The following is a 56372-nucleotide window of genomic DNA, read 5'->3' on the forward strand; positions in this document are numbered from 1 at the left end:
GGCATTGATGCATGAAATCCTGAGTGGATGCTGGTTCGGCTTCACATCATGCTAATGGCAATCTATTAAGCAGGTTAGTCGCCACCTGGCGGGCTTGCGCAGTAATTTTCTGGATAAACTTGGAGGTTTACATGGCTGTCGCTGCCAACAAACGTTCGGTAATGACGCTGTTTTCTGGTCCGACTGACATTTTTAGCCATCAGGTTCGTATTGTCCTGGCGGAAAAGGGTGTCAGCGTAGAGATCGAGCAGGTAGAAATGGATAGCCTGCCCCAGGATCTGATTGACCTCAACCCGTATCGCACCGTGCCCACTCTGGTGGATCGCGAGCTGACGCTGTACGAATCCCGCATCATCATGGAATACCTTGATGAGCGTTTCCCACACCCGCCGCTGATGCCGGTTTACCCGGTCGCCCGTGGTGAAAGCCGTCTGATGATGCACCGTGTGGAGCAGGACTGGTACAGCCTGATGCGTAAGGTTGAAAACGGCACCGCGCAGGAAGCGGAAGCGGCGCGTAAGCAGCTGCGCGAAGAGCTGCTGGCGATCGCACCACTGTTTGCCCGCACGCCGTTCTTTATGAGCGAAGAGTTCAGCCTGGTGGACTGCTACCTGGCGCCGCTGCTGTGGCGTCTGCCGCAGATGGGCATTGAGCTGATTGGTGCGGGTTCCAAAGAGCTGAAAGGCTATATGACACGTGTCTTTGAGCGTGATTCCTTCCTGGCTTCCCTGACGGAAGCGGAACGTGAAATGCGCCTGCAAACGCGGGGCTGATTACGATGGAAATGTCGCAACTTACCGCTCGTCGCCCCTATCTGCTTCGGGCGTTCTATGACTGGCTGCTGGATAACCAGCTCACCCCGCATCTGGTAGTTGATATCAATCTGCCAGGCGTGATGGTGCCACTGGAATATGCCCGTGACGGTCAGATTGTACTGAACATTGCGCCGCGTGCCGTGGGCAACCTGGAGCTGGGCAATGATGAGGTCACTTTCAACGCCCGTTTTGGTGGCGTACCTCGTCAGGTAACGGTTCCGCTGGCGGCAGTAATGGCGATTTACGCACGTGAAAACGGCGCAGGCACGATGTTTGAGCCTGAGCCAGTCTATGAAGAGGCCGGGGAGTATAACCCGGACGCTGAGCAGAACGGCACGCCGGAAACGGTTATGTCCGTGATTGATGGCGACCGCCCGGATGACAGCGTGCAGAACGATGAAGATAATCCGGACGACGAACCGCCTCCGCGCGGCGGCCGGCCGGCATTACGCGTCGTGAAATAAAAAACGGGCCTTTCGGCCCGTTTTTTTTGTCTCTGACTGGCTGACCTGCTCTTACCGTCAGCCAGCGCGAGATTAATAAACGTCGCGCAGATAGCGCTTCTCTTTCTTCAGCTGGTCAACATAGTCAGCCGCCCGCTCAGCGGACATGCCGCCAAACTGCATAATCACCTGATAGAGTGCTTTATCCACATCTTTTGCCATGCGTGAAGCGTCGCCGCAAACGTAGAAGTAGCCACCCTGTTCAAGCCAGGCAAACAGCGCTGCACCCTTTTCCATCATGCGGTTCTGCACGTAGATTTTGCTGGACTGATCGCGGGAAAAGGCGAGATCCAGATGGGTCAACAGGCCGCTCTCCTGCCAGGCCAGCAGCTCATCCTGATAGATAAAGTCATGCTCCTGATGCTGGTCGCCAAAGAACAGCCAGTTTTTACCGGTGGCTCCAACGGTCTGGCGCTCCTGCAGGAAGGCGCGGAAGGGGGCGATCCCGGTGCCGGGGCCCACCATGATCAGCGGCGCTTCGCCGTTGGCTGGCACACGGAAGGCTTTATTTGGCGAAATAAAGATAGCAGGCTTTTCACCCCGTCCCACGCGCTCGGCCAGGTAGGAAGAGCAGACGCCGCTGCGCGCGCGACCCGTGCTCTGATAACGCAGCGTAGCGATAGTCAGATGCACCTGATTTGGATGCGCTTTCGAACTGGAGGAGATGGAGTAAGCACGGTGCTGCAGCGGACGCAGCAGGGCTACGAACTCAGGAATGCTCAGCGAACGCGTCAGCTCAAGCTGCAGCAGATCCAGCGTGTCTTTGCCCCACAGCCAGACGCCCAGCGCTTCTTTATCATCATGCTGCAGAACGTGCCGCAGTTCCTGATTGGTGGTGTTCTGACCCACCCACTCAATCAGCTTGCGGGAAGGCTCAGAAATCTCGAACTGATAGGTCAGCAGGTCGCCCAGACTTCTGTCGAAACCGGAAACCGGCGTCTCATAGTCTGAGTTCAGCTGCGTCAGCAGTAAGGAGACCAGCGACGGATCGTTGACCGGGATCACCCCCAGCGCATCGCCCGCTTCATACTTCAGGCCACTGTCCGTTAAATCGAATTCAAAGTGGCGAATATCTTTGCCGGAGTTAGCTCCCGACAGGCGCTTGTTGGTAATCAGCGCGGCGGCATAAGGATTCTGCTTGTTGCTGCCAGGGATAACCGGCGCTTCCGGTAAGTTTTCCAGCGCCGTGCCGCTGCTGCCCGCACTGGCGGCAAACTGCGGCATTGAGGTGGCGATCCACTGATTGGATGGCTCTTCATAATCGATATCGCAGTCAATACGATCGCTGACGCGTTTTGCGCCCAGCTGCTCCAGCCGCATGTCGATGAATTTGCCTGCCTGGCAGAAGCCATCATAGCCGGTATCACCAATGGCCAGCACGGCGAAGTGCATCTGCTCCAGACGAGGCGCGGTGCTGGCAGAAATGGCCTGCCAGAAGAGCTGCGCATTGTCAGGCATTTCGCCTTCACCATAGGTGGAGGTGATAATCAGCACGTGACGCATGGTAGCAAAGACTTCAATATCCACTTCACCCAGGCCCTGCACCACAGGCACCAGGCCCTGCGCGCGGGCAGCTTTGGCGGCACTCTGCGCTAAGGCTTCTGCATTCCCGGTCTGAGAGCCAAACAGAATATGCAGCTGAGTCGTGGCCGCCGCGGTGGTTCCGGCAACCTGTTTATTGTCTTCCAGCACCAGCAGGCGCGAGTGCAGCCCGGCGAGAAACCCCGCCAGCCAGTATTTCTGGTCGCCATTAAAAGGCGCATCTTCAGGAATGTAAGGAATTTTCATCGGTTTTCTGTACTCAATCCCGTTTCGTCATATTCAGTCAAAGTGGGTAAACCGTCAGGATAATTTCCCGACGGCAGCAGCGATCTCTGGCAGAGCAGCCCGCGCAAACAGCTCTTCAAAATCAGGCAGCCCGCCCAGCACTTCTCTGTTCCGCGCATCCTGATAGATGATCCAGCCGTAGGTGGCCAGGCTGTCCATTGAACGAATGTTTCGCTGCGTCAGGGCCGCTTTGTAGTCGGCCATGCGCTTCGCTGCTATCAGGCAGGCCAGCTCATCATCACTGTAATTTTCAATCGCCGAGCGTGCATGACGCTGCAGTTTAGCGATCAGCGAGAAGTCCTCTGTCATCAACAGATTACGAACCGCTTTCTCTACCGCAGCATCCTCTACCGGCGTGCCTTTCGGCAGGCGAGAGAGCGCCAGTTGCTGAGCGAAGCTGAGAACGGTGTAGTTGTTGAGCAACACAAACATCTCTTGCGTGTCCGTTGCGCCATAAGCGGGGACCGCACCGTTAGCGATAGATTTTTTCAAGCGCCACGCCGTCTTGAACTTTGTCACCTGATGGCCTGCCAGTGCAGTGGAAAGCTCTTCCAGCAGATCCTTGCGGCTCTTCGCTTTCAGAATTTCCGTGCTCTCCTGATAGAGCAGCAGCGAACGCGGCATCACGTAGACAAAGTGGTGGCACTCGGTTTCCCAGTGCTCAAGCAGCCAGGCCGCACGAGGTGACTGGGTCGCTTCCAGATGCCAGTTCAGCATCGCCAGCACCGCCTCTTTGTGCACGCGCGCCATTTCGTTGTCGTCAGCAATGGAGCCAAACAGCACCGAATCTCCGGCGGCCGAAGCGGCCAGTGTGCCGTACGGGTCGTACTGGTATGCGAAACCGCCGCTCATGCCGTTGCCGAAGCCGGTACCGTATGTGCCCAGGTTAAGGATGGCGCCGTTGGTCATATATTCACAGCAGAAATCGCCTACGCCTTCCACAACCGCGGTGGCGCCGGAGTTACGCACCGCAAAGCGGTCACCCGCCTGGCCCTGCACAAACAGACGGCCACCGGTGGCGCCAAACAGGGCGAAGTTACCAATCAGCACGTTGCCTTCAGCATCCTGAGAGCCGCCGCCGGGTGAGGTCACCACAATTTCGCCACCACACTGTCCTTTGCCTACGCCGTCGTTGCAGGTACCGGTGTGCTTCATCTGCATACCGTCGTTGCAGAAGACGCCGTAGGACTGACCTGCGGATCCTGAGGTAGTAATGTTCACCGTGGCAGGCGCAAGGTAGTGACGCCCGCGATCGTCCAGCAGCGCAGCCGGGATGTTCGCCAGCTGTTCTTTTTTCAATTCATGGTTCAGCAGACGTTCGATATCAATCGCCAACTGACCGCCCACGCTCTTGTTGCGGTTGTTCAGAACAATATTGTTGCCGAACTGAATAGCTGTTTTACCCTGATCGACCAGCTCCAGTTTCAACTGCTCTAACCAGCGACTATCCAGTTCAAAATCTTTTTCCAGATATACCGGATGGGCGATTTTCAGCTCAGGCACCACGGTCAGCATGGCGCGGAAATCGAGCTTACCGACTTCCAGCGGGTGATCCATCAGGTGCAGCAAATCGGAGCGACCGCGCGCTTCACGCAGCGAGCGTAAGCCCAGGCGTGCCAGGATCTCACGCACGTCGTGCGCCACGTTGATAAAGTACTGCGCCAGCTGACGCGGATCGCCATCAAAGGCTTCGGCGTTGGTGGTCAGGCCGGCCGGGCACTTCACGTTACAGTTTTTCGCCATCACGCACTTCAGCATCATCAGCGCAGTGGTGCCGAATTCGAAGCTGTCTCCGCCCAGCAGGGCTGATTTCACCACGTCGCTGCCGGTTTGCTGAGCGCCTGAGCAGCGCAGCAGCACTTTTTCACGCAGCCCATTCGCACAGAGCGCCTGATGAACTTCCGCGATACCAATCTCGGCAACGCGGCCAGTGTATTTCAGGCTGGTGACGGAAGCCGCACCGGTGCCGCCGGTATTGCCTGCAACGTTAATTACATCGGCGCCCGCTTTCGCTACGCCAACGGCGATGGTGCCTATTCCTTCAGAAGAGACCAGCTTCACGATAACGCGCACGCGGGCCGCTTTACAGTCGTGGATCAGCTGAGCCAAATCCTCGATGGAATAGGTGTCATGGTGCGGAGGCGGGGAGACCAGCTCCACGCCAGGCGTACCGCCACGAGCCGCGGCGATTTCAACCGTGACTTTCGCGGAAGGGAGCTGGCCGCCTTCACCCGGTTTCGCGCCCTGACCAATTTTAATCTCCAGCTCTTCCAGCATCGGGTCGGCCAGATAAGCGGCCCAGACGCCGAAACGACCGGAGGCGAGCTGTTTGATACGGGACGCACGAATGGTGCCGTGGCGCGAGTAGTGCTCGCCGCCTTCGCCACAGTTGCTCATGCCGCCAACCATATTTGTTCCGTGCGCTACCGCTTCGTGAGCCGGTGCAACCAGTGCGCCGTGGCTCATCGCGCCAGAGGCAAAGGTACGGGTGATCTCGCTGGCTGGCTGGATCTCATTCAGCGGCAGAGAGGGGGCGGAGGTAAAGATGCGTGACAGATATTCCGCCGCTTTACCTGTTGCGGCCAGGTGCAGTGCGCCGGTGACGATTTCACTGTCGCCGATTTCGTCGGTGAAACGGGTTTTCAGCGCGCTGAAGAGTGCCGCCAGACGCTCTTTTTCCGGCTTCAGGCCAACGATGGTGTCGGTCAGACGCAGGGTAAAGTAGCCTTCACGACCTTCCATCGCTTCACACACCAGTCCACGGGTAGCAAACCCATTGTTGGTAAGCGAATAGCGGCCCAGCTTACGGGCGAATTCTGCCTGGCTGTCCACATGGGTCAGATCGGCAGGAAACGCCAGGATATCGCGCAGCGCCGCCGGGCGACGTTTACGCTCCTGATTCATCAGGCTGGAGAATTCACGGTAGTCCGGCGTAATGGTAAAGTTATCAATCACGTCGTTCGGGATGCGCTCAAAGCTGCTGTCCGCAAAGGAGTCAGGCTTGATGTTAAATGCATTATCCAGCTTGGCCAGCGTCAGCAGACGGATAAACTGATCTTCATCGCGTGGCTTGTCAGCAAAGCGGACAGGCTGCTCTGTCATGTCGATAAAGGTTCGTACGGCAATGGTGCCGTAAGAGTGGCCCGCACCTTCTGCGCGCTCTTTAAACAGGCCCAGTAACGGCACTTCAGCTTCACCCTGGATCTTCAGCGAGCTCTGATGCCAGTCCACGGCCATCTGCGCGATAGTGGCAAAGCCTGCGCCGCCTACCGGCGTTTTGATATTCGGGAAATATTTCTTCAACACGCGATCTTCAGTATTCAGGAAGTTCGGCTCGAAGAATTCGCCACAGCTGTAGCTTTCTACGGTACACAGGCCCACTTTGCCCATGGTTTTCATCAGCGCTTTTTCCGCAGCTTTGGCATAGCGTTTAAAGGCTTTATTGCCTTCCTCACCCTCACCAAATTTCTCTTCGGCCCGCATCTGCACGCCCAGCGGATAGATTGCCGACGCACCAAAGCCCAGCGCTGCTGCAATGTGGTGTGAGGAGATGCTCTGGCCGCTTTCGACAACCAGAGAGACATCGAGGCGTAACCCTTCCTGCACCAGGCGCTGGTTGATAGCAGAGACCACCAGCAGCATAGGAATAGCGGCGCGGGTAGAGGAGATATGGCGGTCAGTCAGGACGGCGATACCGCCCTGCTCACGGGCAAAGTCCACCACCTGCTGCGCAAGATCGTCAATCGCTTTTTCCAGCGCATTCGCATTGTCGAGGCGGTTTTGCGGTTCGGTTCCTGTCACCGGTGTATAGAGCATGTCAAAGCGAGCATAAGGCGCCACGCTCTGTTCACGCAGCTGCAGCATATCCAGGTGAGTCAGGATTGGCGTAGGCACAATGATCTGACGGCCTTTGCTTCTGCCCAAATGCGGTTTAGCGCCCAGCGCGACCCGCAGCGTCATGCCGTCAACTTCACGGATAGAGTCTAAGGGTGGGTTCGTTACCTGAGCAAAGCGCTGAGAGAAGTAGTGCGCCATGCCGCCTTCATGATCGGACAAACCGTTGATGGCGTTGCCATAACCCATTGCCGAAATTTTCTCAGCGCCTGTATTCAGCATCGGGTCCATCATGAACTTGAAGCTTTCCTGGTTATAGTAGTACGCCACGAAACGCTGATACGTTTTCAGATCGCCGCTGTAGCGCAGCGGGGATCCCTGCTGCTCTGCCGGGATCACCGGAAGATCCTGCAGCGTCACGCGAGACTGCGCCAGCAGCGCCGGGTAATCTTTCTCTGTCGCCAGCTTTTCCAGCGCTTCGAGCGTGGTGTAGCTGCGTTTTTCGCTGTGATCGTAATAGAGCATGCCGCCCGCTTCGATACGGCCACGGCGCAACACGCTTTCCGGTGGGAAGGCGATCTGGCCCGCTTCTGACATGGCGCCAATATACTCAGCGGTCTCTACGGAGCGCAGAGGACGCAGGCCCAGTCGGTCCAGACGCGCGCCAATGATTTCACCATTGCCGAAGATCAGCGCAGCAGGGCCATCATTCTTCTCTTCATATAAAGAGAAGTACTCCAGCATGGCGCGGACTTCGGTGGACAAAGAGGGATCGTTTTCCCACGCTGGCGGCATCATGGAGACAACGGCGTTAATCAGATCGAGATTGTCCTCCATCAGGCGGCTGTGGATGCTCTGATCCAGACGTGAGCTGTCGGACTGCCCTTTAGGGCGCACGATATTTTTACCGCGCGCCAGCGCCAGCGCAGATTCTGCAATGCGGTTTTTACGATCGGTATTCAGTTCACCGTTATGCGCCATCAGCCGGAACGGCTGGGCCATAGTGGTGTGCGGATCGGTATTGGTAGAGAAACGGGTATGGAAGAACAGCCCGCGCACCTGATGATCCGCATCGGTCAGATCTTTGAAGTAAGGGATCACTTCATTGGAGTTCAGGCGAGCTTTCAGAACCTGCGTGCGCGAAGAGAGCGAAAGGGGGTAGAGGCCGCCAAACTGGCTTTCGGTAAAAGCACGTGCTTCAATATCCAGCAGGGCGCGGTAGATGCGTTTTTCGAAGTCGTTTTGATTTTGCACATCCTGCGGGGCAGCAAACACCCATTGCACGATCGGCAGCTGGAACGGGAGGGCGGCAGGGCGTAGCACGCTGCCATCCAGCGGCAGATCGCGTTTCAGCAACAGCGCTAAACCGTAAGCGGCTAAGGTCTCTTCCACCAGACGCTCGGCGTTGGCGCGCAGCTCAACATCTTTAGGCACAAAGAAGTTGCCCACGCCAAAACGTCCTGACTCCAGCGGCTGGCCAGTAATTTTACGGAAGAAGTGCAAAGAGAGGTCCACGTTGACGCCAGCGCCATCACCCACGCCTTCCGCCGACATACCCCCGCGATGAGGTACCGTACACAGGGCACTATGTGCCATCTGAAGTATCTCATGAGTCTGCTCGCCGTCCTTACGCGTGATAAAACCTACGCCACAGCTGTCGCTGCCTTTGGTCGGGTCGTACAAGCCATAGGGAAAAGGTTTTGTGTTGGACATCGGGGGCCTCCTCAACTTCTTTTTGACATTACCTATAGAGTTTCAATCACAGTAAGCTTCTGGTGGTGTGCCAGGCTCTGTATCATTTTCCTGACCGCTAAACGCGGACGCCGTTACCCCGAGCACTCCTCCAGACTTTTTATTCTGTCCTTGAAGGGGAGCTGCTCTTACATTTCCGGGTCTCTTGATATGGAGATAACTTGCATCACGAGGGAGTCTTCTTGCTGCATAGATATGCCGAGACACTGGCCCGTTAGGAAAGCTTCCAGCGGATTTCCAACTTATCGGGAAAGCGTACTAAGGTCAAATAGCACTCTTACGGACGGTTTTTGGGTGTTAACCCTGGCTATCCTTCTGATATGTAAGCTTTTGTAAGGCTTTTTAATGGTGGGAGTTTAACAGCAAAGTCCGCAATAAGTGTGAGCTGTCTCACTGTAGTGCAGTGGCCAAATCTCTGCACCATGCTGGTGCCAGGGATATTGGTAGCAGAATGTTCTGACAATCTTCTGTGATTTGCTGAAATGTACTGTTTTTAAACTTGTCACCTATTTGAATTAAACAACTGCTCGTTATTAGTAAAATTAATCATGTTGGGCTTGATTAAATTTTCGCTAAACGTGAATGATTATTCGTTATCGCGAGAGCGCTGCTCTGTGAAAAGCTCGCTATCGCATTGAACCGACGTCATCAGGCAGAAAAAAAGATGAGATGAACGACTCACAGATTATGCAGTTGAAATAACGAGTCAGCCCTTTTACCACAGAAAAATGACAGCATTATTGAAAGAAATAAAAAGGCTGATTTCCTCGCAGGTTTCAGGGGCAAACCCAGACAGCACGCAGCCTGAACAGACAATACCCTGATAAACGCAGATCCCCATCTCTGTGCCTGCCTGAAGTAGCGCATTCCTCTCTATTTATTTAAAGCGCCTGTGAAATAGGAAACCTGTGTCAGGTAAATAAGTTGTGATTAATCGCCATCTATTTCCTGTCGTTACCTGATATCGCCAGACGGCGAGTGCTTAAGCAGGCAATTCTTCTCACTGCTGCACCATGATGGTGCGATTAAAGCGTGAACGGTTGCGTGGGTCCCGGAGGCTTTTACGGTATGATTGCCCTATCGGGCTGGAAGGAACCTTTTATGAAACAAATTCGTCTGTTGGCACAATATTACGTCGATTTAATGGTGAAGTTAGGGCTGGTGCGCTTCTCTTTGCTGCTGGCTTCTGCGCTGGTTGTTCTGGCGATGATCGTCCAGATGGCGGTGACGATGGTGCTGCGCGGCCATGTTGAAAGTATCGACATGGTCCGCTCGGTCTTCTTTGGCTTACTGATCACCCCCTGGGCGGTCTACTTCCTCTCGGTGGTGGTGGAACAGCTTGAGGAGTCCCGGCAGCGCTTATCCCGGCTGGTTGATAAGCTTGAGGAGATGCGCCACCGCGATCTTGAGCTGAATCAGCAGATGAAGGAAAACATCACCCAACTGAACCAGGAAATAGCTGACCGTATCAAAGCTGAAGAGGCGCGTTTGCAGGTGATGGCCAAGCTGAAGGAAGAGATGGCGAGGCGTGAGGAGGCGCAAATCGAGCTTGAACAACAATCCTCCTTCCTGCGTTCGTTTCTTGATGCCTCTCCCGACCTGGTTTTCTATCGCAACATTGATCAGCAGTTTTCCGGCTGCAACCGCGCCATGGAGCTGCTTACGGGCAAAAGTGAAAAACAGCTTATTGGCCTGACGCCGCGAGACGTATATGACAATGATGCCGCCTCTAAAGTTTTAGAAACCGATGACAAAGTGTTCCGCCACAACGTATCGCTGACCTACGAGCAGTGGCTGCAGTATCCCGATGGGCGCAAAGCGTGCTTTGAGATACGTAAAGTCCCCTATTACGACCGTATTGGTAAACGCAGCGGGCTGATGGGCTTTGGACGCGATATAACGGAACGTAAGCGCTACCAGGACGCTTTAGAGAACGCCAGCAGGGAGAAGACCACTTTTATCTCCACCATCAGCCACGAGCTTCGTACGCCGCTTAATGGCATTGTGGGATTAAGCCGCATTCTGCTGGATACTGAGCTGAACAAAGAGCAGCTTAATTATCTTAAAACGATCCACGTCTCAGCCATCACGCTGGGCAACATTTTCAATGACGTGATCGAAATGGACAAAATCGAGCGGCGTAAAGTCCAGCTGGATATCCAGCCGGTTGACTTCACCGGTTTCCTGACCGATCTGGAAAATCTCTCCGGCTTACTGGTCCAGCCTAAGGGGCTGAAGTTCGTGCTGGAACCCGAGCTTCCTCTCCCACACCAAATCATGACCGATGGCACCAGGCTGCGACAGATCCTGTGGAACCTTATTGGGAATGCGGTGAAGTTTACCCAGCAGGGCAGCATCGTTGTCCGGGTGGCTTACCAGGGAGAAAGCTGCCTGCGGTTTGAAGTGGAAGATTCCGGCATGGGCATCCCCCAGGATGAGCAGGATAAAATTTTCGCTATGTACTATCAGGTGAAGGATCAGCGGGGCGGGAAACCCGCTACAGGGACTGGAATTGGTCTGGCGGTCTCACGTCGTCTTGCACAGAGTATGGGAGGAGATATCAGCGTTCATAGCGCGCCGGGTACAGGCTCCTGCTTCACGCTGACGGTTAATGCGCCACGTCTTGAAGAAGCGCCAGAGGAAGCAGAGCCTGACGACGATCTTCCGCTTCCTGCGCTCCACGTGCTGCTGGTGGAAGATATTGAATTGAACGTAGTGGTCGCGCGTTCGGTGCTTGAGAAGCTCGGCAACAGCGTAGAAGTGGCCATGACGGGTGGGGAAGCCCTTGAACTGTTCGACCCGGAAGAGTTTGACCTGGTGCTGCTGGATATTCAGCTGCCAGATATGACAGGGCTGGATGTGGCGAGGGAAATCCATCAGCGCTATGGCGATCGTCATCTGCCGCCGCTGGTCGCGCTGACGGCCAACGTGCTGAAAGATAAAAAAGAGTATCTGGATGCCGGAATGGATGATGTGCTGAGTAAGCCGCTGGCGGTGCCCGCCCTGACCGCCATCATCAAAAAGTATTGGGATTTTCAGCAGGAAGATGACGAGGAGCGAAAAGTGGACGAGAAGAAACTGGGACTGTTGGACGTGGCGATGCTGGAACAGTATATCGAACTGGTTGGCCCCCAGCTTATCCATCAAAGTCTGGAGATGTTTGAACAGATGATGCCTGGCTACCTTGAAGTGCTGGACTCTAATATGATGGCGCGCGATCAGAAAGGGATTGCTGAAGAGGGGCATAAAATCAAAGGGGCAGCAGGATCGGTCGGGCTGGTGCATTTGCAGCAGCTGGCGAAGCAGATCCAGAGCCCTGAACTGCCGGCCTGGTGGGACAATGTGCAGGAGTGGATCGATGAGCTCAAACAGGAGTGGCGTAACGATGTGGCGGTGTTACGTGAATGGGTTTCGGACGCTGGAAAAAAATGACCCCGACCGAAGCCGGGGTGCGCGAATACTGCGCCAACACCAGGGAAAAGGGTAACCTGCGCTATTCTGAGAAGAAGAGTTTAAAAGCACAGGCGCGGTATTGGGTAAAACGCTCAGGAAGTACCTTAGCAAATCCTGCATCACCTGTTACGAGATTCATTAAAATGTGTGATGTTGAGCAGCGATTTCAGACAGAAAACATTAATTTGATAACACAGTCAAGCGGGAAATGATTTTTCCCGTTAAATTGACTGTTTTTTGCACAAATATGACAAATTTCAGGGCTTATTCTTTAACGCCTGCCTGCCGAAGATGTTAAGGGCGCTAGCAGAGATGCTAATAAAATTTGCCATAAATCCGTAAAGTTTAACTGTTTGTATAACATGTTCTTTTTATGAGATCAGGGTCTCGGCTCTCGGTTGCGCCTCATGGCAACACCGGGAAGCGTTCACACAAGATAAGACCGATTGATTCAGGCGTTTTAAACGGCTTTAACAATCGGGAGAAATCAGCCGTTAAAAGGGCATGTTAAAAGGTCGGGTAGAGATTCTTAATGGGTTTCCTCCCTCTTAAGATGAATTTTGCAAAAGCTTACGCATGAAATTTATAAGCGTTGTAAATCATTCTTTTTCATCTTTAACGGTAATTATTCGCTTTACCGTAACAGGGAAAAAAGGTTCGTTTCAGGTATGGAACCGATTCCTTAAGTGCGGAAGTGGTTGAAGCAGATAGAACATTTAGGATTAAGCTGGGGAATAAACTGCCTGAACGCTATTTACAGCGTTCATCTGCTGAGGGCATTCGTTGCAAGAACGGGTGCGATCGGAGCGCTTCCCTGATGAGAATTGATAAGATAGTTATGGATATTATTGTATGAGAGCGTCTCAAAAAAAGGGGTTTCATCGTCTTAAATCCTGGCTTCTACGGGCTGTTTTTACCGTGGTGGGTTTCTGGGTTGCGGGGATTATTCTTTTCTCTTTTCTCCCGGTTCCCTTCTCCGCAGTGATGGCTGAAAGGCAGGCTGGTGCCTTGTTAAGGGGCGATTTCGGTTATGTCGCCCACTCCGACTGGGTAAGTATGGATGCCATTTCACCCTGGATGCCGCTCGCTGTTATCGCCTCGGAAGACCAGAAGTTTCCTGACCACTGGGGCTTTGATGTAGAGGCCATTCAGTCCGTACTGGACAGTGAAGGCGGCGGAAGGATCCGTGGGGCTTCCACGCTTTCCCAGCAAACGGCCAAGAATCTCTTTTTATGGGATGGAAGAAGCTGGGTACGGAAGGGGCTGGAAGCGGGATTAACGGTGGGGATTGAAACGGTATGGACGAAAAGGCGTATCCTGACGGTTTATCTTAATGTTGCCGAATTTGGTGAAGGCGTCTTTGGCGTTGAAGCCGCTGCGCAGCGCTACTTTCATAAACCGGCAAGCCGGTTGACGATGTCAGAAGCGGCGTTGCTGGCGGCAGTGTTGCCCAACCCCATCCGCTTCAGGGCCAGCGCGCCTTCAGGCTATGTTCGTCAGCGGCAGCAGTGGATTTTACGTCAGATGCGGCAGCTTGGAGGCGAGGGGTTCTTACTTCAGCATAAGCTGAAGTAGGCGGGGTGCAGCAGGCATGATATGTGCTTCATGCCTGTTGATACCATCAATCTTCGTCGAAGCCTGCGTTAAATAATTCAATAACCGCTTTCAGCGCCTGCTCTTCCTGAGGACCTGAAGCTTCAATTTCAATGTGCCCTCCCTTTGCCGAATCGAGCATCAGTAAGGCGATAACGCTGCTGGCTTCCGCCTCGGTACCGCTTTCGTTTCTCAGCAGCACTTCGGCATCAAAACTTTGTACCAGCTCAAACAGTTTCATTGCCGGGCGCGCATGCATTCCCAGCCTGTTTTGGATCTCTACGGTTTGCCTGACGGTCATTTGCGTTTTTCCAGCGTACGATGACGGGACTGCACATTTTTTCCACGTGAGCGGAAGTAATCAGCCAGCTGCTCGGCAATATAAACAGAACGATGTTTGCCGCCGGTACAACCGATGGCGACGGTAAGATAGCTGCGATTATTGGTTTCCAGCATCGGCAGCCACAGTTCAAGGTAGCTTCGCGTCTGGTAGATAAAGTTATGGACTTCAGTGTGACGATCGAGGAAAGCAGCCACGGGTCGATCCAGACCGGTCATGGGGCGCAGTTTAGGATCCCAGTGTGGGTTCGGCAGAAAGCGAACGTCAAAGACATAGTCAGCATCAATAGGGATGCCGTGCTTAAAGCCAAAGGATTCAAACACCATAGTCAGCTCACGCTCTCGTTTGCCCAGTAAACGCGTGCGCAGCATCTCAGCCAGCTCATGTACTGACATCTCTGAAGTATCGACAATGAGATCCGCTCGCGAGCGTAAGGGCTCGAGCAGATCGCTCTCTTCATCAATGGCGCTTTCCAGCGAGAGATTTTTGCTGGAGAGGGGATGCAGACGGCGCGTGTCGCTGTAACGGCGGATTAGCGTATTGCGATCGGCGTCGAGAAACAGCAGCTGAGGTGAAAAACACGCCGGCAGACTGGTCAGGGCTTTCTCAAAAATTTCTGGTGACTCAGGCATGTTGCGCACGTCGATGCTGACCGCCGCAGAGATATTCCTGTCGGCCAGAGAGTTCGCCAGCTCAGGGAGTAAAACTACGGGTAAGTTATCCACGCAGTAAAAGCCCATGTCCTCCAGCGCTCTTAAGGCGACAGATTTACCCGATCCCGATCGACCGCTGACAATCATCAGCACCATGACTTATTCTCCCGATTTTGCCTGTTCTCAGGCTTTTCACCCGGCGCCCGTGTCGGCCAGAGGCTGCCATGAGCCGGTATCAGCCAGCCCGGTGGCATCAGTGGCTCTCTTCAGGGCTTTCCGCCATGATTTCGTAAAGTTCTTCATCCGTCTGGGCCGCGCGTAAGCGACGGCAGACAGTTTTATCCGCCAGACGTTTTGCTACCAGCGAAAGCGTGTGCAGGTGGGTTTTGCACTGATCGGCTGGCACCAGTAAGGCGAAAAGCAGATCCACTGGTTGATTATCAATAGCATCAAAAGCAATAGGCTGATCCAGGCGAATAAAAACGCCTACCGCACGCAGGGTATCTTCAACCAGCTTGCCGTGCGGAATAGCGATGCCATTCCCGATGCCGGTACTTCCCATGCGTTCACGAGTCAGAATCGCTTCAAAGATGGTCTGGTGCGGAAGGTTCAGCTGCTTAGCCGCCAGCTCGCTGATGATTTCCAGCGCCCGCTTCTTACTCTGGCAATGTACGCCGCTGCGGGTGCAGGAGACGCTCAGGACCGAGCTCAGTTCCAGTGTTAATTCATTGTTCATCATAGTTTCACTTACGTGTTCACTTCTGCCTGGCAAAATGACTTAACCTTTCTGACCCCTGAAGGGGAGAGGGGGCTAAGGCACGACCGCACGGCCGATTGATTAACGGCCCGCTCCTGAAAGGAAACGAGCCGGCTATCATACGTCACCACTCATTGTTAAATAAGGGTGACGAAGAAATAATCAATGTTTGAGTGAAATTTAGTGCTGCTTCAGCTTGTCTTTGTGTTTATTAAGTTGGCGCGTCAGCTTATCCATCAGGCCGTCGATCGCCGCGTACATATCTTTTTCTTCCGAGGTGGCATGCAACTCACCGCCGTTCACATGTAGCGTAGCATCCGCTATCTGCGTGACCTTTTCGACCTTCAGAACAATGTAGACCTGGTTGATATGGTCAAAGTATTGCTCCAGCTTGGCAAATTTGGTGGTAACGAAATCCCGTAATGGTTCAGTGATTTCCACTTTATGGCCAGTGATATTGAGTTGCATATGCTCTTCCTTATCTGTTCGTTCAGACCAGCTGTTTACGCTGGTTTGAGGGCGGGATGGATAAAGACTCTCGGTACTTCGCGACGGTACGGCGCGCCACCATGATCCCCTGATCGGAAAGCAGAGTGGTGAGCTTACTGTCGCTCAGAGGTTTGGCGGGATTCTCCGCCGAGATTAATTTTTTAACCAATGCACGGATCGCCGTGGAGGAAGCTTCGCCTCCTCCCTCGGTACTGACGTGACTGGAGAAAAAATACTTCAGTTCAAAAATACCGCGTGGGCTGTGCAGATACTTCTGCGTGGTCACGCGGGAAATAGTGGATTCATGCATCTCTACAGCGCTGGCAATGTCGGCCAGCACCATCGGGCGCATAAACTCTTCGCCCTGTTCGAAAAAGGCCTGCTGCTGATCGACGATACAACGCGTGACTTTCAGCAGCGTATCGTTTCGGCTTTCCAGACTTTTAATCAGCCATTTCGCTTCCTGCAGATTACTGCGAATAAACTGGCTGTCGCTGTCATTGCGGGTGGTCCCGCTAAGCGCAGCGTACTGCTGATTGATTTTTAGTCTTGGCACGCTCTCTGAATTGAGTTCAACCATCCAGCGCTGACCCATTTTGCGTACCAGTACGTCCGGGATGACATATTCCGGCTCGGTAGTATTGATCGACTGACCAGGGCGCGGATCCAGCGTCTGGATAACCTGCATCGCCATTTTTAACACATCTTCTTTCAGCCGCGTGACGCGCATCAGGCTGCGGAAATCATGATTAGCCAGCAGATCCAGATGTTCGCTGACAATCAGCCGTGCTTCTTTCAGGCTTGGCGCGTCTGGAGCGAACTGCGAAAGCTGCACCAACAGACAATCACGCAGATCGCGGGCGCAAACGCCCACCGGGTCAAAGCGCTGGACGCGTTTTAACACCGCCTCCACTTCGTCCATGCTCAGCTCATCGTTACCGATGCTGTCCAGGATCTCCTCCAGGGAGGCGGTGAGATAACCCGTTTCATCCACGGCATCAACAATCGAGGTCGCTATCGCCCGGTCGGTCTCGGTAAAGGGCGTCAGCTCAACCTGCCACATCAGGTAGTCCTGTAGCGTTTGCGTGGTTTCGCCCTGATAGACCGGCAGCTCATCATCATGGTAATCAGTGCCGGTGCCTGAAGGCGTGCCGGCGGTGTAGATCTCATCCCAGGTCGCATCCAGAGGAAGCTCTTCCGGCATATCCTTCTGTTCCAGCGCTTCCCGGGTATCCAGCGCCTCTTTCTCCTGATACTCGCGCGCGTCCACTTCCTCATGAATGTCGGTTTGTTCAAGCAACGGGTTACTTTCCAGCGCCAGCTGAATTTCCTGCTGTAGTTCAAGCGTAGAGAGCTGCAACAGACGGATGGCCTGTTGCAGTTGTGGCGTCATGGCAAGCTGTTGGCTAAGCCTGAGTTGCAAACCTTGCTTCATATTCAGGATACTGATTCCTCGAAAATCTTACCGGGTTTTAACACCTTATCAGAGTCTGAACTCTTCGCCCAAATAGACTCGCTTAACTTGTTCATCCTCCAGAATCTCTTCTGGCGAGCCGTGTGCGATCAAATGCCCCTGGCTTACGATATAGGCACGCTCACACACCGCCAGCGTTTCACGCACGTTGTGATCGGTGATCAGCACGCCCAGCCCGCTGTCGCGCAGGTGCTCGATGATTTTTTTAATATCGATAACGGAGATAGGATCGACGCCTGCAAAAGGCTCATCAAGCAGAATGAATTTCGGGTTGGCCGCAAGGGCGCGAGCGATCTCGACGCGACGACGCTCTCCCCCTGACAACGCCTGCCCCAGACTGTTACGCAGATGCTCAATGTGGAACTCATTCATCAGCTCGTTGGCACGATCTTCACGCTGCTCAGTAGTCAGATCTTCGCGGATCTGCAGCACGGCCATTAAGTTGTCGTAGACGCTCAGGCGGCGAAAAATCGACGCTTCCTGCGGCAAATAACCAATCCCGCGGCGTGCACGAGCGTGCAGCGGCAGAATACTGATATCTTCGTCATCAATAATGATGCGGCCCGCATCACGCGGCACAATGCCTACCACCATGTAAAACGTGGTGGTTTTGCCCGCGCCGTTAGGGCCAAGCAGGCCAACAATCTCGCCGGATTTGACCTGTAAACTGACATCTTCGACCACGCGTCGGCCTTTGTAAGCCTTCGCCAGGTTTTCCGCAATTAAAGTAGCCATAGCTGATTAGTTACTCTTTTTTTGTCCGGAGGACTGGGTGCCTTTATCCTGCAGCTGAGAAGGGACCAGCACCGTGGTTACGCGCTTGCCGCTGCTGCCGTAAGCCTGCATCTTCTGCTCTTTTACCAGATAGGTGATGCGGTCGCCCTTCACGTTGCTGTCGAGCTGCTCCAGATAAGCGTTACCCGTCAGCTCGACAAAGTCTTTCGCCAGCTCGTAATGCATTTTCTGCGCATGGCCTTTCACCGGTTTACCATCATCCTGCAGCTGATAGAAGGTGGCCGGGTTGCCATAGGCATCCACGATAGTTTTATTGCTGTCGCCGCCAGGACGGGTGACGACCACTTTATCCGCGGTGATTTTGATCGAACCCTGGGTGACAATGACGTTACCCGTAAAGGTCGCCACGTTGCCCTGCATATCGAGAGCCTGATTTTCTGAGTCAACATTGACCGGCTTTTCGGAGTCTCCGGTCAGCGCCAGGGCTGGAAGACTGGCAGCCAGCAGCAGGCCGAGCGTCAGAAACTTAAGATTATTTTTCATTTTGGATTTCATAAGAGGTTTTGACCTTTTCAATCAACTCGGCAGTTTTCTTCCGTAAATTTCCACGCATCTTCATCCCCGTAGAGTTAAAGCTACGGCCATAAAGCGTCACCTGATCTTCCGATGTGACATCCTGCGTCACGAGGTTTACTACGGCATTATCGGTCTTAATCCGCTCAAGTTGAGCGTCTTGCGTCAGGCTGTTGACCTCAACGTGACCATAGAGATAGAGCATACGGTCATTGGTCAGTTTGGCTTTGTCGGCACGCACGGACCAGGTCGGAATTTTATTTTCATCGTAGGTGGTCATCACCGGGTTATCGAACCAGCTGACGGCTTCTGCGGAAAAATAGGTGACTTTATCGGAGACAAGCTTGTAGCTCAGGGCGCCCTGCGGGTTGTAAACCACCGTATTAGAGGTCTGGCTGGTATAGGTGGGTTCCTGATCGTTGCCGGCAACCGACGTTCCGTTATCGTCCGGTCCCGCCAGGTTCCAGCCGATCAGCACGATGGCCACCAGCGCCAGTAACAACGTAATCCAACGTCTGGTTTTACTCATACAGACTGCCCTTTGGCTTCATCAAACTTGTCCTGTGCCATCAAAATCAGATCGCAAATCTCACGAACGGCTCCGCGTCCGCCCGCAATGCGAGTGACATAGTTTGCACGGGGCAGCAGAACCGGATGGGCATCAGCCACGGCGACGCTAAGACCCGATTCCGCCATCACCGGCCAGTCAATCAGGTCGTCGCCAATATATGCCACCTGTTCGGGGCGAAGTGCTAGTGTATCCAGAAGTTCGCGGAAGGCCAAAAGCTTATCGGTTTGTCCCTGGTAAAGATGCGTAATCCCGAGCGTTGCACAGCGATCTTCCAGCAGTTTTGCTTTACGGCCAGTGATAATGGCGACCTCCACATCGGAGGTCAGCAGGCAGCGGATACCGTAACCATCGCGAACGTTGAACGCCTTCAGCTCTTCGCCATTATTGCCCTGATAAATCACGCCATCCGACATCACGCCGTCAACATCACAGATCAGCAGCCTGATATTGCGCGCGCGGTTCATCACTTCCTGGCTTACGTCGCCATAGCAGGTTTTTACCCAGCCTGTAACAGTACTCATTTGTCTCTTGTTCCTTGTTAAACCACGCCAGCGCGCAGCATGTCATGCATATGCACCACGCCCAGCAGCAGGTCGCCATCCGCCACCATCACCGCCGTAATGTTGCGGCTCTGCATCAGGTTCAGCGCATCCACAGCCAGCACATTAGGGCGCACCCGAATGCCGCCGGTGGTCATAACGCTGGCGATGCTGGCCGTCTGGATATCGATACCCATATCAAATACCCGACGTAAATCACCGTCGGTGAAGATGCCTTCGATTTTCATCAGGTCATTGCAAATCACCGTCATGCCCATGTTTTTACGGGTTATTTCCAGCAGAGCATCGCGCAGCGAGGCATCCCGGCTGACATGGGGGATCTCGTCGCCAGTATGCATAATATCATTGACGGTGAGCAGCAGCTTACGACCCAGTGCGCCGCCCGGATGGGAAAGGGCAAAATCTTCAGCGGTGAAGCCTCGCGCTTTCAGTAGGGCCACGGCCAGGGCGTCACCCATCACCAGCGTAGCCGTCGTGCTGGAGGTGGGGGCCAGGCCCAACGGGCAGGCTTCCTGCGGTACTTTAACACAGAGATGGATATCAGCGGCACGGCCCATTGCGCTGTCGGGTTTGCTGGTCATGCAGATCAACGACACGCGCAGCCGTTTGAGTACCGGGATCAGGGCCAGAATTTCTGAAGACTCGCCGGAGTTGGAGATGGCAATCACGATATCGCCCGCGCTGACCATGCCCAGATCGCCATGGCTCGCTTCGGCAGGGTGGACAAAGAAAGCCGGGGTGCCGGTGCTGGCAAAGGTAGCGGCCATCTTTTTGCCGATATGGCCCGATTTGCCTATTCCCATCACCACTACTTTCCCCAGGCAGCTGTAAATGCGTTCACAAGCCTGAGTAAAATCGTCGTTGATGTACTGGTCGAGCTGCTCAAGTCCCTGACGCTCAATGGTCAGAACATCTTTTCCAGCCTGCTGAAAGTCAAACCCGGGTTCAGGATTGCCAGGTGCCATATTTTCCATTCCTTTTTACCAGAGGGTAGCGGAGGGCAGCCAGTAGAGCAGGGCAACCCAGGCCACAAAACCAGAAAGCAGCAGTGCGCCAGCCACGCGGCCAATACAGCGGCTGCGTTGTAAGCAGATCAAGGTAAAGAGCGCACTAACGCCGAGCATTACCCAGTAATCCCGGGCAAAAGCGTGTATATCAATATCGCCCGGATGAATCAGTGCCGGAACGCCCAGCACAATGGCAATATTGTAGATGTTAGAGCCAATCAGATTGCCGATTGCGATATCATCTTCACCTTTCAACGCGCCGGCTATCACCGTGGCGAGTTCAGGCAGACTGGTGCCCACTGAAATCAGCGTCAGACCGATAACCAGTTCGCTGATGCCAAAGAAGTCCGCAATCACGGTGGCATTATCAATCACCATCCGCGTCGACATAGGGAGAATAATTAAGGCAACCGCCAGCCACAAAAACGCCACCGTGTTGCCGCTGTCATCCTGTGGCAGTTCAGCCAGCTGCTCACGCGTAAGTGAATCGTTGTTTTCACGCTCCGCTTTCCGCGCAATTTTTATAATGAAGAGTAAGTAAGCAATGGCGATAGCGATCAGCGCCAAACCGTCATGGCGACTGAGATTATTATCAAACAGCATGACGCCGCACAACAGCGTCACCAGCAGCATCAGCGGCAGTTCACGCCTGACCAGATTGGAGTGGACAGTCAGCGGATGGAGCAGCGCGGCCCCGCCAAGAATCAGCAGAATATTGGTGATATTCGACCCCATAGCGGTACCCACGGCGATATCCATCTGTCCATGCATCGCTGCCGAGAAAGAGACAATCAGCTCAGGTAACGAGGTGCCAATGCCTACCACCGTCATGCCAATAATCAAAGGAGGGATGCCTAACGCCCGGCTCAAAATAGCGGCGCTGAATACCAGACGATCTGCACCATAGACCAGCAAAACTAGACCGATAACTAATAGTGCTATTGCTACGAGCATGAAGTGTCCTTTGATCGGGTATAATCGTCGGCTCGCCTTGCGCGACGTGTAAAGCAAGGGCGTTAAGTTAATGTGCTGATTTTGACGGTCTGAAAGCAAAAAGTAAAACTTATGCCAACTTTAGCCACGTCTGCGAGGTAAGTTTCTGTAAAAGTGTCGTGACTGATAGGTTTTACGTTACCATCAGAACTAAATTATACGCCTGAAATCGTGGAGAGATAACTATGAGCCAGACGGAAACGAATTTGGTTGATGTTCGCGGCGTGAGCTTTGCGCGTGGCGATCGGCCTGTATTCGATAACATCTCGCTGACGGTTCCAAAAGGGAAAGTGACGGCCATTATGGGGCCATCAGGCATCGGTAAAACTACCCTGTTACGCCTTATTGGCGGGCAGTTACGCCCGGACCGGGGTGAAATCTGGTTCAACGGTGAAAACATTCCCAGCCTGTCTCGTTCGCGCTTATATGAAGCGCGAAAAAAGATGAGCATGCTGTTTCAGTCTGGGGCGCTGTTTACCGACCTCAGTGTCTTTGATAACGTCGCCTGGCCGCTGCGTGAACATACGCAACTTCCCCCACAGCTGCTACACAGTACGGTTATGATGAAGCTGGAAGCGGTTGGGTTGCGCGGAGCCGCGCAGCTGAAACCTTCGGAACTCTCTGGAGGCATGGCTCGCCGCGCTGCCCTGGCGCGCGCTATTGCGCTGGAGCCCGACCTGATTATGTTCGATGAGCCATTTGTCGGACAGGATCCCATCACCATGGGCGTGCTGGTTAAACTTATCGATGAGCTTAACCACTCCCTGGGCATGACCTGTATCGTGGTTTCGCACGACGTGCCGGAAGTGCTGAGCATTGCCGACTACGCCTATATCATTGCCGGGCAGAAAGTTATCGCTCAGGGCACGGCTAAGGCGCTGCATGAAAATGAAGACGCACGCGTACGTCAGTTTATCGATGGTATCGCCGATGGTCCGGTACCGTTTCGTTTTCCTGCAGGGGATTATCTGCAAGACTTAACCGGTCAGGGAGTTAACTAACAGATGTTATTACGTGCACTGGGACGGCAGGGAATCAATACCTGCGCTTCCTTTGGCCGCGCAGGATTAATGCTCTTTCATGCGCTGGTAGGCATTCCGCGCTTCCGAAAACATGCGCCGCTGGTGGTAAAACAGCTCTACAGTATTGGCGTGCTTTCGCTGCTAATTATTGTGGTGTCGGGTCTGTTTATCGGCATGGTGCTGGGCTTGCAGGGCTATCTGGTATTGAACACCTATGGCGCTGACAGCAGCCTTGGCATGCTGGTGGCGCTTTCGCTGCTGCGCGAACTCGGTCCAGTGGTGACAGCGTTGCTGTTTGCCGGACGGGCAGGTTCGGCGCTCACGGCTGAAATAGGGCTGATGAAAGCTACCGAACAGCTCTCCAGTATGGAGATGATGGCGGTTGATCCTCTGCGGCGCATTATTTCACCTCGTTTCTGGGCTGGTTTCATCAGCATGCCGTTGCTGACGCTAATCTTTGTGGCGGTGGGCATTATGGGCGGTGCCATCGTTGGCGTGAGCTGGAAAGGGATCGACAGCGGGTTCTTCTGGTCGGCAATGCAAAATGCCGTTGACGTTCGCGCTGACGTGGTGAACTGCGTGATCAAAAGTGCGGTGTTCGCCTTTACGGTCACCTGGATAGCCCTGTTTAACGGCTATGATGCTATCCCCACTTCAGAAGGGATTAGCCGGGCAACCACTCGCACTGTGGTACACGCCTCTCTGGCGGTACTCGGTTTAGATTTTGTGCTGACTGCACTGATGTTTGGGAACTGATTCAATGCAAACGAAAAAAAGCGAACTTTGGGTAGGGGCATTTTTACTGTTGGCGCTGTGCGCGGCACTTTTCCTCTGCCTGCGCGTGGCGGATTTGAAATCTCTGGGCAATGAGCCTACCTGGAAGCTGTATGCCACCTTCGATAATATTGGCGGCCTGAAGACGGGCTCTCCGGTAAAAATTGGCGGCGTGGTCATTGGGCGCGTCACCGATATTGCTCTGGATGACAAAACCTATTCACCACGCGTGTCGATGGATATTGAAGAAAAATATAATCAGCTTCCCGATACCAGCTCGCTGGCGGTCAGAACTTCCGGCTTGCTGGGTGAACAATACCTTGCGCTGAACGTAGGTTTTGACGACCCGGATATGGGAACGGCTATGCTTAAAGATGGCAGCACCGTACAGGACACCAAATCGGCGATGGTGCTGGAAGATCTGATTGGCCAGTTCTTGTATAAGAGCGGCAACGGTAACGACAATAAAGATGCATCGTCGGCGGCACCGGAAACTACCGGGCAACCCGCGCCGGCTGCAACCACTACTCCTTAAGAGGACAATCAATGTTTAAACGTTTCCTGATGGTGGCAATGCTGATTATTGCCCCGGTAGCAGCCAATGCCGCTGCAGATCAAACTAACCCTTATCAACTGATGAACGAGGCGGCAGGCAAAACTTTTACCCGTCTGAAAACAGAGCAGCCGAAGATTAAGCAGGATCCCAACTACCTGCGCCAGATCGTTCGCCAGGAGCTGCTGCCTTATGTACAGATTAAGTATGCCGGTGCGCTGGTGCTGGGTCGTTATTACAAAGACGCCACGCCAGCCCAGCGTGAAGCTTACTTCGCCGCCTTTGGTGATTATCTGGCGCAGGCCTATGGCCAGGCGCTCGCCCTCTATAATGGGCAGACTTACCAGATCGCACCAGAGCAGCCCTATGCGGATAAAAACATCATCGCTATTCGTGTGACCATTGTGGATCCCAACGGCCGCCCGCCCGTGCGCCTGGATTTCCAGTGGCGTAAAAACAGCCGTACCGGTGACTGGCAGGCGTATGACATGATCGCTGAAGGTGTTTCAATGATCACCACCAAACAGAATGAGTGGAGCGATACGCTGCGTCAGAAGGGCGTTGAAGGTCTGACTCAGCTACTGAAATCCTATGCTAATCAGCCGATTACTCTGGATAAAAAGCAATAATGAGCGAACAACTGAGCTGGCACCTTGAGGCGAATCAGTTACATCTTACCGGCGAGCTGCAGCGGGAAACGCTGCTGGCGCTCTGGGAACAGCGCGAGACAGTCATGAAACAGATCGATACAATCGACGTTTCGGCGCTGGAGCGGGTCGATTCTGCCGGGCTCGCCCTGCTGGTGCATTTGCGTCAGATTGCGCTGCAGCAGGGCAAAGCGCCGCTGTTTACAGGCGTCAACGATAAACTGCTGTCGTTAATCACCCTCTATAATTTGCAGCAGATTATTGTTTCTGAGCGCTAAAAAGCGCGTCTGAAACTGAACAGAATGAGCCCCTGTCCCCACAGGGGCTTTTTGCTTGTTTAAGATAGCGGCGCTTTCCACTAATATGTCTGCCTGTTTATCATCAACCTAATTTAGAAGCCTCATGGAAACTAGTGAAATTCAATCCGTGCTGATGGGCGCGTTAGCTTTGCAGGAAGTCCACGTCACTGGCGATGGCAGTCACTTTCAGGTTATCGCCGTAGGCGAACTGTTCGGTGAACTGAGCCGGGTCAAAAAACAGCAGACTGTCTATGCTCCGCTGATGGCGTACATCGCCGATAACCGCATCCATGCCGTATCGATCAAAACGTTTACCCCTGAAGAGTGGGCACGCGACCGTAAGCTGAATGGTTTTTAAGCTTCGCTGAGACCACCGCAGCAAGCTGCGGTGAGGCGGGCGGTACTTTATTGTTAAAAAAGAGAGCTGGTGCAATGGATAAATTTCGTGTGCAGGGTCCGACCCGTCTGAGCGGGGAAGTGACTATTTCCGGCGCTAAAAATGCAGCGCTGCCGATCCTGTTCGCCGCTCTGCTGGCGTCCGATCCTGTAGAGATTCAGAATGTCCCTAAACTCAAGGACATTGATACCACGCTGAAGCTGCTGGGTCAGCTTGGCGTGAAGGCGGAGCGTAATGGCTCGGTGCACCTTGATGCCAGCAACGTAGATATTTACTGCGCGCCGTATGAACTGGTGAAAACCATGCGCGCCTCTATCTGGGCGCTGGGTCCGCTGGTGGCCCGCTTTGGTCAGGGACAGGTTTCTCTGCCCGGTGGATGCGCCATTGGTGCCCGCCCTGTTGATCTGCACATTACCGGCCTTGAGCAGTTAGGCGCGGTGATCAAGCTGGAAGAAGGCTACGTTAAAGCCTCTGTTGACGGCCGCCTGAAAGGGGCACACATCGTAATGGATAAGGTCAGCGTTGGCGCAACCGTGACCATTATGAGTGCGGCTACCCTGGCAACCGGCGTTACGGTCATTGAGAATGCTGCGCGTGAGCCGGAAATTGTCGACACCGCCAACTTCCTGAATACGCTGGGTGCGAAAATCACCGGTGCAGGCAGCGATCGTATTACTATCGAGGGCGTGGAGCGTCTGGGCGGCGGTGTTTATCGCGTGTTACCCGATCGCATCGAGACCGGGACTTTCCTGATCGCAGCGGCCATTTCTGGCGGTAAAGTGGTTTGTCGTGCTACTCAGCCTGATACGCTGGATGCCGTCCTGGCAAAACTGCGCGAGGCGGGTGCGGAAATTGAAACCGGTGAAGACTGGATAAGCCTGGACATGCATGGCAAGCGTCCTAAAGCGGTCAACTTCCGTACTGCGCCGCACCCGGGTTTCCCAACGGATATGCAGGCACAGTTCAGCCTGTTGAATCTGGTGGCGGAAGGGACAGGCGTGATCACCGAAACGATCTTTGAAAACCGCTTTATGCACATCCCTGAGCTGATCCGTATGGGCGCTCATGCGGAGATTGAGAGCAATACGGCTATCTGTCACGGTGTTGAAAAACTCTCTGGTGCCCAGGTCATGGCGACCGATCTTCGGGCTTCTGCCAGCCTGGTTCTGGCAGGCTGCATTGCCGAAGGGACAACCATTGTGGACCGCATCTATCATATCGATCGCGGCTACGAGCACATTGAAGATAAGCTGAAAGCGATGGGCGCGAACATCGAGCGCGTGCGCGGCGAAGAGTAATCCTCTTTTTGAATCAGCCTGAAAGGCGGTAGGAAACTACCGCCTTTTTTATTATCTCATCAGCTTTTTACGATCGATCAGCTGCCGGGTGTGAGGATCGTAATACCGGCTTGGCCAGATTTCAGCAGGATGAATATTCAACGCATTGGCGATCAGCCATTCGCCTTTCGGCCATGGGCGGAAAAGGGCGTTTGCCAGCGTGGATGAGCTCAGCCCCGCCTCTCTGGAGACGCCAGCAAGACTGGTCCCCCTTTTGCGCAGGTTCGCGATAATATCTGCGTTATGCCAATCTTGTTTATCTTTACACATATGTGTTTCCTCCTTGTACACACAACAACATTGCTATGAAGGGCCTCAAACCGGGCGGACAGAGCGCTGTGCCATGGCAGTGCGCGACAATCCGCTTCAGAAACCCCGAATGTTTTTATAACAATAATTGGTTATTAATTTCCAATAGTTTCTGAATAAGGGTGTGGATTTGTGCCCGGTCGCGCAAAAGTTACGCAAACCTCTAAGTCGTTACATTCAGGCAGAGAGAGCGGTAAGAGCCGGGGTACAAGAGAAAAGGGAAGGGAAAGAGGTGAAAAGCGCGGCTGCCCGCGCTTGTGGGATCAGAATTCGCGCTGCACTGACATATGTGCCAGCGCTTCCAGAGCGCTGCGCCATGGAGATTCCGGCAGCGCCTTCAGCGCGGCGATAGCCTTGTCAGCTTCATTCTCTGCGGCCTGGCGCGTCCATTCCAGCGAACCACACTGGCGCATGGTTTCCAGAACGGGTTCCAGTAAATGGCGGCCGTTACCCTGTTCAATGGCTTCTCTGATCAGCTGTGACTGCTCAGCATTTCCATTGCGCATGGCGTGCAGCAGGGGCAGGGTAGGTTTACCTTCACTCAGGTCATCGCCGACGTTTTTACCCAGCGTTTTGCCATCCGCACTGTAATCGAGCAAATCATCAATCAGCTGGAAAGCGGTACCGAGATAGCGTCCGTAATCCTGCAGCGCTTTTTCCTGCTCGGAAGATGCGTCGGCAAGAATGGCTGAGGATTGGGCTGCTGCTTCAAACAGACGGGCCGTTTTACTGTAGATAACCCGCATATAGCTCTCTTCAGTAATATCCGGGTCGTTGCAGTTCATCAGCTGCAACACTTCGCCTTCCGCGATAACGTTCACCGCTTCCGACATCAGCGCCAGAACGCGAAGAGAGCCGAGACTGGTCATCATCTGGAAAGCGCGCGTATAGATGAAGTCGCCCACCAGCACGCTGGCCGCGTTGCCAAAAGCCGCATTCGCCGTGGCTTTCCCTCTGCGCATATCCGATTCGTCCACCACATCATCATGAAGCAGCGTGGCGGTATGGATAAACTCAATCAGGGCTGCCACGGTAACATGTTGTTTACCAGTATAATTAACGGCGCGCGCCGCTAACACAGCAATCATCGGGCGGATGCGTTTGCCTCCACCACTGATGATGTAGTAACCCAGCTGATTGATGAGGGAAACCTCTGAATTCAGCTGTTCGAGTATGGTTGCATTGACGTCCGCCATGTCTTGCGCGGTGAGTTCGTTTATCTGTTCTAAGTTCATCAGTCTGTTCGGCTATTGCTCAGTATGCTGCTATGATAAGCGTCTTTACCCGTGCCTGCGGCATATAATGTATAACAGATTGTACTGGAAAATCGCCGCAACGAAACAATTGCCTGTGCTATGTGTTTTTTTTCTGCAATACAGCGCATCAGGCACTTGTCATTACGAGTGAACTTGCGTAGAATTCGCGCCCTATTGTGAATATTTATAGCGCAGCCTGAAACCAAGACGGCAAGCGCGAGAGCGGAGTTTTATATGTACGCGGTTTTCCAAAGTGGTGGTAAACAACACCGAGTAAGCGAAGGTCAGACCGTTCGCCTGGAAAAGCTGGACATCGCAACCGGCGAAACGATTGAATTCGACCAGGTTCTGATGATTGCCAACGGTGAAGACGTGACAATTGGCGCGCCTTTAGTTTCAGGTGGCGTGATCAAGGCAGAAATCATTGCCCATGGTCGTGGCGACAAAATCAAGATTGTTAAGTTCCGTCGTCGTAAACACTACCGTAAGCAGCAGGGTCACCGTCAGTGGTTCACTGATGTGAAGATCACTGGCATCAGCGCCTAAGAGGAGATCTGACAAATGGCACACAAAAAGGCTGGCGGCTCCACTCGAAATGGTCGCGATTCCAATGCAAAACGTCTCGGCGTTAAGCGTTTCGGCGGCGAAGCCGTACTGGCAGGTAGCATCATCGTTCGTCAGCGTGGAACCAAATTCCATGCGGGTACCAACGTAGGCTGCGGCCGTGACCACACCCTGTTTGCAACTGCAGACGGCAAGGTCAAATTCGAAGTGAAAGGCCCGAACAACCGTAAATTCATCAGCATTGTTGCTGAATAAGGTTTTCGTGCCTGAAAGCGGTACCTGATACCGCTTTCTGCAGCGAATCTGAAAGCCCCGCTATGATTGCGGGGCTTTTTACATTCTGCCTTCCGCCCCCGGCGTAATTCCACCTGAGGGTTCACAGTAAACAGCGTTTTTACTGTACACTTTATACTCAGCTGCACAATGTCTTGAGGCGGATCCCCTTTCTGGAATCGACGCGAAGACAGATTCTGCGGCGCCAGACGTTCCGTCACCAGGCATCTTTGTTTGCCACGACGGATCACCCCCGGTTGCGCCTACCCGTGCCGGGCGAATGATTTACGGAGAAGTAACATGAAGTTTGTTGATGAAGCAACGATCCTCGTTGCTGCGGGCGATGGCGGCAATGGCTGCGTCAGCTTCCGTCGTGAAAAATATATCCCAAGAGGCGGTCCGGACGGCGGCGACGGTGGTGACGGCGGCGATGTCTATATGCAGGCCGACGAAAACCTCAATACCCTGATCGACTACCGTTTTGAAAAATCTTTCCGTGCTGAGCGTGGCCAGAACGGCCAGAGCCGTGACTGTACCGGCAAACGCGGCAAAGATATCATTATCAAAGTGCCGGTGGGCACCCGCATCATCGATCAGGGTACTGGCGAAACGCTGGGCGATATGATGACGCATGGTCAGGTACAGATGGTCGCTAAAGGCGGCTGGCATGGCCTGGGCAATACCCGCTTTAAGTCCTCTGTTAACCGTTCTCCGCGTCAGAAAACGATGGGGACGCCGGGCGAAAAGCGCGATCTTCAGCTGGAACTGATGCTGCTGGCCGATGTGGGCATGCTGGGCTTGCCTAATGCCGGCAAGTCGACCTTTATCCGCGCCGTCTCTGCCGCTAAGCCGAAAGTAGCGGACTATCCGTTTACCACGCTGGTACCGAGCCTTGGCGTGGTGCGTATGGACAGCGAGCAGAGCTTCGTTATTGCCGATATTCCCGGCCTGATTGAAGGCGCTTCTGATGGCGCAGGCCTCGGCATTCGCTTCCTGAAGCACCTTGAACGCTGCCGCGTGCTGTTACACACCATTGACCTGGCGCCGATTGATGAATCGGACCCGGTTGAGAATGCGCGCATCATCCTTGGCGAGCTGGAAAAATACAGCGAGAAACTGTTTAACAAACCGCGCTGGCTGGTGTTCAACAAGGTCGACCTGCTGGATCAGGAAGAGGCCGAGGCGCGCGCTAAAGCGATCGCTGAAGCGCTGGGCTGGACCGACAAGTACTACCTGATTTCTGCTGCTAACCGCACAGGCGTCACGCCGCTGTGCTGGGATGTGATGTCCTTCATTATCGCTAATCCCAAGGAAGCGGAAGAAGAGCAGAAGCAGCCTGAAAAAGTGGAATTCATGTGGGACGACTACCATCGTCAGCAGCTGGAAGAAGCTGAAGCCGAGTCAGAAATCGAAGTGGAAGATGATGACTGGGATGACGACTGGGATGAAGAAGATGACGAAGGCGTCGAAATCATCTACAAGCGTTAATGCTCAGGGACACATTATGTGTCCCTTTTTTTATGGCCGTTGTGCAGTGTCTCTCTTTGAGGCGTTAATCATTCTCTGCGCCTTCGCCTGACGTCTAATTAAGCCGCTGCGGTAGCCAGCAGCTGGCGTCCAGGCCCTGACGATCGTGGCGGTTGGTTAAGCGAAGCTCGCCATGATGAAGCTGGGTAATACGCTGAACAATATTCAGGCCCAGCCCGCTGCCACCAAACCGCTGATCCATTCTTCTGAAGGCTTTGGTCAACTCCTGGGAGGCAGTGGGATCGATGCCCGGCCCCTCATCTCTGACGGTAAAGCTGCTGCCGTCCTGTTCCTGTTGGGCCATCAGGGTGATATGGCTGCCTTCCGGACTGTACCGAGAGGCGTTTTCGATCAGATTACGCACCATCAGGCGCAGTAAAACGGCATCGCCCTGAACCTCCAGCGACAGATCGCCGGTTACCTGCAGCGTCTGCTGACGGCCGGCAAGCATCTCATTCATTTCCAGCTCAAGCGGCTTAAAAACGGTTTCCCAGCTCACTACCTGATAATGCCCACCTGCCAGCGCCTGGCCCGCGCGTGAGAGCATCAGCAGCTGTTCAATGACGTGCATTAGCTGATCGATACGCTCAACCAGCATCGGTCCCTGAGCCACACCCTGTTGTCCGAGCAGTTCAAGGTGCAGCCGCAGGCCTGCAAGCGGTGTACGCAGTTCATGGGCGGCATCGGCAGTGAAAAGCCGCTCCTGCTGCAGCGTATGATCCAGCCTGCCCAGAAGCTGATTCAGCGCCCGCGTCACGGCGGCTATTTCATCCATGTCGGAGAAATGGGGAAGGGGAGTGAGATTATCAGCAGAACGCTCGGAGAGGCTGTTTTGCAGCAACTTCAACGGCCGGACAATCCAGCTTATCGCCCAGAACGAGAGCAGCAGGGTAAAGCAGACCATGACCAGCGAAGGCAATAACAGGGAGGCGATCGCTTCCCTGATTTCACCTTCAACATGCTCATTGCGGGAATGGGCAGAGAGCGTCTCGTTGACCAGAAAGCCGATCTGCTCACGACTTTCGTGCCACAGCCAGGCTGCACTCATCATCTGGCAGGAGAGCAGGATCAGCGCCAGCATAATCAGCAATCGCCGACGCATGCTGTTCAAGCGCGGTTTTCCAGCCGGTAACCCACGCCGCGCACCGTTTTAATACGGTCCTTACCTAACTTGCGGCGAAGATTATGAATATGCACCTCCAGCGTATTGGAGCCGTTATCGTCCTGCCAGCTATAAAGATCCTGCTGCAGCGTTTCACGGTGCACGGTTTGATCGATGCGCATCAGCAAGCGGGTAAGCAGCGCAAACTCCTTCGGCGTGATTTCCACCGGCTGCGTGTCGAGCCAGACCTGCTGTGATGAGAGGTTCAGCGACAAATCACCATGCTGCAGAAGATTGTCGCTGCGTCCCTGATAACGGCGGATCAGCGCGCGCACTCTCGCCTTGAGTTCCGCAAGGGCGAACGGCTTGACCAGATAGTCATCGGCACCCGCATCCAGACCTTCAACCCGGTCTTCCAGCGCATCACGGGCTGTCAGAATCAACACCGGCAGGTCAATATGCTCTTTGCGCCACTGCCGCAGCAGCTCCCCTCCATCACGATCCGGCAGGCCAAGATCGAGCACTATCAGACTGTACTGGCCAGCCTGCAGCAGCGCGCAGGCTTCTGCCGCTTTAGTCGCAGCATCCACGGCATAGCCTTCACTGGTGAGCGCCTGAACCAGGCCGCCCAGCAGCAGTGCATCATCTTCAACAATCAGCAGTTTCATTGGGATCAGTTGTTCTGGTAAACATCCTTATAGAGCCGGCTTTCAAAGCGCACCAGCGGGATACGACGCTGGCGCTGATCTTCCGGCGGGACAGCATAGCCCGAGAGATACTGGACAAATGCCACGCGCTGCCCGCTGGCCGTGGTCATAAAGCCAGCAAGGTTGTACACACCCTGCAGGGAGCCGGTCTTGGCCGATACCTTGCCGTCAACGCCTGCTTCATGAAGACCTCCGCGATAACGTAACGTTCCGTCATAGCCTGCAAGCGGCAACATAGAGATATAATTCAGCTCCCGATCGTTTTTTGCAATGTACTGCAACACTTGCATCATGGTAGCAGGGGAAATCAGATCGTGGCGCGAAAGCCCGGATCCATCTACCTGGATGCTGTTACCTAAATCCACGTTCGCTTTTTGACGCAGGATCTGACGAACAGCATCAGATCCGGCACGCCAGGTGCCCGGTACGCCAAAGCGTTCATGACCGATAGTGCGGAAAACGGTATCCGCGATCATGTTGTCTGACTTCTTCAGCATAATCTTCAGCAGATCGTGCAGGGGAGCAGACTGCGTTTGGGCCAGCACCGTAGCCGGAGGCGTTACCCGCGTCTGACGCAGCAGATGGCCTGAATAGTCGATATCTGCAGCCCGCAACTCTGCTTTAAGCAGTGCGCCCGCATAGCTGGCGCCATCCTGAATGGCAAAAGCCAACGGCAGCGGCTCTGAGCGCTGTGTCATACAGCCGGTGAGCGTAAAGCGGTTCAGTTCACCCGGCACGACATCCAGTTCACAATACTGCGCCTCCGGCGAGCCCTTTGCCAGCGTACGGACCTGGCTGAACATGTTCACCGGATAGAACGACGCCACGCGGATAAATGCGTTATCCCCTGCCTTAGGCGCGCTGTAAAGCGAGACAGAGAAGCAGTTACGGTCAACGATAGCGGCAGCGGGCGGGGCGCTGAAGCACTGGGTCATATCGTTCCAGGGCCAGCCCGGCGCTTTGTCATGGCTGGCAAACACCGAGGTGTCGATAACCAGATTACCATCAATATGATTGACGCCCTGCTTTTTCAGGGTAGCTACCATGTTGCGCAGATCCTGCCGCGTCAGCGTGGGATCGCCGCCAAACCGCGCCACCAGATCCCCCTGAAGGGTGCCATTACTCACCGAGCCTTTACTCTCAAGCTGCGTATGGAAACGGTAATCTGGCCCAAGCTGAAGCAGCGCCGCCAACGCGGTTATCACCTTCATGGTACTGGCAGGCAGCGCCATTTGTTGGCTGTGATAATCAATAACAGGGGTAGTGGCGCCTATTTTTTGCACAACTAACGCCAGGTTCGCGCCATCCGGCAGATATTGGGTATAGTCTTCAACCGAACCCGCCTGAGCATTTAGCACAAATGCGCAGGCCAGAGCGGTAACAATTCGTGAAAATCGCATAATCTCGCGTTTACTGACAGGTGATGCCGACATACTACGGTGCATCGTTGTGGAAAGTAAACGATGACCCATAAGGAACTCTGGGTTAAAATACGTATCAAAATGCAAAACCACCAGGCCCTGGGTCTCTCCCGGGTCAGGTTTATTTCGTTTGTAATTCAGTGGTAAGCGCCGCAGAACGCTTTTTCTGCATCAACCTGTCAGGATGACGAGATTTTGCACAGGATGGATTTTACGAGGTATTGAGATGAATCAGATTCCGATGACGTTAAGGGGCGCGGACAAACTGCGTGAAGAGCTCGAAGAGCTGAAAACCATTAAACGCCCCAGAATTATTGCCTCAATTGCTGATGCCCGTGAGCACGGCGACTTAAAAGAGAACGCTGAGTATCACGCTGCGCGTGAAGAGCAGGGCTTTTGTGAAGGTCGTATTCAGGAGATTGAGGCTAAGCTCTCTAATGCTCAGGTGATCGACGTCACTAAAATGAACGCGAACGGTCGGGTGATCTTCGGTTCAACCGTGACCGTATTGAACCTGGATACGGACGAAGAGTCGACTTATCGCATTGTTGGCGATGATGAAGCTGACTTTAAGCAAAATCTGATTTCTGTTAACTCGCCAATGGCGCGTGGCCTGATTGGTAAAGAAGTCGATGATGTGACCATCGTCAAAACGCCCGGCGGTGACGTCGAGTATGAAATTCTGAAGATAGAATATCTTTAAATTCTGCTACGCTGGAATAAGCGGGCGTATTGTAAAGAAAGGAAAAAGGCCGCTTAGCGGCCTTTTATCAACATCAGGAGCATGTCACCTTCTGCGCAAGCGTCAGTTTTTACTGCGGCTCAGCGAGGAAGAGCGATCTTGCGTTCCTTCGTTGGACGGTACAGTACCAGCGTCTTGCCGATAACCTGCACGTTTGCTGCTTTGGTTTCGCGCACGATAGCCTCAACAACCAGTGCTTTCGTCTCACGGTCTTCCGTAGCGATTTTCACCTTGATGAGCTCGTGGTGCTCCAGTGCTTGTTCGATCTCGGCCAGCACCCCTTCGGTCAAACCGTTGTTGCCCAGCATGACCACAGGCTTCAGCGGATGGGCCAGTCCTTTGAGGTGTTGTTTTTGTTTGGTACTCAGATTCATCGTATTTTTTACTTACATTGGGATTGAAAACGGGTCATTCTACCGCCATCTCTGGTGTATCACCAAATCGGCATTGCTGATTTGCGCGGTTTATTTATCGCATACGCTGAATCATAGTTGGAAATTGTATGACTGGTAAAAAGCGTTCGGCCAGTTCCAGCCGCTGGCTACAGGAACACTTTAGCGATAAATATGTGCTTCAGGCACAGAAAAAAGGGCTGCGTTCGCGTGCCTGGTTTAAACTTGATGAAATACAGCAAGGTGACAAGCTGTTCAAGCCGGGTATGACCGTGGTTGACCTGGGTGCTGCACCCGGCGGCTGGTCTCAGTATGTGGTGACACAGATTGGGTCACAGGGCCGCGTCATTGGTTGTGATATCCTGCCGATGGATCCTATCGCCGGTGTCGATTTCCTTCAGGGCGATTTTCGTGATGAACTGGTGATGAAAGCCCTGCTGGAACGCGTTGGCGACAATAAAGTGCAGGTTGTGATGTCCGATATGGCGCCCAACATGACAGGAACGCCCGCGGTAGATATTCCCCGCTCGATGTATTTAGTTGAGCTTGCGCTGGAAATGTGTCGAGATGTACTGGCACCTGGCGGCAGTTTTTTAGTGAAAGTGTTTCAGGGAGATGGCTTTGAAGATTACCTCCGGGAAATTCGCTCCCTGTTTACGAAAGTAAAAATTCGTAAGCCGGACGCTTCGCGCTCTCGATCGCGTGAAGTGTACATTGTAGCGACAGGGCGCAAACTATAGTACCCTACGCTGTCTGTTAACACAGTTGTAATAAGAGGTTAATCCCTTGAGTGACATGGCGAAAAACCTGATTCTCTGGTTAGTCATCGCAGTCGTGCTGATGTCTGTATTCCAGAGCTTTGGGCCCAGCGAGTCGAATGGCCGTAGGGTTGACTACTCAACCTTCCTGTCGGAAGTGAACCAGGATCAGGTCCGCGAGGCACGTATTAACGGGCGTGAAATCAACGTTGTCAAAAAAGACAGTAACAAATACACAACTTATATCCCCGTCAACGATCCTAAGTTGCTCGATAACCTGTTGACTAAAAATGTAAAAGTCGTGGGCGAACCACCAGAAGAGCCGAGCCTGTTGGCCTCGATCTTTATCTCATGGTTCCCAATGCTGTTACTTATCGGTGTCTGGATCTTCTTTATGCGCCAGATGCAGGGCGGGGGCGGCAAAGGCGCGATGTCCTTTGGTAAAAGCAAAGCCCGCATGCTGACGGAAGATCAGATCAAGACTACCTTCGCCGATGTTGCAGGTTGCGACGAAGCGAAAGATGAAGTGGCTGAGCTGGTAGAATACCTGCGTGAGCCAAGCCGCTTCCAGAAGCTGGGTGGTAAAATTCCGAAAGGCGTACTGATGGTCGGTCCTCCGGGTACCGGTAAAACGCTGCTGGCGAAAGCCATTGCAGGCGAAGCTAAAGTGCCTTTCTTTACCATTTCCGGTTCTGACTTTGTTGAAATGTTCGTCGGTGTGGGTGCATCCCGCGTCCGTGACATGTTTGAACAGGCCAAAAAAGCGGCACCCTGCATCATCTTTATCGATGAGATCGATGCAGTAGGTCGTCAGCGTGGCGCTGGTTTAGGCGGTGGTCACGATGAACGTGAGCAGACCCTGAACCAGATGCTGGTAGAGATGGATGGTTTTGAAGGCAATGAAGGCATCATCGTTATTGCTGCTACTAACCGTCCAGACGTGCTTGACCCAGCGCTGCTGCGTCCGGGCCGTTTTGACCGTCAGGTTGTGGTCGGCCTGCCAGATGTGCGTGGACGCGAACAGATCTTGAAAGTGCATATGCGTCGTGTGCCTCTGGCTACTGATGTTGAAGCGTCAGTGATTGCCCGTGGTACGCCTGGCTTCTCCGGTGCGGATTTGGCTAACCTGGTCAACGAAGCGGCGCTGTTTGCTGCTCGTGGCAACAAACGCGTTGTCTCGATGGTCGAGTTCGAAAAAGCGAAAGATAAAATCATGATGGGTGCGGAACGCCGTTCCATGGTGATGACAGAATCGCAGAAAGAGTCCACGGCTTATCACGAAGCAGGTCACGCGATTATCGGTCGTCTGGTGCCTGAGCACGATCCGGTGCACAAAGTGACCATTATTCCTCGTGGTCGTGCGTTGGGTGTGACCTTCTTCCTGCCTGAAGGCGACGCAATCAGCGCAAGCCGTCAGAAACTGGAAAGTCAGATCTCCACGCTCTACGGTGGCCGTCTGGCGGAAGAGATCATCTACGGCGTAGAGCACGTTTCTACTGGCGCGTCTAACGACATCAAAGTAGCAACCTCTATTGCACGTAACATGGTGACGCAATGGGGCTTCTCAGAGAAACTGGGCCCGCTGTTGTATGCTGAAGAAGAGGGTGAAGTTTTCCTCGGTCGTTCAGTGGCGAAAGCGAAGCACATGTCTGATGAAACCGCACGTATCATTGACCAGGAAGTGAAATCTCTGGTTGAAGGTAACTACCAGCGTGCCCGCCGTATTCTGAATGAAAATATGGACATTCTTCATGCGATGAAAGATGCGCTGATGAAGTATGAAACCATTGATGCTCCGCAGATTGATGACCTGATGGCACGACGTGAAGTGCGTCCGCCACAAGGTTGGGAAGATCCGGGCAGCAGCACCAATTCTGATAACAACGGTACGCCAAAGGCGCCGCGCCCGGTTGATGAACCGCGCACGCCTAACCCAGGTAACACTATGTCAGAGCAGTTTGGCGACAAGTAATCACCCTGTTCGTACAAGCTCATTCCAAACCCCGGCCTTGACCGGGGTTTTTTATATCCTTAGATTGACCACCCTGACCACCCTGACCGCCCTGCAGAATACGTTTGGAGAGTGACCGTTATGAAGCTTTACGCCCGGGATGCCGTGCTCGATTTATCCCACCCTCATGTGATGGGGATCCTGAATGTGACCCCGGACTCTTTTTCCGATGGGGGAAAGCATAACGAGCTGGTTCAGGCGCTGACGCATGCCAACGAGATGATTAACGCAGGCGCCACCATTATTGATGTGGGGGGGGAATCAACCCGGCCAGGCGCTGATGAAGTCAGCGTTGAGCAGGAGCTTGAGCGGGTTATCCCGGTAGTGGAAGCCCTGTCACAGCGTTTTGAAGTCTGGATCTCGGTGGATACCTCCAAGCCAGAAGTGATCCGCGAGTCGGCAAACGCGGGTGCGCATATCATCAACGATATTCGCTCCCTGCAGGAGCCGGGCGCGCTTGAGGCCGCTGCAGAAACGGGGCTGCCAGTCTGCCTGATGCATATGCAGGGTGAACCGCGCACCATGCAGCAGGCGCCCAAATACACCCGGCTGCTGCAGGATGTCGACGCCTTTTTCGTTCAGCATATCGCCCGCTGCGAAGCGGCTGGGATTAAAAAAGAGCAGTTGATCCTCGACCCGGGGTTCGGTTTCGGTAAGAATCTCTCTCATAATTATCAGTTGCTGGCCCATCTGGCCGATTTTCATCGCTATGGGCTACCGCTGCTGGTCGGGATGTCCCGCAAGAGTATGATTGGTCAGCTGCTGAACGTCGGGCCGTCACAACGGCTTACCGGCAGCCTGGCCTGCGCGGTGATTGCCGCAATGCAGGGCGCGCATATCCTGCGCGTTCATGATGTCAAAGAAACCGTCGAGGCGATGCGCGTCGTCGAAGCAACACTGTCAGCGAAGGAAGAGTAACGCTATGAGCAACCGTAAGTATTTTGGCACCGATGGTATCCGCGGCAAAGTGGGCGAATCTCCAATCACGCCTGATTTCGTCCTCAAGCTGGGCTGGGCTGCGGGGAAGGTGTTAGCGCGTAATGGCTCAAAGAAAATTATTATCGGTAAGGACACGCGTATCTCAGGCTATATGCTGGAATCGGCCTTAGAAGCTGGCCTGGCCGCCGCAGGGCTTTCCGCTGCCTTTACCGGCCCTATGCCTACGCCAGCCATCGCCTACCTGACCCGTACCTTCCGTGCAGAGGCGGGCATTGTCATCTCCGCTTCACACAATCCTTTTGACGATAACGGCATCAAATTTTTCTCTGTGGAAGGCACGAAATTGCCCGATGACGTAGAAGAAGCGATCGAAGCGGAAATGGAAAAGCCGATCACCTGCGTGGAGTCTGCGGCGCTGGGTCGTGCCAGCCGTATTGTCGATGCCGCTGGCCGTTACATTGAATTCTGCAAAGGCACCTTCCCCAGCGAGCTTAGCCTCAATGGCCTGAAGATTGTGGTGGACTGCGCAAATGGCGCGACCTACCACATTGCGCCTAATGTCCTGCGTGAGCTTGGCGCCACCGTTATCACTCTCGGCGTAACGCCTGACGGCATGAACATCAACAAAGAGTGTGGTGCCACCGACGTACGCCAGCTTCAGGAACGCGTCCTGGCCGAAAAGGCAGACATTGGTCTGGCCTACGATGGCGATGGTGACCGCATCATGATGGTGGACCACCTGGGTCTCAAAGTGGACGGTGACCAGATCCTCTACATTATCGCCCGCGAAGGCCTCCGTCAGGGACAGCTGCGCGGCGGCGTGGTAGGTACGCTGATGAGCAACATGGGGCTTGAGCTGGCGCTGAAACAGCTGGGGATTCCGTTTGCAAGAGCCAAAGTGGGTGACCGCTATGTGCTGGAGAAGCTGCAGGAGAAAGGGTGGCGACTCGGTGCAGAGAACTCCGGTCACGTTATCCTGCTGGATAAAACCACCACAGGTGATGGCATTGTAGCCGGTTTGCAGGTACTGACTGCGATGGTGCGTAATCATATGAGCCTGCACGACCTGTGTAGTGGTATGAAGCTGCTGCCACAAATTCTGGTTAACGTGCGCTTTAGCGGCACTACTGACCCACTTGAGGACGAAACGGTAAAAACAATTACCGCCGATGTGGAAAAAGAGTTGAAGGGCAGGGGACGCGTGCTGCTGCGTAAATCTGGTACAGAGCCGTTGATTCGCGTGATGGTTGAAGGGGAAGATGAAGCTCTGGTGACCGGACTCGCTCACCGCATTGCGGATGCCGTAAAAGCTGTCTGACGCCGCTCCCGGGTCTTGCTGGCCCGGCTGCTGAAAAAGGCCTGCATCGCCTCAATGTGATGCGGGCGCAGGAATGTTCTCTGCGCCCGCATTTTGCTACTTCTTTTCAGTAAAAAAACGCGAGCTATGATTTATCCTTTTCCGCACAAAAAGTCGCCAGGTGAATGATTTACGTGCAGGTTTTCGCTGCCTTTGCCGTTTTTTTCCGCAATCAGTAGCGGGGCAGCAAATTGCTCTTGCGCACTCAGGCGGCTTTGGTTAGTATTCACACCCGCTTCTGATGGGTAGTGAAGACGCTATCTCTCTAACTGGTTTGAAGCTTTTGATGTGCGGTTAACGCGCAAGGAAACAGATTAATTATGTACGAAGCTCTCTTGGTAGTTTTCCTTATTGTGGCAATCGGCCTTGTAGGTCTGATTATGCTTCAGCAAGGTAAAGGCGCTGATATGGGCGCGTCATTTGGTGCAGGCGGTTCCGCTACGCTGTTCGGTTCTAACGGTTCAGGTAACTTTATGACCCGTATGACCGCAGTACTGGCGACATTGTTCTTCATCATTAGCTTGATTCTGGGTAACCTCAACAGCAACAAAACGCAGAAAGGAAGCGAGTGGGAAAATCTGACTCAGCCTGCACAGTCGCAGCAGAGCCAGCCAGCGAAACCGGCCACGCCGGGTAGCGATATCCCACAGTAAGCAGTAAGGGTGTGATTTCGACGCGACAGAAATAAAAAAGTCGTCTCTTTAGTGCCGTGGTGGTGGAATTGGTAGACACGCTACCTTGAGGTGGTAGTGCCCGCATGGGCTTACGGGTTCAAGTCCCGTCCTCGGTACCAAACTTCAGTATTGCTTGCATTTTATGCAAGATCGGCGTAGTATTTGCCACGTTTTCGGACGCGGGGTGGAGCAGCCTGGTAGCTCGTCGGGCTCATAACCCGAAGGTCGTCGGTTCAAATCCGGCCCCCGCAACCACTTTCCCTTAGAGTTCTTTTTCAAATATACTGTATGCATCGAACGGCGCATCTTCAGCAGATTTTGAAAAAAATTCTTTTGGATTGTGCCGAACCGCCAGATTTTTGGCGTACAGGGTCCAGTCGCATTAAGCCCCGATTTATCGGGGTTTTTTGTTATCAGGAAACAGCATACTGGGCTATTAAGCCCTTTTTTTATGTCTTGGGGGTGGCCTTGTCCACATTAGAGCAAAAATTAACTGAGCTGATCACAGCACCGGTAGAAGCGCTGGGCTACGAACTGGTCGGTATCGAGTTTGTACGCGGTCGCACATCCACGTTGCGCATCTATATTGATAGTGAAGATGGCATCAATGTTGACGATTGTGCTGATGTTAGCCACCAGGTAAGTGCCGTATTCGATGTCGAAGACCCGATAACCGTCGCTTACAACCTTGAAGTCTCCTCACCAGGCCTTGAGCGCCCACTCTTTACCGCTGCGCATTACGCACAATTTATTGGCGAAGAAGTGAGCCTGGTGCTGCGTATGGCCGTTCAAAACCGCCGCAAATGGCAGGGCATCATTAAATCTGTTGAAGGTGAAATGATCACTGTTGCTGTTGAGGGTAACGACGAAGTGTTCGCGCTGAGCAATATTCAGAAGGCGAACCTGGTTCCCCACTTTTAAAAGTCCGGATTGAGGCATACCAGGATGAACAAAGAAATCTTAGCTGTAGTTGAGGCTGTGTCGAACGAGAAATCACTCCCGCGCGAAAAGATTTTCGAAGCGCTGGAGAGCGCACTGGCAACGGCTACCAAAAAGAAATATGAGCAGGAAATCGACGTGCGTGTCAGCATTGACCGTAAAAGCGGCGATTTCGATACGTTCCGTCGCTGGGTGATCGTTGACGAAGTGACAATGCCTACGCGTGAAATCACGCTGGATGCCGCTCGCTACGAAGATGAGTCGCTGAACCTGGGCGAGTACGTTGAAGATCAGATTGAATCAGTGACCTTTGACCGTATTACCACGCAAACCGCGAAACAGGTTATTGTGCAGAAAGTGCGCGAAGCCGAGCGTGCGATGGTGGTCGATCAGTTCCGTGAGCAGGAAGGTGAGATCATCACCGGCGTGGTTAAAAAAGTAAACCGCGACAACATCTCTCTGGATCTGGGCAGCAATGCTGAAGCAGTGATTATTCGTGAAGATATGCTGCCGCGCGAAAACTTCCGTCCGGGCGACCGTATTCGCGGCGTACTCTATGCAGTGCGTCCTGAAGCTCGCGGTGCTCAGCTGTTTGTCAGCCGTTCCAAACCGGAAATGCTGATCGAACTGTTCCGTATTGAAGTGCCAGAAATTGGCGAAGAAGTGATTGAAATTAAAGCCGCCGCGCGCGATCCGGGCTCTCGTGCCAAGATTGCAGTGAAAACCAACGACAAGCGTATCGACCCGGTCGGTGCTTGCGTCGGTATGCGTGGTGCGCGTGTTCAGGCAGTATCCAGTGAGCTGGGTGGCGAGCGCATTGATATCGTACTGTGGGATGATAATCCTGCCCAGTTCGTGATCAACGCGATGGCCCCGGCGGATGTTGCCTCTATCGTGGTGGATGAAGATAATCACACCATGGATATCGCTGTTGAAGCCGGTAATCTGGCTCAGGCGATTGGCCGTAATGGTCAAAACGTGCGTCTGGCATCGCAGCTGAGTGGCTGGGAGCTGAACGTCATGACGGTCGACGATCTGCAGGCGAAGCACCAGGCTGAAGCCCATGCTGCCATCGACGTCTTTACCAAATATCTCGATATCGATGAAGATTTCGCCACGGTTCTGGTTGAAGAAGGTTTCTCTTCTCTCGAAGAACTGGCGTATGTTCCGATCAATGAGCTGTTGGAAATTGACGGTCTGGATGAAGAGACAGTAGAAGCGCTGCGCGATCGTGCGAAAAATGCGTTAACCACCCTGGCGCTGGCGAAAGAAGAGAGCCTGGGCGTAAACCAGCCGGCAGAAGATTTGCTGAATCTGGAAGGTCTTGAACGTGAGCTGGCATTCAAGCTGGCCGCAAAAGGCGTCTGTACGCTGGAAGATCTTGCCGAACAGGGTGTTGACGACCTGACAGATATTGAAGGCCTGAACGATGAGCGGGCTGGTGAGCTGATTATGGCTGCACGTAATATCTGCTGGTTCGGCGACGACGCGTAATAAACTGTAGCAGGAAGGAACAGCATGACAGATGTAACTGTAAAATCGCTGGCCGCAGAGATTCAGACACCGGTAGAACGCCTGGTACAGCAATTTGCTGATGCAGGGATCCGCAAGTCTGAAACCGACTCTGTGACGCAGCAGGAAAAAGAAACGCTCCTTACCCATTTGAATCGCGATCATAATGGCGGTTCAGGTAAACTGACTCTGCAGCGCAAAACGCGCAGCACCTTGAACGTTCCCGGTACCGGGGGTAAAAGTAAGTCGGTACAAATTGAAGTCCGCAAAAAGCGCACCTATGTAAAAGGCGATCCTGCAGAAGCTGAACAGGCTGAAGCGGAAGAGCAGGCACAGCGTGAAGCGGAAGAACTGGCTCGTCGCGAGGCTGAAGAAAAAGCCCAGCGCGAAGCTCAAGACAAAGCGAAGCGTGAAGCCGAGGAGCAGGCTAAACGTGAGGCAGCTGATAAAGCCAAACGTGAAGCAGCGGAAAAAGACAAAGTGAGCAATCAACATACCGACGAAGTAACCCGGGCGACGCAATCTGACAAAGCCCGTCGCGAAGCAGAAGCTGCAGAACTGAAGCGTAAAGCCGAAGAAGAGGCGCATCGCAAGATCGAAGAAGAAGCGAAGCGCGTAGCGGAAGAGGCTCGTAAAATGGCTGAAGAGAAAGGCACCGAGTGGACCGAAGTGAAAGAAGTGGAAGACACTTCTGATTACCACGTGACCACATCAACGCACGCTCGTGCGGCTGAAGACGAGAACGACGCTAAGGTTGAAGGCGACCGTCGTACCCGTGCGGCCCGTCCGGCGAAAGCACCTCGCTCCAAGAAAGGCAACAAGCATTCTGAAGCGAAAACTGACCGTGAAGAAGCGCGTGCGCAGGTTCGCGGCGGTAAAGGCGGCAAACGCAAGCCAAGCACCCTGCAGCAGGGCTTCAACAAGCCAGCTCAGGCTGTTAACCGTGACGTGATCATCGGTGAAACCATCACCGTAGCGGAACTGGCGAACAAAATGGCCGTGAAAGGTTCTCTGGTCATCAAAGCGATGATGAAGATGGGCGCTATGGCGACCATTAACCAGGTTATCGATCAGGAAACAGCTCAGCTGGTAGCGGAAGAGATGGGTCACAAAGTGACGCTACGCCGCGAGAACGAGCTGGAAGATGCGGTAATGAGCGATCGTGATACTCACGCTACTCAGGAATCCCGTGCGCCGGTCGTGACCATCATGGGCCACGTTGACCACGGTAAAACCTCGCTGCTGGACTACATTCGCTCCACCAAAATCGCCTCTGGCGAAGCGGGCGGGATTACTCAGCACATCGGTGCTTACCACGTAGAAACCGATACCGGTATGATCACCTTCCTGGATACCCCGGGCCACGCCGCGTTTACCGCGATGCGTGCACGTGGTGCTCAGGCAACGGATATCGTTATCCTGGTGGTAGCGGCGGACGATGGCGTGATGCCACAGACTATCGAAGCGATCCAGCATGCTAAAGCGGCGAAAGTGCCGGTTGTGGTTGCGGTGAACAAAGTCGATAAGCCTGATGCCGATCCGGACCGCGTGAAAAACGAACTCACCCAGTACGGAATCATTCCGGAAGAGTGGGGCGGCGAGAACATGTTTGTTAACGTCTCTGCTAAAGCCGGTACCGGTATTGATGACCTGCTGAACGCCATCCTGTTGCAGGCTGAAGTTCTGGAACTGAGCGCCGTTCGTCAGGGTATGGCAAGCGGTGTGGTTATCGAATCCTTCCTGGATAAAGGTCGTGGTCCGGTTGCTACCGTGCTGGTACGTGAAGGTACGCTGAACAAAGGCGATATCGTGCTGTGCGGCTTCGAATATGGCCGTGTGCGTGCGATGCGTGATGAATTAGGCCGTGAAGTGATGGAAGCGGGTCCTTCTATTCCTGTGGAAATCCTGGGTCTGTCAGGCGTGCCTGCAGCCGGTGATGAAGCGACCGTAGTGCGTGACGAGAAGAAAGCCCGCGAAGTGGCGCTCTATCGTCAGGGCAAATTCCGTGAAGTTAAGCTGGCGCGTCAGCAGAAATCCAAGCTGGAAAACATGTTTGCCAACATGACCGAAGGCGAAGTTTCCGAGCTGAACATCGTGCTGAAAGCGGACGTTCAGGGTTCTGTCGAAGCGATTTCCGACTCTCTGCAGAAACTCTCGACTGACGAAGTTAAAGTCAAAATCGTGGGTTCCGGTGTAGGTGGAATTACCGAGACCGATGCCACGCTGGCAGCTGCGTCCAACGCTATCCTGATTGGCTTCAACGTTCGTGCCGATGCTTCTGCTCGCCGCGTAGTGGATTCTGAGAGCCTGGATCTGCGTTACTACTCCATCATCTATAATCTGATTGATGAAGTTAAGCAGGCGATGAGCGGTATGCTGGCGCCTGAGTACAAGCATCAGATCACCGGCCTGGCTGAAGTTCGTGACGTGTTCAAATCACCTAAGTTCGGCGCTGTCGCCGGCTGTATGGTGACGGAAGGCAACATCAAGCGTCACAACCCAATCCGCGTACTGCGTGACAACGTGGTTATCTATGAAGGCGAGCTGGAATCCCTGCGCCGCTTCAAAGATGACGTTAACGAAGTCCGTAACGGCATGGAATGTGGTATCGGCGTGAAGAACTACAACGATGTGCGTGTTGGCGATATGATCGAAGTCTTCGAAATTATCGAAATCCAGCGTACCATCGATTAATGGTCGCCTGAAAATGTGACTTATTTGGGAGGCCGCCGTGCCTCCCGAATTATTTGGAGAGTATTAATATGGCGAAAGAATTTGGTCGCCCACAGCGTGTCTCTCAGGAACTGCAAAAAGAGATCGCTATCATTTTACAGCGTGAGATTAAAGATCCCCGTCTGGGCATGATGGTCACCGTTTCAGGTGTCGATCTCTCTCGTGACCTGGCCTATGCCAAAGTGTTTGTCACCTTCCTGAATGACAAAGATGAAGACGCTATCAAAAGCGGCCTGCGCGCGCTGGGTGATTCCACGGGCTATATCCGCTCACTGCTGGGTAAAGCGATGCGCCTGCGTATCGTGCCGGAACTGACCTTCTTCTACGACAACTCGCTGGTCGAAGGGATGCGCATGTCCAACCTGGTCACTAACGTGGTGAGAAACGACGCCGAGCGTCGTGGTCCGGACGCAGAGCAGGAAGAAGAGAAGAAGGAAGAGTAATGAGCCGTCCTCGTCGTCGCGGTCGCGACGTCCACGGTGTGCTGCTGCTGGACAAACCACAGGGGCTTTCAAGCAATGACGCCCTGCAAAAAGTAAAACGGTTGTTCACGGCTAACCGCGCTGGTCATACGGGCGCGCTGGATCCTCTGGCGACGGGCATGCTGCCGATCTGCCTGGGTGAAGCCACCAAGTTCTCGCAGTATCTTCTGGACTCCGATAAACGCTACCGCGTTATTGCTCGTCTCGGGCAGCGGACCGATACTTCTGATGCTGACGGTCAGGTTATCAGCGAACGTCCGGTTGCGTTTACGCAGCAGGAGTTGGAGCGTGCGCTGGAGAGCTTCCGCGGGGAAACCCAGCAGGTACCTTCCATGTACTCTGCGCTGAAGTATCAGGGGCGCAAGCTCTATGAGTATGCCCGTGAAGGTATTGAAGTGCCGCGCGAAGCCCGCAGCATCACGGTCTATGAGCTGCAGTTTATCCGCTGGGAAGGGGATGAGCTTGAGCTGGAGATCCACTGCTCAAAAGGCACCTATATCCGCACCATTACCGACGACCTCGGTGAGATGCTGGGCTGTGGCGCACATGTGATTTATCTGCGTCGTTTGCAGGTCGCCACCTATCCCATTACCAGCATGGTGACGCTGGAGCAGCTGGCCGCGCTGAGCGAAGAAGCTTTCCGAACCGAACGTACGCCTGCAGAGCTGCTGGATCCGCTGCTGATGCCGATGGACAGTCCGGCTGCCGCCTGGCCTGTAGTGAACCTGCCGACTACCGTCTCCGCTTACTTTAAGCAGGGGATGCCGGTACAGGCTGCTAATGCACCCACCTCCGGGCTGGTGCGGGTAACGGAAGGCGATGAGCAAAAGTTCATTGGCATGGCGGAAATTGCTGAGGATGGTCGCGTAGCGCCTCGTCGGCTGGTTGTAGAATATTCCGACTAGTCATTTGCGTAAGCCTGTGGCTCAGAGTAGAATAGTGCGGCTTTACCATTGGGTTGCTGAATTAGAGATCGGCACCTGTACATTTATCTTATAATTTGGAGTTGTATCATGTCTCTAAGTGTTGAAACTAAAGCGCAGATCGTTGCTGATTACGGTCGTGATGCGAATGACAGTGGTTCTACCGAAGTTCAGGTTGCTTTGCTGACTGCACAGATTAACCATCTGCAGGGTCACTTCTCTGAGCACAAAAAAGACCACCACAGCCGTCGCGGTCTGCTGCGCATGGTTTCCCAGCGTCGTAAGCTGCTGGATTACCTGAAGCGTAAAGATGTTGCACGTTACACCAGCCTGATCGAACGTCTGGGTCTGCGTCGCTAAATCTTAGAGTCTGCCACGGCGCATCACGGTGCGCCACACAGGCATCAAGGCAGATTCGTGCGAGTTTCGCTAAAAAGGGGCCTTTATGGCCCCTTTTTTCAGGTGAACCGCAGCATTTCAGGCCAAACTATTGTATTGTTGCAGCGTGTGATCTTCAGTTGCAGAGGTTCGCGCGGCTAATGAGAGGCTTTGTCCCATAAGGGATTAGGGTTGTCATTAGTCGCGAGGATGCAGATGGGGATTGAAAATTAACGGCAGGGTCAGTGCCTTGCCAGTACGTTAAGGACATAATTTTGCTGAACCCGATCGTAAGAAAATTCCAGTATGGTCAGCATACCGTCACCCTTGAGACCGGTATGATGGCTCGCCAGGCAACGGCAGCCGTAATGGTAAGCATGGACGACACTGCAGTGTTCGTTACCGTTGTAGGCAAGAAAAGCGCCAAGCCAGGCCAGGACTTTTTCCCGCTGACCGTTAACTATCAGGAGCGTACCTACGCTGCTGGTCGTATCCCGGGCAGCTTCTTCCGTCGTGAAGGCCGTCCGAGCGAAGGCGAAACGCTGACTTCGCGTCTGATTGACCGCCCGGTTCGCCCACTCTTCCCGGAAGGGTTTGTTAACGAAGTCCAGGTTATTGCAACCGTGGTTTCCGTTAACCCGCAGGTGAATCCAGACATCGTGGCAATGATCGGTGCTTCCGCAGCGCTGAGCCTCTCTGGCCTGCCATTCAATGGTCCTATCGGTGCCGCTCGCGTGGGCTACATCAATGACCAGTACGTTCTGAACCCAACCACCGATGAGCTGAAAGAGAGCAAACTGGACCTGGTAGTTGCCGGTACCCAGGGCGCCGTGCTGATGGTTGAGTCTGAAGCGGAAGTGCTGAGCGAAGATCAGATGCTGGGCGCCGTGGTCTACGGCCATGAGCAGCAGCAGATCGTTATCGACCAGATTAACTCCCTGGTTGCCGAAGCGGGCAAACCTCGCTGGGACTGGCAGCCAGAAGCTGTCAACGAAGCTTTACATTCACGTATCAGCGCCCTGGCGGAATCTCGCCTGAGCGAAGCGTACCTGATCACTGAAAAGCAAGAGCGTTATACTCAGGTTGGCGTGATCAAGTCAGAAACCACTGAAGCGTTGCTGGCGGAAGATGCCACGCTGGACGCGGGTGAAATCAACGACATCCTGCATACGCTGGAAAAGAACGTTGTGCGTAGCCGTATCCTGCGTGGCGAGCCGCGTATTGATGGCCGCGAAAAAGATATGATCCGTGGTCTGGACGTGCGCACTGGCGTACTGCCACGTACTCACGGTTCCGCGCTGTTTACCCGTGGTGAAACTCAGGCTCTGGTTACCGCAACGCTGGGTACTGCCCGTGACGCGCAGAACCTGGATGAGCTGATGGGTGAGCGCACCGATAACTTCCTGTTCCACTACAACTTCCCTCCGTACTCCGTAGGTGAGACCGGTATGGTTGGGTCGCCTAAGCGTCGTGAAATTGGTCACGGTCGTCTGGCGAAGCGTGGCGTGCTGGCCGTGATGCCTAAAGGCGACGCATTCCCGTACACCGTGCGTGTAGTGTCAGAAATTACTGAATCAAACGGTTCTTCTTCTATGGCTTCCGTGTGCGGTGCTTCTCTGGCACTGATGGATGCCGGCGTACCGATCAAAGCAGCCGTAGCCGGTATTGCGATGGGCCTGGTCAAAGAAGGCGAGAACTTTGTGGTTCTGTCTGACATTCTGGGCGACGAAGATCACCTGGGCGACATGGACTTCAAAGTAGCCGGTAGCCGTGAAGGTATCACCGCGCTGCAGATGGACATTAAAATTGAAGGGATCACCCGCGAAATCATGCAGGTGGCACTGAACCAGGCTAAGGGCGCGCGTCTGCACATCCTGGGCGTAATGGAACAGGCTATCAGCACACCGCGCGGCGATATCTCGCAGTTTGCTCCACGCATCCACACCATCAAAATCAGCCCGGACAAGATCAAAGATGTGATCGGTAAAGGCGGTTCTGTGATCCGTGCGCTGACCGAAGAGACTGGCACCACCATCGAAATCGAAGATGACGGTACCGTTAAAATCGCAGCGACCGACGGTGACAAAGCGAAATATGCTATCCGTCGTATCGAAGAGATTACTGCTGAAATTGAAGTGGGCCGCATTTACAACGGTAAAGTGACCCGCATCGTAGACTTCGGTGCCTTCGTGGCTATCGGCGGCGGTAAAGAAGGTCTGGTCCACATCTCTCAAATCGCTGACAAGCGCGTTGAGAAAGTGACCGATTATCTGCAGATGGGCCAGGAAGTGCCGGTGAAAGTTCTGGAAGTTGATCGTCAGGGCCGTGTACGCCTGAGCATCAAAGAAGCGACCGAGCAGACGGCTGAGCCGGAAGCAGGCGCGGCACCAGTAGCTCCTGAAGCAGAATAATGTCGGACGCTCTCCCTGTGGTCAGGGAGAGCTGTATCATCGCGAGGGTAGGACGACACCTTGTGCACGGCAGGCGGATGAAAGGATTGTCATCCCAATGTTGGTATTTGGGAGTGGGAAATGAAGCCTTTTTTGCGCTGGTGTTTCGTTGCGACAGCTTTAACGCTGGCAGGATGCAGCAACTCGGATTGGCGTAAGAACGAGGTTCTGGCTGTTCCGCTGCAGCCTACGCTGCAACAGGAAGTCATTCTGGCGCGCATGGAACAAATTCTTGCCAGTCGATCCCTTAGCGATGATGAACGCGCACAGCTGTTATATGAGCGCGGAGTGTTGTATGATAGTTTGGGTTTGAGGGCACTGGCGCGGAATGATTTTTCATTAGCGTTATCTGTCAGACCGGATATGCCTGAAGTATTCAATTACTTAGGCATATATTTAACGCAGGCAGGGAACTTTGATGCTGCCTATGAAGCGTTCGATTCTGTACTTGAGCTTGATCCAACTTACAATTATGCGCATTTAAACCGCGGTATCGCACTCTACTACGGTGGAAGGTTTAAATTAGCGCAAGATGATCTGCTGGCGTTTTATCAAGACGATCCTAACGATCCTTTCCGTAGCCTGTGGCTGTATCTCGACGAAAGAGAGATAGACGCCGACAAGGCTAAAGTAGCGCTGAAACAGCGTTATGAAAAAGCGGTCAGAGACCAATGGGGATGGAATATTGTCGAGTTCTACCTGGGAAATATCAGCGAAAGTACGCTGATGGATAGTCTCAAGGCAGACGCAACGGATAACACCTCGCTCGCTGAACATCTCAGTGAAACCAACTTCTATTTAGGTAAACATTACCTAAGTCTGGGGGAGAAGGACGACGCAGAAGCGTTGTTCAAGCTGACGGTTGCAAACAACGTACATAACTTCGTTGAGCACCGATATGCATTGTTGGAGCTGGCGCTACTCGGCCAGACACAAGACGATTTATCAGAATCTGACCAGCAATAGCTGACGAACTTTTATTGCCCTTTTTTCTCGAATGTCATCATCTTAGCGGATGAGGGCTTTCTTGTTCGTCGAAACCACTAATTTGAGCCGGTTCACACTTTTTGATGAAAATGACTGAATGTTTTCACGACGAGTTATGTAGACTGGCCGCCGCAATCTAAGAGGCACGTGTACTACATGACTGATATTGAAACCACTATTGAAACCACTTTTGCTGACCTGGGCCTGAGCGCCGATCTCCTCGAATCACTGAACGGTATGGGCTACGTGAAGCCTTCCCCAATCCAGATGGAGTGTATTCCACACCTGCTGGCGGGCCGTGATGTTCTGGGTATGGCTCAGACAGGAAGCGGAAAAACTGCAGCGTTCTCGCTGCCACTGCTGAACAACATTGATAGCTCCCTGAAAGCACCTCAGATTATGGTGCTGGCACCAACCCGTGAGTTGGCGGTTCAGGTAGGCGAAGCTATAACCGAATTTGCTAAACATATGAAAGGCCTTAACGTGGTCGCCCTTTACGGCGGACAGCGTTATGACGTACAGCTGCGCGCTCTGCGTCAGGGACCACAAGTTGTTGTGGGTACACCTGGTCGTCTGTTGGATCACCTGAAACGCGGCACGTTAGATCTCTCTAACCTGCGCGGCCTGGTGCTGGACGAAGCCGATGAAATGCTGCGTATGGGCTTCATCGAAGACGTTGAAACTATCATGGCGCAGATCCCAGAGGGTCATCAGACCGCACTGTTCTCTGCAACCATGCCAGAAGCGATTCGTCGTATTACCAAACGCTTTATGAAAGATCCGCAGGAAGTGCGTATCCAGTCAAGCATGACTACCCGTCCGGACATCAGCCAGAGCTACTGGACTGCGTTTGGTCGTAAGACTGATGCACTGACTCGCTTCCTGGAAGCGGAAGACTTTGATGCGGCTATCATCTTCGTGCGTACCAAAAACGCCACGCTGGAAGTTGCTGAAGCGCTTGAGCGCAGCGGTTACAACAGCGCCGCGCTGAATGGTGACATGAACCAGGCCCTGCGTGAGCAGACTCTGGAGCGCCTGAAAGATGGTCGTCTGGATATCCTGATTGCTACCGACGTTGCGGCCCGTGGCCTGGACGTTGAGCGCATCAGCCTGGTGGTTAACTTCGACATCCCTATGGATGCGGAGTCTTACGTTCACCGTATCGGCCGTACCGGTCGTGCAGGTCGTGCCGGCCGTGCTCTGCTGTTCGTTGAGAACCGCGAGCGTCGTCTGCTGCGCAACATTGAACGCACCATGAAGCTGACTATTCCAGAAGTTGAACTGCCTAACGCAGCACTGCTGGGTGAGCGTCGTCTGGCTAAGTTCGCGGCTAAAGTACAGCAGCAGCTGGAAAGCAGCGATCTGGAACAGTACCGCGCGCTGCTGAGCAAAATGCAGCCTGCAGAAGATGAGCTGGATATCGAAACGCTGGCCGCCGCTCTGCTGAAAATGGCTCAGGGTGAACGTCCTCTGATCGTTCCTGCTGATGCGCCACAGCGTCCGCGCCGTGAGTTCAAAGAGCGTGATGACCGTCGTGGCGATCGTCCGGACCGCGGTCCGCGTGAACCACGTAGCGAAGCGGCAGGGGATCGTCCTCGTCGTGAGCGTCGTGACGTTGGCGATATGGAAGTTTACCGCATTGAAGTGGGTCGCGATGACGGCGTTGAAGTTCGTCACATCGTGGGCGCGATTGCTAACGAAGGTGATATCAGCAGCCGTTACATCGGTAACATCAAGCTGTTCGGTACACATTCCACCATCGAGCTGCCGAAAGGCATGCCGGGTGACATTCTGACGCATTTCACTCGTACCCGTATTCTGAACAAACCGATGAATATGCAGCTGATTGGCGATGCAGTGCCAAGAAGCAACGAGCGTAGCGGTGGCGGTGAGCGTCGTGCAGCCCCTGGCGGACGTGGTGGCTTTGGTGGCGGTAACCGTGATGGTGCAGCCCGTCCTGAAGGTGGTCGTCGCTTCAGCAACGATCGCAACGGCGGCGGTGAGCGTCGTAGCGGTAGCTTCAGCCGTGACGGTGGCAACAGCCGCGGTCCACGTCCTGAAGGTTCTGCACCCCCACGTCGTCGTGATGCATAATCACTGACGCAATAAAAAACCAGCCTTCGGGCTGGTTTTTTTATGTCTGCTATAAACTGAAATCGGCGTTCTGAGCAGGCAAAAAAGGCGAGCTGGATATCACTCCTGACCGCCCTAACTCACCGGCGTTCAGAGCGACTTATGCGCTTCCATCGCCAGCTCAAAAGAGCGGATGCGGGCTTGCTGATCAAAAATCTGACCATTCACCATGATTTCGTCAGCCTGAGTTTCGCGGATCAGCGAGGTCAGACCCTGACGGACTTTTTCCATATCCCCCACAATCGACATGCTCAGCGCCTGCTGCACGCCATACTGTTCTGAAGGTGACCAGAGGTTATCCATATTTTCGACCGGTGCCGGAAGCGGGCCAGGCCTGCCGCGACGCAGGTTAATAAACTGCTGCTGCATCGAGGTAAACATAAAGCGCGCGTCCCGTTCGCTGTCGGCCGCGACCACATTGACGCAGACCATTGCATGCGGCTTCTCAAGGCGGGCGGATGGCTTGAAGTTTTCACGATAGAGATGCAGCGCCTGGTAGAGCATATCGGGCGCGAAGTGCGAGGCAAAGGCGAAGGGCAGGCCAAGCTGTGCGGAGAGCTGTGCGCTGTAGAGACTGGAGCCCAACAGCCAGACGGGAATTTTTAACCCCAGTCCAGGCACGGGCTGTACCGCAGGCTGATCGCCCTCTTTGGCGTCAAACCACGAGATCATCTCAGCCACGTCTGACGGGAAATTGTCGACATGTCCTCCCATATGACGACGCAGCGCCATCATGGTGCGCTGATCGGAACCCGGCGCGCGGCCCAGCCCCAGATCGATACGGCCAGGATAGAGTGACTCCAGCGTACCGAACTGTTCCGCAATCACCAGCGGAGAGTGGTTAGGCAGCATCACGCCGCCGGAGCCCAGACGCAGAGTGCTGGTGTTAGCCGCCAGATAACCAATCAGCACCGAGGTTGCGGCGCTGGCGATGCCAGTCATGTTGTGGTGTTCAGCCAGCCAGTAACGGTTATAGCCAGACTTCTCTGCCTGCTGCGCGAGGGCGAGGGAGGAGTGAAAAGCGTCACGCGCCGTTGCACCCTGAGGGATTGGGGCCAGATCGAGGACGGAGAGCGGGACATTTTTTTTATCAGACATAATTGCTCACTTATTCGAAGGGCGGGACTAGCGCCGTTGCAAATCTCTATCCTGAACCAATTTTTAGCAGAAGGATTGGCAATTTGCAGCACTTTCCAGCTGATAAAGGCAGCCTGCAAGGGACGCCAATCCCCTGCAAAAATTCAGGACTTGATAAGTTCAGTATACCCTTCGCACCCCATATTTAAACGCCATTTATTTTCAGGGGGAGCGGGCGGACGCCAGGCTCGCGCGGCGATCAGTTCACCAGTTCCAGCCCCGCCACCTGCCACCAGTAGCCGTTGCAATTCTGCCCCGGGGCCAGCGGCAAAGGATGTTTGCCCGTTTCATTTGCCCGGTACGCCTCCAGCATCGTCAGCGTCTCTTTTCCTTCAGGAGAAAGGCGAACAATATCGACCAGTCCCTGCATGGAGATAAGGTCATTCCCCAGGTTATAGCAGTAGCCGCTCATCGTCTGGATACCGTTCAGCACAAACACCTGCTGCTCCTCCTGAGAACGCAGCGCCCGGCCCTGGGGCCAGTTAATACAGCAGGTCTGGCAGTCATCTTTCCCGCGGTTTTCTGCTCTGGCGGTAAAGCAGCGGGCTGAATAAGCCAGCGGCAGATGCCCGTAGCTCAGCACCTCGACCTCAAATTTATGCCGGATCCCCAACTCGTCACACTGTGTGAGCAGGTTAGCCAGCCAGTCGCGGGAGAGCTCCACAGGCATGCACCAGCGTACCATGCCCAGTTTCAGCAGCAGCTTCAGCGTTACGGCGTTGTAGCAGTTCAGCGCATGGCCTGCGACAAAGGGAAGTCCGGCAAGCGATGCCATATTCACCGTACCCATATCATTGGCTTCAATCAGAAACTCGCCGTTATCGACATACTTTTTCAGTTCGCTCAGCTCGGAAGGAGACTGCAGCAGCGCCAGCGTACTGAGAACCACCTGTTTTCCTGCCGCAGCCAGCTCCTTTGCCATTGCCAGCCAGTCGGCGCTTTTCGTGGCGCGGCGTTTGCTGCAGACCGTTTCGCCCAGATAGATGATGTCAGCCTGGCTTTCTGCCGCGGAGTGATAAAATGCCTGTAACGTCTCTTGCGGCCAGTACCAGAGCACCGGGCCTAATGCATATTTCATGGGATATCCTTTACTGCCATTCACGATGATAGGCGCCCAGCGTGGTTTGCGTCCCTTCACTCAGGGAACTCAGGGCTTTCATCCAGTTGGGGTGCGCGGAGAAATGTTCAGGATCGGCTTTGCAGCTGTCGATTGCCTGGCGCCAGATACGGGCAATCTGTGCCACATAAGCCGGGCTGCGCTGGCGACCTTCGATTTTTACCGACGCAATATTGGCTGCCAGCAACGTGGGAAGCAGCTCCAGCGTATTCAGGCTGGTGGGCTCTTCCAGGGCGTGATAAGGCGCCTCTTCAACTTTATAGCGCCCCTTGCAGAGCGTGGGGTAACCAGCATTTTCATCAGCAGCATAGCGATCGATCAGCACTTCATTCAGCCTGGACTCCAGCCCGGCAGAGGTTTGCTGCCAGCGCACAAAGCGTGCCGGCGAGCAGGCTCCCACCGTATTCGGTGACTCGCCTGTAAGATAAGAGGAGAGATAGCAGCGCCCCTCCGCCATGATGCAGAGGCTGCCAAAAGCAAACACTTCGAGAGGAACCGTCGTCGCCCGCGCAAGCTGGCGCACCTGATGAACCGAGAGCACGCGGGGCAGGACCACTCTGGCAACGTCGAAATGGCGCTGATAAAAATTCA

Annotated in this window: 53 protein-coding genes and 2 tRNA genes (1 of these 55 running past the window's edge); 33 read left to right on the top strand and 22 right to left on the bottom strand. The window is 54.0% G+C overall.

Going from position 1 to position 56372, the window contains the following annotated elements; translation table 11 throughout:
- Nucleotides 1-131: 131 nt before the first annotated feature.
- Nucleotides 132-773, top strand: coding sequence for a stringent starvation protein SspA (gene sspA / locus Q3V30_RS02470; RefSeq protein ID WP_306210144.1), 642 nt, complete (start codon nucleotides 132-134; stop codon nucleotides 771-773).
- A gap of 5 nt (nucleotides 774-778) precedes the next feature.
- Entirely contained in the window at nucleotides 779-1279 is a 501-nt protein-coding gene (gene sspB / locus Q3V30_RS02475; RefSeq protein ID WP_306210146.1) for a ClpXP protease specificity-enhancing factor, read from the top strand.
- Nucleotides 1280-1351: 72 nt separating this feature from the next.
- Here the strand turns inward: sspB and Q3V30_RS02480 are convergent, their stop codons facing one another.
- Both Q3V30_RS02480 and Q3V30_RS02485 read right to left on the bottom strand, forming a co-directional pair.
- A complete protein-coding gene (locus Q3V30_RS02480) occupies nucleotides 1352-3106 on the bottom strand; it encodes a sulfite reductase subunit alpha (RefSeq protein ID WP_306210148.1) in 1755 nt (584 codons plus the stop codon).
- A 54-nt stretch (nucleotides 3107-3160) separates the two neighbouring features.
- Nucleotides 3161-8692 carry a glutamate synthase-related protein gene (locus tag Q3V30_RS02485; RefSeq protein ID WP_306210151.1) on the bottom strand — a complete coding sequence of 1844 codons (5532 nt, stop codon included), beginning with the start codon at nucleotides 8690-8692 and terminating at the stop codon, nucleotides 3161-3163.
- A gap of 1140 nt (nucleotides 8693-9832) precedes the next feature.
- Between Q3V30_RS02485 and arcB the strand changes: the two genes are divergently transcribed.
- From arcB to mtgA, 3 genes are all read left to right on the top strand, one after another.
- Nucleotides 9833-12163 (top strand): aerobic respiration two-component sensor histidine kinase ArcB, encoded by a 2331-nt coding sequence (gene arcB / locus Q3V30_RS02490; protein ID WP_306210153.1) that lies wholly within the window; start codon nucleotides 9833-9835, stop codon nucleotides 12161-12163.
- Complete coding sequence (locus Q3V30_RS02495) at nucleotides 12160-12396, top strand: hypothetical protein (RefSeq protein WP_306210155.1); 237 nt, start codon at nucleotides 12160-12162, stop codon at nucleotides 12394-12396. The genes arcB and Q3V30_RS02495 overlap by 4 nt, the downstream gene beginning before the upstream one ends.
- A gap of 640 nt (nucleotides 12397-13036) precedes the next feature.
- A complete protein-coding gene (mtgA, locus tag Q3V30_RS02500) occupies nucleotides 13037-13759 on the top strand; it encodes a monofunctional biosynthetic peptidoglycan transglycosylase (protein WP_306210157.1) in 723 nt (240 codons plus the stop codon).
- 46 nt (nucleotides 13760-13805) lie between these two features.
- Here mtgA and npr read toward each other — a convergent pair whose 3' ends face one another.
- The 11 genes from npr to Q3V30_RS02555 all read right to left on the bottom strand — a co-directional run bounded on the left by npr (nucleotide 13806) and on the right by Q3V30_RS02555 (nucleotide 21890).
- Entirely contained in the window at nucleotides 13806-14078 is a 273-nt protein-coding gene (gene npr, locus Q3V30_RS02505) for a PTS phosphocarrier protein NPr (protein WP_306210159.1), read from the bottom strand.
- Nucleotides 14075-14926, bottom strand: coding sequence for an RNase adapter RapZ (rapZ, locus tag Q3V30_RS02510; RefSeq protein WP_306210161.1), 852 nt, complete (start codon nucleotides 14924-14926; stop codon nucleotides 14075-14077). The genes npr and rapZ overlap by 4 nt, the downstream gene beginning before the upstream one ends.
- 97 nt (nucleotides 14927-15023) lie before the next feature.
- Nucleotides 15024-15506, bottom strand: a complete 483-nt coding sequence (gene ptsN, locus Q3V30_RS02515) for a PTS IIA-like nitrogen regulatory protein PtsN (RefSeq protein ID WP_306213038.1) — start codon at nucleotides 15504-15506, stop codon at nucleotides 15024-15026.
- A gap of 201 nt (nucleotides 15507-15707) precedes the next feature.
- A complete protein-coding gene (hpf, locus tag Q3V30_RS02520) occupies nucleotides 15708-15995 on the bottom strand; it encodes a ribosome hibernation promoting factor (RefSeq protein WP_306210163.1) in 288 nt (95 codons plus the stop codon).
- Nucleotides 15996-16017: 22 nt separating this feature from the next.
- A complete protein-coding gene (gene rpoN / locus Q3V30_RS02525; RefSeq protein WP_306210165.1) occupies nucleotides 16018-17451 on the bottom strand; it encodes an RNA polymerase factor sigma-54 in 1434 nt (477 codons plus the stop codon).
- 48 nt (nucleotides 17452-17499) lie between these two features.
- Entirely contained in the window at nucleotides 17500-18225 is a 726-nt protein-coding gene (gene lptB, locus Q3V30_RS02530) for an LPS export ABC transporter ATP-binding protein (RefSeq protein WP_306210168.1), read from the bottom strand.
- A 6-nt stretch (nucleotides 18226-18231) separates the two neighbouring features.
- Entirely contained in the window at nucleotides 18232-18780 is a 549-nt protein-coding gene (lptA, locus tag Q3V30_RS02535; RefSeq protein ID WP_306210170.1) for a lipopolysaccharide ABC transporter substrate-binding protein LptA, read from the bottom strand.
- Complete coding sequence (gene lptC / locus Q3V30_RS02540) at nucleotides 18758-19327, bottom strand: LPS export ABC transporter periplasmic protein LptC (RefSeq protein ID WP_306210172.1); 570 nt, start codon at nucleotides 19325-19327, stop codon at nucleotides 18758-18760. The genes lptA and lptC overlap by 23 nt, the downstream gene beginning before the upstream one ends.
- A complete protein-coding gene (gene kdsC / locus Q3V30_RS02545) occupies nucleotides 19324-19890 on the bottom strand; it encodes a 3-deoxy-manno-octulosonate-8-phosphatase KdsC (protein WP_306210174.1) in 567 nt (188 codons plus the stop codon). The genes lptC and kdsC overlap by 4 nt, the downstream gene beginning before the upstream one ends.
- 17 nt (nucleotides 19891-19907) lie before the next feature.
- Nucleotides 19908-20894 carry an arabinose-5-phosphate isomerase KdsD gene (kdsD, locus tag Q3V30_RS02550; protein WP_306210175.1) on the bottom strand — a complete coding sequence of 329 codons (987 nt, stop codon included), beginning with the start codon at nucleotides 20892-20894 and terminating at the stop codon, nucleotides 19908-19910.
- Between the two features lie 15 nt (nucleotides 20895-20909).
- Nucleotides 20910-21890, bottom strand: coding sequence for a calcium/sodium antiporter (locus Q3V30_RS02555; RefSeq protein WP_306210177.1), 981 nt, complete (start codon nucleotides 21888-21890; stop codon nucleotides 20910-20912).
- A 224-nt stretch (nucleotides 21891-22114) separates the two neighbouring features.
- Here Q3V30_RS02555 and mlaF point away from each other — a divergent pair, with 224 nt between their 5' ends.
- From mlaF to murA, 7 genes are all read left to right on the top strand, one after another.
- On the top strand, nucleotides 22115-22930 hold the full coding sequence (mlaF, locus tag Q3V30_RS02560; RefSeq protein WP_306210180.1) for a phospholipid ABC transporter ATP-binding protein MlaF: 816 nt from the start codon (nucleotides 22115-22117) through the stop codon (nucleotides 22928-22930).
- 3 nt (nucleotides 22931-22933) lie between these two features.
- Nucleotides 22934-23707 carry a lipid asymmetry maintenance ABC transporter permease subunit MlaE gene (gene mlaE / locus Q3V30_RS02565; protein ID WP_306210182.1) on the top strand — a complete coding sequence of 258 codons (774 nt, stop codon included), beginning with the start codon at nucleotides 22934-22936 and terminating at the stop codon, nucleotides 23705-23707.
- A gap of 4 nt (nucleotides 23708-23711) precedes the next feature.
- Nucleotides 23712-24260 (top strand): outer membrane lipid asymmetry maintenance protein MlaD, encoded by a 549-nt coding sequence (gene mlaD, locus Q3V30_RS02570; RefSeq protein WP_306210185.1) that lies wholly within the window; start codon nucleotides 23712-23714, stop codon nucleotides 24258-24260.
- An 11-nt stretch (nucleotides 24261-24271) separates the two neighbouring features.
- Nucleotides 24272-24907: a phospholipid-binding protein MlaC gene (gene mlaC, locus Q3V30_RS02575; protein ID WP_306210187.1), complete on the top strand. Its 636-nt coding sequence runs from the start codon at nucleotides 24272-24274 to the stop codon at nucleotides 24905-24907.
- The gene (mlaB, locus tag Q3V30_RS02580) at nucleotides 24907-25203 is read left to right on the top strand and encodes a lipid asymmetry maintenance protein MlaB (protein WP_306210189.1); all 297 of its coding nucleotides are present in this window, start codon (nucleotides 24907-24909) and stop codon (nucleotides 25201-25203) included. The genes mlaC and mlaB overlap by 1 nt, the downstream gene beginning before the upstream one ends.
- Nucleotides 25204-25327: 124 nt before the next feature.
- Nucleotides 25328-25582: a BolA family iron metabolism protein IbaG gene (ibaG, locus tag Q3V30_RS02585; protein ID WP_306210191.1), complete on the top strand. Its 255-nt coding sequence runs from the start codon at nucleotides 25328-25330 to the stop codon at nucleotides 25580-25582.
- A gap of 74 nt (nucleotides 25583-25656) precedes the next feature.
- Nucleotides 25657-26919 carry a UDP-N-acetylglucosamine 1-carboxyvinyltransferase gene (murA, locus tag Q3V30_RS02590; RefSeq protein ID WP_306210193.1) on the top strand — a complete coding sequence of 421 codons (1263 nt, stop codon included), beginning with the start codon at nucleotides 25657-25659 and terminating at the stop codon, nucleotides 26917-26919.
- Between the two features lie 51 nt (nucleotides 26920-26970).
- On the opposite strand, the gene Q3V30_RS02595 is transcribed toward murA, so the two are convergent.
- Both Q3V30_RS02595 and ispB read right to left on the bottom strand, forming a co-directional pair.
- The gene (locus Q3V30_RS02595) at nucleotides 26971-27228 is read right to left on the bottom strand and encodes a helix-turn-helix domain-containing protein (protein WP_306210195.1); all 258 of its coding nucleotides are present in this window, start codon (nucleotides 27226-27228) and stop codon (nucleotides 26971-26973) included.
- A 302-nt stretch (nucleotides 27229-27530) separates the two neighbouring features.
- Nucleotides 27531-28502 carry an octaprenyl diphosphate synthase gene (gene ispB / locus Q3V30_RS02600; protein WP_306210197.1) on the bottom strand — a complete coding sequence of 324 codons (972 nt, stop codon included), beginning with the start codon at nucleotides 28500-28502 and terminating at the stop codon, nucleotides 27531-27533.
- A gap of 255 nt (nucleotides 28503-28757) precedes the next feature.
- Here ispB and rplU point away from each other — a divergent pair, with 255 nt between their 5' ends.
- From rplU to cgtA, 3 genes are all read left to right on the top strand, one after another.
- Entirely contained in the window at nucleotides 28758-29069 is a 312-nt protein-coding gene (gene rplU / locus Q3V30_RS02605; protein WP_024966679.1) for a 50S ribosomal protein L21, read from the top strand.
- Nucleotides 29070-29084: 15 nt separating this feature from the next.
- Nucleotides 29085-29342: a 50S ribosomal protein L27 gene (gene rpmA / locus Q3V30_RS02610; protein WP_306210199.1), complete on the top strand. Its 258-nt coding sequence runs from the start codon at nucleotides 29085-29087 to the stop codon at nucleotides 29340-29342.
- A 318-nt stretch (nucleotides 29343-29660) separates the two neighbouring features.
- Nucleotides 29661-30848 carry an Obg family GTPase CgtA gene (gene cgtA, locus Q3V30_RS02615; protein ID WP_306210201.1) on the top strand — a complete coding sequence of 396 codons (1188 nt, stop codon included), beginning with the start codon at nucleotides 29661-29663 and terminating at the stop codon, nucleotides 30846-30848.
- Between the two features lie 94 nt (nucleotides 30849-30942).
- Here cgtA and pmrB read toward each other — a convergent pair whose 3' ends face one another.
- The 3 genes from pmrB to dacB are packed head-to-tail and all read right to left on the bottom strand — an operon-like array spanning nucleotide 30943 to nucleotide 34096.
- Entirely contained in the window at nucleotides 30943-31998 is a 1056-nt protein-coding gene (pmrB, locus tag Q3V30_RS02620) for a two-component system sensor histidine kinase PmrB (protein WP_306210203.1), read from the bottom strand.
- Nucleotides 31995-32657: a two-component system response regulator PmrA gene (pmrA, locus tag Q3V30_RS02625; RefSeq protein WP_306210205.1), complete on the bottom strand. Its 663-nt coding sequence runs from the start codon at nucleotides 32655-32657 to the stop codon at nucleotides 31995-31997. Before pmrA ends, pmrB begins: the two co-directional genes overlap by 4 nt.
- 5 nt (nucleotides 32658-32662) lie before the next feature.
- Nucleotides 32663-34096: a serine-type D-Ala-D-Ala carboxypeptidase gene (gene dacB / locus Q3V30_RS02630; protein WP_306213040.1), complete on the bottom strand. Its 1434-nt coding sequence runs from the start codon at nucleotides 34094-34096 to the stop codon at nucleotides 32663-32665.
- 247 nt (nucleotides 34097-34343) lie between these two features.
- On the opposite strand from dacB, the gene greA reads away from it, so the two are divergent.
- Nucleotides 34344-34820 carry a transcription elongation factor GreA gene (greA, locus tag Q3V30_RS02635; protein WP_306210207.1) on the top strand — a complete coding sequence of 159 codons (477 nt, stop codon included), beginning with the start codon at nucleotides 34344-34346 and terminating at the stop codon, nucleotides 34818-34820.
- 119 nt (nucleotides 34821-34939) lie between these two features.
- Here the strand turns inward: greA and yhbY are convergent, their stop codons facing one another.
- Nucleotides 34940-35233 carry a ribosome assembly RNA-binding protein YhbY gene (gene yhbY, locus Q3V30_RS02640; protein WP_158782080.1) on the bottom strand — a complete coding sequence of 98 codons (294 nt, stop codon included), beginning with the start codon at nucleotides 35231-35233 and terminating at the stop codon, nucleotides 34940-34942.
- Nucleotides 35234-35361: 128 nt separating this feature from the next.
- Here yhbY and rlmE point away from each other — a divergent pair, with 128 nt between their 5' ends.
- From rlmE to Q3V30_RS02720, 17 genes are all read left to right on the top strand, one after another.
- Nucleotides 35362-35991 carry a 23S rRNA (uridine(2552)-2'-O)-methyltransferase RlmE gene (rlmE, locus tag Q3V30_RS02645; RefSeq protein ID WP_306210211.1) on the top strand — a complete coding sequence of 210 codons (630 nt, stop codon included), beginning with the start codon at nucleotides 35362-35364 and terminating at the stop codon, nucleotides 35989-35991.
- A gap of 55 nt (nucleotides 35992-36046) precedes the next feature.
- Nucleotides 36047-37981, top strand: a complete 1935-nt coding sequence (gene ftsH, locus Q3V30_RS02650; protein WP_306210213.1) for an ATP-dependent zinc metalloprotease FtsH — start codon at nucleotides 36047-36049, stop codon at nucleotides 37979-37981.
- Nucleotides 37982-38101: 120 nt separating this feature from the next.
- Nucleotides 38102-38938 (top strand): dihydropteroate synthase, encoded by an 837-nt coding sequence (gene folP / locus Q3V30_RS02655; RefSeq protein WP_306210215.1) that lies wholly within the window; start codon nucleotides 38102-38104, stop codon nucleotides 38936-38938.
- A gap of 4 nt (nucleotides 38939-38942) precedes the next feature.
- Nucleotides 38943-40277 carry a phosphoglucosamine mutase gene (gene glmM, locus Q3V30_RS02660; protein ID WP_306210217.1) on the top strand — a complete coding sequence of 445 codons (1335 nt, stop codon included), beginning with the start codon at nucleotides 38943-38945 and terminating at the stop codon, nucleotides 40275-40277.
- A 359-nt stretch (nucleotides 40278-40636) separates the two neighbouring features.
- On the top strand, nucleotides 40637-40969 hold the full coding sequence (gene secG, locus Q3V30_RS02665) for a preprotein translocase subunit SecG (RefSeq protein ID WP_013204019.1): 333 nt from the start codon (nucleotides 40637-40639) through the stop codon (nucleotides 40967-40969).
- A gap of 53 nt (nucleotides 40970-41022) precedes the next feature.
- Nucleotides 41023-41109: transfer RNA gene (locus Q3V30_RS02670), tRNA-Leu, on the top strand.
- Nucleotides 41110-41168: 59 nt separating this feature from the next.
- Nucleotides 41169-41245, top strand: a tRNA-Met gene (locus tag Q3V30_RS02675).
- A 213-nt stretch (nucleotides 41246-41458) separates the two neighbouring features.
- On the top strand, nucleotides 41459-41911 hold the full coding sequence (rimP, locus tag Q3V30_RS02680; protein ID WP_306213042.1) for a ribosome maturation factor RimP: 453 nt from the start codon (nucleotides 41459-41461) through the stop codon (nucleotides 41909-41911).
- A gap of 24 nt (nucleotides 41912-41935) precedes the next feature.
- Nucleotides 41936-43423, top strand: a complete 1488-nt coding sequence (nusA, locus tag Q3V30_RS02685) for a transcription termination factor NusA (RefSeq protein ID WP_306210220.1) — start codon at nucleotides 41936-41938, stop codon at nucleotides 43421-43423.
- Between the two features lie 24 nt (nucleotides 43424-43447).
- Complete coding sequence (gene infB / locus Q3V30_RS02690; RefSeq protein WP_306210222.1) at nucleotides 43448-46135, top strand: translation initiation factor IF-2; 2688 nt, start codon at nucleotides 43448-43450, stop codon at nucleotides 46133-46135.
- 68 nt (nucleotides 46136-46203) lie between these two features.
- On the top strand, nucleotides 46204-46617 hold the full coding sequence (rbfA, locus tag Q3V30_RS02695) for a 30S ribosome-binding factor RbfA (RefSeq protein WP_306210224.1): 414 nt from the start codon (nucleotides 46204-46206) through the stop codon (nucleotides 46615-46617).
- Nucleotides 46617-47561, top strand: coding sequence for a tRNA pseudouridine(55) synthase TruB (gene truB / locus Q3V30_RS02700; RefSeq protein ID WP_306210227.1), 945 nt, complete (start codon nucleotides 46617-46619; stop codon nucleotides 47559-47561). Before rbfA ends, truB begins: the two co-directional genes overlap by 1 nt.
- A gap of 108 nt (nucleotides 47562-47669) precedes the next feature.
- Entirely contained in the window at nucleotides 47670-47939 is a 270-nt protein-coding gene (gene rpsO, locus Q3V30_RS02705) for a 30S ribosomal protein S15 (protein ID WP_024966694.1), read from the top strand.
- Nucleotides 47940-48232: 293 nt separating this feature from the next.
- On the top strand, nucleotides 48233-50368 hold the full coding sequence (gene pnp, locus Q3V30_RS02710; protein ID WP_306210230.1) for a polyribonucleotide nucleotidyltransferase: 2136 nt from the start codon (nucleotides 48233-48235) through the stop codon (nucleotides 50366-50368).
- 120 nt (nucleotides 50369-50488) lie between these two features.
- Entirely contained in the window at nucleotides 50489-51373 is an 885-nt protein-coding gene (gene nlpI / locus Q3V30_RS02715) for a lipoprotein NlpI (protein WP_306210231.1), read from the top strand.
- Between the two features lie 104 nt (nucleotides 51374-51477).
- Nucleotides 51478-51534 (top strand): protein YrbN, encoded by a 57-nt coding sequence (yrbN, locus tag Q3V30_RS22720; RefSeq protein WP_106382000.1) that lies wholly within the window; start codon nucleotides 51478-51480, stop codon nucleotides 51532-51534.
- A gap of 16 nt (nucleotides 51535-51550) precedes the next feature.
- Nucleotides 51551-53488, top strand: a complete 1938-nt coding sequence (locus Q3V30_RS02720; RefSeq protein ID WP_306210233.1) for a DEAD/DEAH family ATP-dependent RNA helicase — start codon at nucleotides 51551-51553, stop codon at nucleotides 53486-53488.
- A 129-nt stretch (nucleotides 53489-53617) separates the two neighbouring features.
- On the opposite strand, the gene Q3V30_RS02725 is transcribed toward Q3V30_RS02720, so the two are convergent.
- From Q3V30_RS02725 to ubiU, 3 genes are all read right to left on the bottom strand, one after another.
- Complete coding sequence (locus tag Q3V30_RS02725; RefSeq protein WP_306210235.1) at nucleotides 53618-54625, bottom strand: luciferase-like monooxygenase; 1008 nt, start codon at nucleotides 54623-54625, stop codon at nucleotides 53618-53620.
- 238 nt (nucleotides 54626-54863) lie between these two features.
- On the bottom strand, nucleotides 54864-55742 hold the full coding sequence (locus Q3V30_RS02730; RefSeq protein ID WP_306210237.1) for a U32 family peptidase: 879 nt from the start codon (nucleotides 55740-55742) through the stop codon (nucleotides 54864-54866).
- Between the two features lie 10 nt (nucleotides 55743-55752).
- Nucleotides 55753-56372 carry the 3' portion of a ubiquinone anaerobic biosynthesis protein UbiU gene (ubiU, locus tag Q3V30_RS02735; RefSeq protein WP_306210239.1) on the bottom strand. Its footprint extends 376 nt past the window's final position, so 620 of the gene's 996 nt are visible here — the last part of the coding sequence; its start codon lies beyond the right edge, outside the window; it ends in the stop codon at nucleotides 55753-55755.

It is taken from the genome of Erwinia pyri (assembly GCF_030758455.1).
Taxonomy (GTDB): Bacteria; Pseudomonadota; Gammaproteobacteria; order Enterobacterales; family Enterobacteriaceae; genus Erwinia; species Erwinia pyri.

What these genes read in the sequence shown, in the direction of transcription:
- rpsO (WP_024966694.1), top strand. Translation starts at nt 47,670, where the DNA reads ATGTCTCTAAGTGTTGAAACTAAAGCGCAGATCGTTGCTGATTACGGT.
- pmrA (WP_306210205.1), bottom strand. Translation starts at nt 32,657, where the DNA reads ATGAAACTGCTGATTGTTGAAGATGATGCACTGCTGCTGGGCGGCCTG.
- Q3V30_RS02725 (WP_306210235.1), bottom strand. Translation starts at nt 54,625, where the DNA reads ATGTCTGATAAAAAAAATGTCCCGCTCTCCGTCCTCGATCTGGCCCCA.
- arcB (WP_306210153.1), top strand. Translation starts at nt 9,833, where the DNA reads ATGAAACAAATTCGTCTGTTGGCACAATATTACGTCGATTTAATGGTG.
- Q3V30_RS02485 (WP_306210151.1), bottom strand. Translation starts at nt 8,692, where the DNA reads ATGTCCAACACAAAACCTTTTCCCTATGGCTTGTACGACCCGACCAAA.
- murA (WP_306210193.1), top strand. Translation starts at nt 25,657, where the DNA reads ATGGATAAATTTCGTGTGCAGGGTCCGACCCGTCTGAGCGGGGAAGTG.
- nlpI (WP_306210231.1), top strand. Translation starts at nt 50,489, where the DNA reads ATGAAGCCTTTTTTGCGCTGGTGTTTCGTTGCGACAGCTTTAACGCTG.
- folP (WP_306210215.1), top strand. Translation starts at nt 38,102, where the DNA reads ATGAAGCTTTACGCCCGGGATGCCGTGCTCGATTTATCCCACCCTCAT.
- lptA (WP_306210170.1), bottom strand. Translation starts at nt 18,780, where the DNA reads ATGAAATCCAAAATGAAAAATAATCTTAAGTTTCTGACGCTCGGCCTG.
- cgtA (WP_306210201.1), top strand. Translation starts at nt 29,661, where the DNA reads ATGAAGTTTGTTGATGAAGCAACGATCCTCGTTGCTGCGGGCGATGGC.
- Q3V30_RS02730 (WP_306210237.1), bottom strand. Translation starts at nt 55,742, where the DNA reads ATGAAATATGCATTAGGCCCGGTGCTCTGGTACTGGCCGCAAGAGACG.
- greA (WP_306210207.1), top strand. Translation starts at nt 34,344, where the DNA reads ATGAATCAGATTCCGATGACGTTAAGGGGCGCGGACAAACTGCGTGAA.
- rpmA (WP_306210199.1), top strand. Translation starts at nt 29,085, where the DNA reads ATGGCACACAAAAAGGCTGGCGGCTCCACTCGAAATGGTCGCGATTCC.
- secG (WP_013204019.1), top strand. Translation starts at nt 40,637, where the DNA reads ATGTACGAAGCTCTCTTGGTAGTTTTCCTTATTGTGGCAATCGGCCTT.
- mlaD (WP_306210185.1), top strand. Translation starts at nt 23,712, where the DNA reads ATGCAAACGAAAAAAAGCGAACTTTGGGTAGGGGCATTTTTACTGTTG.
- kdsD (WP_306210175.1), bottom strand. Translation starts at nt 20,894, where the DNA reads ATGGCACCTGGCAATCCTGAACCCGGGTTTGACTTTCAGCAGGCTGGA.
- mtgA (WP_306210157.1), top strand. Translation starts at nt 13,037, where the DNA reads ATGAGAGCGTCTCAAAAAAAGGGGTTTCATCGTCTTAAATCCTGGCTT.
- rlmE (WP_306210211.1), top strand. Translation starts at nt 35,362, where the DNA reads ATGACTGGTAAAAAGCGTTCGGCCAGTTCCAGCCGCTGGCTACAGGAA.
- sspA (WP_306210144.1), top strand. Translation starts at nt 132, where the DNA reads ATGGCTGTCGCTGCCAACAAACGTTCGGTAATGACGCTGTTTTCTGGT.
- Q3V30_RS02595 (WP_306210195.1), bottom strand. Translation starts at nt 27,228, where the DNA reads ATGTGTAAAGATAAACAAGATTGGCATAACGCAGATATTATCGCGAAC.
- mlaF (WP_306210180.1), top strand. Translation starts at nt 22,115, where the DNA reads ATGAGCCAGACGGAAACGAATTTGGTTGATGTTCGCGGCGTGAGCTTT.
- ispB (WP_306210197.1), bottom strand. Translation starts at nt 28,502, where the DNA reads ATGAACTTAGAACAGATAAACGAACTCACCGCGCAAGACATGGCGGAC.
- Q3V30_RS02495 (WP_306210155.1), top strand. Translation starts at nt 12,160, where the DNA reads ATGACCCCGACCGAAGCCGGGGTGCGCGAATACTGCGCCAACACCAGG.
- ftsH (WP_306210213.1), top strand. Translation starts at nt 36,047, where the DNA reads ATGGCGAAAAACCTGATTCTCTGGTTAGTCATCGCAGTCGTGCTGATG.
- mlaB (WP_306210189.1), top strand. Translation starts at nt 24,907, where the DNA reads ATGAGCGAACAACTGAGCTGGCACCTTGAGGCGAATCAGTTACATCTT.
- sspB (WP_306210146.1), top strand. Translation starts at nt 779, where the DNA reads ATGGAAATGTCGCAACTTACCGCTCGTCGCCCCTATCTGCTTCGGGCG.
- yhbY (WP_158782080.1), bottom strand. Translation starts at nt 35,233, where the DNA reads ATGAATCTGAGTACCAAACAAAAACAACACCTCAAAGGACTGGCCCAT.
- glmM (WP_306210217.1), top strand. Translation starts at nt 38,943, where the DNA reads ATGAGCAACCGTAAGTATTTTGGCACCGATGGTATCCGCGGCAAAGTG.
- rpoN (WP_306210165.1), bottom strand. Translation starts at nt 17,451, where the DNA reads ATGAAGCAAGGTTTGCAACTCAGGCTTAGCCAACAGCTTGCCATGACG.
- rplU (WP_024966679.1), top strand. Translation starts at nt 28,758, where the DNA reads ATGTACGCGGTTTTCCAAAGTGGTGGTAAACAACACCGAGTAAGCGAA.
- dacB (WP_306213040.1), bottom strand. Translation starts at nt 34,096, where the DNA reads ATGCGATTTTCACGAATTGTTACCGCTCTGGCCTGCGCATTTGTGCTA.
- ptsN (WP_306213038.1), bottom strand. Translation starts at nt 15,506, where the DNA reads ATGAACAATGAATTAACACTGGAACTGAGCTCGGTCCTGAGCGTCTCC.
- nusA (WP_306210220.1), top strand. Translation starts at nt 41,936, where the DNA reads ATGAACAAAGAAATCTTAGCTGTAGTTGAGGCTGTGTCGAACGAGAAA.
- mlaE (WP_306210182.1), top strand. Translation starts at nt 22,934, where the DNA reads ATGTTATTACGTGCACTGGGACGGCAGGGAATCAATACCTGCGCTTCC.
- truB (WP_306210227.1), top strand. Translation starts at nt 46,617, where the DNA reads ATGAGCCGTCCTCGTCGTCGCGGTCGCGACGTCCACGGTGTGCTGCTG.
- lptC (WP_306210172.1), bottom strand. Translation starts at nt 19,327, where the DNA reads ATGAGTAAAACCAGACGTTGGATTACGTTGTTACTGGCGCTGGTGGCC.
- infB (WP_306210222.1), top strand. Translation starts at nt 43,448, where the DNA reads ATGACAGATGTAACTGTAAAATCGCTGGCCGCAGAGATTCAGACACCG.
- Q3V30_RS02720 (WP_306210233.1), top strand. Translation starts at nt 51,551, where the DNA reads ATGACTGATATTGAAACCACTATTGAAACCACTTTTGCTGACCTGGGC.
- ibaG (WP_306210191.1), top strand. Translation starts at nt 25,328, where the DNA reads ATGGAAACTAGTGAAATTCAATCCGTGCTGATGGGCGCGTTAGCTTTG.
- lptB (WP_306210168.1), bottom strand. Translation starts at nt 18,225, where the DNA reads ATGGCTACTTTAATTGCGGAAAACCTGGCGAAGGCTTACAAAGGCCGA.
- npr (WP_306210159.1), bottom strand. Translation starts at nt 14,078, where the DNA reads ATGACCGTCAGGCAAACCGTAGAGATCCAAAACAGGCTGGGAATGCAT.
- rbfA (WP_306210224.1), top strand. Translation starts at nt 46,204, where the DNA reads ATGGCGAAAGAATTTGGTCGCCCACAGCGTGTCTCTCAGGAACTGCAA.
- Q3V30_RS02555 (WP_306210177.1), bottom strand. Translation starts at nt 21,890, where the DNA reads ATGCTCGTAGCAATAGCACTATTAGTTATCGGTCTAGTTTTGCTGGTC.
- hpf (WP_306210163.1), bottom strand. Translation starts at nt 15,995, where the DNA reads ATGCAACTCAATATCACTGGCCATAAAGTGGAAATCACTGAACCATTA.
- Q3V30_RS02480 (WP_306210148.1), bottom strand. Translation starts at nt 3,106, where the DNA reads ATGAAAATTCCTTACATTCCTGAAGATGCGCCTTTTAATGGCGACCAG.
- rapZ (WP_306210161.1), bottom strand. Translation starts at nt 14,926, where the DNA reads ATGGTGCTGATGATTGTCAGCGGTCGATCGGGATCGGGTAAATCTGTC.
- mlaC (WP_306210187.1), top strand. Translation starts at nt 24,272, where the DNA reads ATGTTTAAACGTTTCCTGATGGTGGCAATGCTGATTATTGCCCCGGTA.
- kdsC (WP_306210174.1), bottom strand. Translation starts at nt 19,890, where the DNA reads ATGAGTACTGTTACAGGCTGGGTAAAAACCTGCTATGGCGACGTAAGC.